The organism is Nocardia sp. NPDC060249 (assembly GCF_042728755.1).
GTDB lineage: Bacteria > Actinomycetota > Actinomycetes > Mycobacteriales > Mycobacteriaceae > Nocardia.
On record NZ_JBHXAQ010000001.1, the window covers coordinates 1,089,523 to 1,145,684 of the forward strand.

The 56,162-nt window shown below is 68.7% G+C and carries 57 protein-coding genes (2 of these 57 only partly in view); 40 read left to right on the top strand and 17 right to left on the bottom strand.

Annotation, left to right across the window (positions count from 1 at the left end):
- Positions 1-7, top strand: the end of a protein-coding gene (locus tag ACFWFP_RS04835) for a YciI family protein (protein WP_379293167.1). 260 nt of this gene lie to the left of the window's left edge; the window shows 7 of its 267 coding nt (coding positions 261-267); its start codon lies off the left edge, out of view; it ends in the stop codon at positions 5-7.
- A 242-nt stretch (positions 8-249) separates the two neighbouring features.
- Here ACFWFP_RS04835 and ACFWFP_RS04840 read toward each other — a convergent pair whose 3' ends face one another.
- The 5 genes from ACFWFP_RS04840 to ACFWFP_RS04860 all read right to left on the bottom strand — a co-directional run bounded on the left by ACFWFP_RS04840 (position 250) and on the right by ACFWFP_RS04860 (position 6,178).
- On the bottom strand, positions 250-2,424 hold the full coding sequence (locus tag ACFWFP_RS04840; protein ID WP_379293168.1) for an NERD domain-containing protein: 2,175 nt from the start codon (positions 2,422-2,424) through the stop codon (positions 250-252).
- A 111-nt stretch (positions 2,425-2,535) separates the two neighbouring features.
- Positions 2,536-3,729 carry a serpin family protein gene (locus ACFWFP_RS04845; protein ID WP_379293169.1) on the bottom strand — a complete coding sequence of 398 codons (1,194 nt, stop codon included), beginning with the start codon at positions 3,727-3,729 and terminating at the stop codon, positions 2,536-2,538.
- Positions 3,730-3,979: 250 nt separating this feature from the next.
- Positions 3,980-4,603 carry an alpha-ketoglutarate-dependent dioxygenase AlkB gene (locus ACFWFP_RS04850; RefSeq protein WP_379293170.1) on the bottom strand — a complete coding sequence of 208 codons (624 nt, stop codon included), beginning with the start codon at positions 4,601-4,603 and terminating at the stop codon, positions 3,980-3,982.
- 109 nt (positions 4,604-4,712) lie between these two features.
- A complete protein-coding gene (locus ACFWFP_RS04855; protein ID WP_379293171.1) occupies positions 4,713-5,384 on the bottom strand; it encodes an HD domain-containing protein in 672 nt (223 codons plus the stop codon).
- 92 nt (positions 5,385-5,476) lie between these two features.
- Positions 5,477-6,178, bottom strand: coding sequence for a zinc-binding alcohol dehydrogenase family protein (locus ACFWFP_RS04860; protein ID WP_379293172.1), 702 nt, complete (start codon positions 6,176-6,178; stop codon positions 5,477-5,479).
- A 9-nt stretch (positions 6,179-6,187) separates the two neighbouring features.
- Between ACFWFP_RS04860 and ACFWFP_RS04865 the strand changes: the two genes are divergently transcribed.
- A complete protein-coding gene (locus ACFWFP_RS04865) occupies positions 6,188-6,412 on the top strand; it encodes a hypothetical protein (protein WP_379293173.1) in 225 nt (74 codons plus the stop codon).
- 20 nt (positions 6,413-6,432) lie between these two features.
- On the opposite strand, the gene ACFWFP_RS04870 is transcribed toward ACFWFP_RS04865, so the two are convergent.
- Complete coding sequence (locus ACFWFP_RS04870; protein ID WP_379293174.1) at positions 6,433-7,536, bottom strand: sensor histidine kinase; 1,104 nt, start codon at positions 7,534-7,536, stop codon at positions 6,433-6,435.
- Positions 7,529-8,203 carry a response regulator transcription factor gene (locus tag ACFWFP_RS04875; protein ID WP_379293176.1) on the bottom strand — a complete coding sequence of 225 codons (675 nt, stop codon included), beginning with the start codon at positions 8,201-8,203 and terminating at the stop codon, positions 7,529-7,531. Before ACFWFP_RS04875 ends, ACFWFP_RS04870 begins: the two co-directional genes overlap by 8 nt.
- Positions 8,204-8,293: 90 nt before the next feature.
- On the opposite strand from ACFWFP_RS04875, the gene ACFWFP_RS04880 reads away from it, so the two are divergent.
- The 5 genes from ACFWFP_RS04880 to ACFWFP_RS04900 all read left to right on the top strand — a co-directional run bounded on the left by ACFWFP_RS04880 (position 8,294) and on the right by ACFWFP_RS04900 (position 13,983).
- Positions 8,294-8,884, top strand: coding sequence for a M15 family metallopeptidase (locus ACFWFP_RS04880; protein ID WP_379293177.1), 591 nt, complete (start codon positions 8,294-8,296; stop codon positions 8,882-8,884).
- Between the two features lie 2 nt (positions 8,885-8,886).
- Positions 8,887-10,221, top strand: a complete 1,335-nt coding sequence (locus tag ACFWFP_RS04885) for a DoxX family protein (protein WP_379293764.1) — start codon at positions 8,887-8,889, stop codon at positions 10,219-10,221.
- A gap of 135 nt (positions 10,222-10,356) precedes the next feature.
- Entirely contained in the window at positions 10,357-11,946 is a 1,590-nt protein-coding gene (locus tag ACFWFP_RS04890) for an FAD-dependent monooxygenase (RefSeq protein ID WP_379293178.1), read from the top strand.
- A 92-nt stretch (positions 11,947-12,038) separates the two neighbouring features.
- Positions 12,039-12,950: a DMT family transporter gene (locus tag ACFWFP_RS04895; protein ID WP_379293179.1), complete on the top strand. Its 912-nt coding sequence runs from the start codon at positions 12,039-12,041 to the stop codon at positions 12,948-12,950.
- A 97-nt stretch (positions 12,951-13,047) separates the two neighbouring features.
- A complete protein-coding gene (locus ACFWFP_RS04900; RefSeq protein WP_379293180.1) occupies positions 13,048-13,983 on the top strand; it encodes a MerR family transcriptional regulator in 936 nt (311 codons plus the stop codon).
- Between the two features lie 164 nt (positions 13,984-14,147).
- On the opposite strand, the gene ACFWFP_RS04905 is transcribed toward ACFWFP_RS04900, so the two are convergent.
- Both ACFWFP_RS04905 and ACFWFP_RS04910 read right to left on the bottom strand, forming a co-directional pair.
- Entirely contained in the window at positions 14,148-14,438 is a 291-nt protein-coding gene (locus ACFWFP_RS04905; RefSeq protein ID WP_379293181.1) for a hypothetical protein, read from the bottom strand.
- A 176-nt stretch (positions 14,439-14,614) separates the two neighbouring features.
- Positions 14,615-15,223 carry a GNAT family N-acetyltransferase gene (locus ACFWFP_RS04910; RefSeq protein ID WP_379293182.1) on the bottom strand — a complete coding sequence of 203 codons (609 nt, stop codon included), beginning with the start codon at positions 15,221-15,223 and terminating at the stop codon, positions 14,615-14,617.
- Between the two features lie 311 nt (positions 15,224-15,534).
- Here ACFWFP_RS04910 and pyrR point away from each other — a divergent pair, with 311 nt between their 5' ends.
- The 7 genes from pyrR to pyrF all read left to right on the top strand — a co-directional run bounded on the left by pyrR (position 15,535) and on the right by pyrF (position 24,311).
- Positions 15,535-16,170, top strand: a complete 636-nt coding sequence (pyrR, locus tag ACFWFP_RS04915; protein ID WP_379293183.1) for a bifunctional pyr operon transcriptional regulator/uracil phosphoribosyltransferase PyrR — start codon at positions 15,535-15,537, stop codon at positions 16,168-16,170.
- Between the two features lie 76 nt (positions 16,171-16,246).
- A complete protein-coding gene (locus ACFWFP_RS04920; protein WP_379293184.1) occupies positions 16,247-17,200 on the top strand; it encodes an aspartate carbamoyltransferase catalytic subunit in 954 nt (317 codons plus the stop codon).
- Positions 17,197-18,495: a dihydroorotase gene (locus ACFWFP_RS04925; protein ID WP_379293185.1), complete on the top strand. Its 1,299-nt coding sequence runs from the start codon at positions 17,197-17,199 to the stop codon at positions 18,493-18,495. Before ACFWFP_RS04920 ends, ACFWFP_RS04925 begins: the two co-directional genes overlap by 4 nt.
- 12 nt (positions 18,496-18,507) lie before the next feature.
- Positions 18,508-19,014, top strand: coding sequence for a transporter (locus tag ACFWFP_RS04930; RefSeq protein WP_379293186.1), 507 nt, complete (start codon positions 18,508-18,510; stop codon positions 19,012-19,014).
- The gene (gene carA, locus ACFWFP_RS04935) at positions 19,011-20,126 is read left to right on the top strand and encodes a glutamine-hydrolyzing carbamoyl-phosphate synthase small subunit (protein ID WP_379293187.1); all 1,116 of its coding nucleotides are present in this window, start codon (positions 19,011-19,013) and stop codon (positions 20,124-20,126) included. The genes ACFWFP_RS04930 and carA overlap by 4 nt, the downstream gene beginning before the upstream one ends.
- Positions 20,126-23,488, top strand: a complete 3,363-nt coding sequence (gene carB, locus ACFWFP_RS04940; protein WP_379293189.1) for a carbamoyl-phosphate synthase large subunit — start codon at positions 20,126-20,128, stop codon at positions 23,486-23,488. The genes carA and carB overlap by 1 nt, the downstream gene beginning before the upstream one ends.
- A 1-nt stretch (position 23,489) precedes the next feature.
- Positions 23,490-24,311 carry an orotidine-5'-phosphate decarboxylase gene (gene pyrF, locus ACFWFP_RS04945; RefSeq protein WP_379293766.1) on the top strand — a complete coding sequence of 274 codons (822 nt, stop codon included), beginning with the start codon at positions 23,490-23,492 and terminating at the stop codon, positions 24,309-24,311.
- Positions 24,312-24,396: 85 nt separating this feature from the next.
- On the opposite strand, the gene ACFWFP_RS04950 is transcribed toward pyrF, so the two are convergent.
- Positions 24,397-25,500: a serine hydrolase domain-containing protein gene (locus tag ACFWFP_RS04950; RefSeq protein WP_379293190.1), complete on the bottom strand. Its 1,104-nt coding sequence runs from the start codon at positions 25,498-25,500 to the stop codon at positions 24,397-24,399.
- A gap of 156 nt (positions 25,501-25,656) precedes the next feature.
- Here ACFWFP_RS04950 and ACFWFP_RS04955 point away from each other — a divergent pair, with 156 nt between their 5' ends.
- From ACFWFP_RS04955 to ACFWFP_RS04965, 3 genes are read left to right on the top strand one after another with little or no spacing between them, the layout of a single operon-like run.
- Complete coding sequence (locus ACFWFP_RS04955) at positions 25,657-26,307, top strand: DedA family protein (RefSeq protein WP_379293191.1); 651 nt, start codon at positions 25,657-25,659, stop codon at positions 26,305-26,307.
- Positions 26,304-27,557 carry a sensor histidine kinase gene (locus ACFWFP_RS04960; protein WP_379293192.1) on the top strand — a complete coding sequence of 418 codons (1,254 nt, stop codon included), beginning with the start codon at positions 26,304-26,306 and terminating at the stop codon, positions 27,555-27,557. Before ACFWFP_RS04955 ends, ACFWFP_RS04960 begins: the two co-directional genes overlap by 4 nt.
- Positions 27,548-28,204 carry a response regulator gene (locus ACFWFP_RS04965; protein WP_379293193.1) on the top strand — a complete coding sequence of 219 codons (657 nt, stop codon included), beginning with the start codon at positions 27,548-27,550 and terminating at the stop codon, positions 28,202-28,204. The genes ACFWFP_RS04960 and ACFWFP_RS04965 overlap by 10 nt, the downstream gene beginning before the upstream one ends.
- 4 nt (positions 28,205-28,208) lie before the next feature.
- Here the strand turns inward: ACFWFP_RS04965 and ACFWFP_RS04970 are convergent, their stop codons facing one another.
- Complete coding sequence (locus ACFWFP_RS04970; protein ID WP_379293194.1) at positions 28,209-28,553, bottom strand: DUF6463 family protein; 345 nt, start codon at positions 28,551-28,553, stop codon at positions 28,209-28,211.
- A 30-nt stretch (positions 28,554-28,583) separates the two neighbouring features.
- Between ACFWFP_RS04970 and ACFWFP_RS04975 the strand changes: the two genes are divergently transcribed.
- The 7 genes from ACFWFP_RS04975 to ACFWFP_RS05005 all read left to right on the top strand — a co-directional run bounded on the left by ACFWFP_RS04975 (position 28,584) and on the right by ACFWFP_RS05005 (position 35,680).
- A complete protein-coding gene (locus ACFWFP_RS04975) occupies positions 28,584-29,174 on the top strand; it encodes a TetR/AcrR family transcriptional regulator (RefSeq protein ID WP_379293195.1) in 591 nt (196 codons plus the stop codon).
- Positions 29,175-29,522: 348 nt separating this feature from the next.
- A complete protein-coding gene (gene mihF / locus ACFWFP_RS04980; protein ID WP_056815410.1) occupies positions 29,523-29,843 on the top strand; it encodes an integration host factor, actinobacterial type in 321 nt (106 codons plus the stop codon).
- A 6-nt stretch (positions 29,844-29,849) separates the two neighbouring features.
- Complete coding sequence (gmk, locus tag ACFWFP_RS04985) at positions 29,850-30,434, top strand: guanylate kinase (protein ID WP_056810544.1); 585 nt, start codon at positions 29,850-29,852, stop codon at positions 30,432-30,434.
- 27 nt (positions 30,435-30,461) lie between these two features.
- The gene (gene rpoZ, locus ACFWFP_RS04990) at positions 30,462-30,740 is read left to right on the top strand and encodes a DNA-directed RNA polymerase subunit omega (RefSeq protein WP_067493623.1); all 279 of its coding nucleotides are present in this window, start codon (positions 30,462-30,464) and stop codon (positions 30,738-30,740) included.
- Between the two features lie 28 nt (positions 30,741-30,768).
- Complete coding sequence (gene coaBC, locus ACFWFP_RS04995; RefSeq protein WP_379293196.1) at positions 30,769-31,986, top strand: bifunctional phosphopantothenoylcysteine decarboxylase/phosphopantothenate--cysteine ligase CoaBC; 1,218 nt, start codon at positions 30,769-30,771, stop codon at positions 31,984-31,986.
- Positions 31,987-32,201: 215 nt separating this feature from the next.
- A complete protein-coding gene (gene metK / locus ACFWFP_RS05000) occupies positions 32,202-33,413 on the top strand; it encodes a methionine adenosyltransferase (protein WP_379293197.1) in 1,212 nt (403 codons plus the stop codon).
- Positions 33,414-33,475: 62 nt separating this feature from the next.
- Positions 33,476-35,680, top strand: a complete 2,205-nt coding sequence (locus ACFWFP_RS05005; protein WP_379293768.1) for a primosomal protein N' — start codon at positions 33,476-33,478, stop codon at positions 35,678-35,680.
- A 21-nt stretch (positions 35,681-35,701) separates the two neighbouring features.
- Here ACFWFP_RS05005 and ACFWFP_RS05010 read toward each other — a convergent pair whose 3' ends face one another.
- The gene (locus tag ACFWFP_RS05010; protein WP_379293198.1) at positions 35,702-36,547 is read right to left on the bottom strand and encodes an SDR family oxidoreductase; all 846 of its coding nucleotides are present in this window, start codon (positions 36,545-36,547) and stop codon (positions 35,702-35,704) included.
- 81 nt (positions 36,548-36,628) lie between these two features.
- On the opposite strand from ACFWFP_RS05010, the gene ACFWFP_RS05015 reads away from it, so the two are divergent.
- The 7 genes from ACFWFP_RS05015 to ACFWFP_RS05045 all read left to right on the top strand — a co-directional run bounded on the left by ACFWFP_RS05015 (position 36,629) and on the right by ACFWFP_RS05045 (position 43,328).
- Positions 36,629-37,222 carry a TetR/AcrR family transcriptional regulator gene (locus ACFWFP_RS05015; protein ID WP_379293199.1) on the top strand — a complete coding sequence of 198 codons (594 nt, stop codon included), beginning with the start codon at positions 36,629-36,631 and terminating at the stop codon, positions 37,220-37,222.
- Positions 37,223-37,432: 210 nt separating this feature from the next.
- Positions 37,433-38,110 carry a PadR family transcriptional regulator gene (locus ACFWFP_RS05020; RefSeq protein ID WP_379293200.1) on the top strand — a complete coding sequence of 226 codons (678 nt, stop codon included), beginning with the start codon at positions 37,433-37,435 and terminating at the stop codon, positions 38,108-38,110.
- Positions 38,111-38,172: 62 nt separating this feature from the next.
- The gene (locus tag ACFWFP_RS05025; protein ID WP_379293201.1) at positions 38,173-39,192 is read left to right on the top strand and encodes an esterase/lipase family protein; all 1,020 of its coding nucleotides are present in this window, start codon (positions 38,173-38,175) and stop codon (positions 39,190-39,192) included.
- A gap of 76 nt (positions 39,193-39,268) precedes the next feature.
- Entirely contained in the window at positions 39,269-39,808 is a 540-nt protein-coding gene (def, locus tag ACFWFP_RS05030) for a peptide deformylase (protein ID WP_378627041.1), read from the top strand.
- Positions 39,808-40,731 carry a methionyl-tRNA formyltransferase gene (gene fmt / locus ACFWFP_RS05035; RefSeq protein ID WP_379293202.1) on the top strand — a complete coding sequence of 308 codons (924 nt, stop codon included), beginning with the start codon at positions 39,808-39,810 and terminating at the stop codon, positions 40,729-40,731. The genes def and fmt overlap by 1 nt, the downstream gene beginning before the upstream one ends.
- A gap of 691 nt (positions 40,732-41,422) precedes the next feature.
- Positions 41,423-42,889: an RsmB/NOP family class I SAM-dependent RNA methyltransferase gene (locus ACFWFP_RS05040; RefSeq protein ID WP_379293770.1), complete on the top strand. Its 1,467-nt coding sequence runs from the start codon at positions 41,423-41,425 to the stop codon at positions 42,887-42,889.
- Positions 42,890-42,983: 94 nt separating this feature from the next.
- Positions 42,984-43,328 (top strand): MmcQ/YjbR family DNA-binding protein, encoded by a 345-nt coding sequence (locus tag ACFWFP_RS05045; protein WP_379293203.1) that lies wholly within the window; start codon positions 42,984-42,986, stop codon positions 43,326-43,328.
- 28 nt (positions 43,329-43,356) lie between these two features.
- On the opposite strand, the gene ACFWFP_RS05050 is transcribed toward ACFWFP_RS05045, so the two are convergent.
- A complete protein-coding gene (locus tag ACFWFP_RS05050) occupies positions 43,357-44,265 on the bottom strand; it encodes an RNA polymerase sigma factor SigF (protein ID WP_379293204.1) in 909 nt (302 codons plus the stop codon).
- Positions 44,265-44,633: an ATP-binding protein gene (locus ACFWFP_RS05055; RefSeq protein WP_245914802.1), complete on the bottom strand. Its 369-nt coding sequence runs from the start codon at positions 44,631-44,633 to the stop codon at positions 44,265-44,267. The genes ACFWFP_RS05050 and ACFWFP_RS05055 overlap by 1 nt, the downstream gene beginning before the upstream one ends.
- 153 nt (positions 44,634-44,786) lie before the next feature.
- Between ACFWFP_RS05055 and rpe the strand changes: the two genes are divergently transcribed.
- Complete coding sequence (rpe, locus tag ACFWFP_RS05060; protein ID WP_379293772.1) at positions 44,787-45,443, top strand: ribulose-phosphate 3-epimerase; 657 nt, start codon at positions 44,787-44,789, stop codon at positions 45,441-45,443.
- Here rpe and ACFWFP_RS05065 read toward each other — a convergent pair whose 3' ends face one another.
- Positions 45,444-45,914 (bottom strand): hypothetical protein, encoded by a 471-nt coding sequence (locus ACFWFP_RS05065; RefSeq protein WP_379293205.1) that lies wholly within the window; start codon positions 45,912-45,914, stop codon positions 45,444-45,446.
- 550 nt (positions 45,915-46,464) lie between these two features.
- On the opposite strand from ACFWFP_RS05065, the gene ACFWFP_RS05070 reads away from it, so the two are divergent.
- The 4 genes from ACFWFP_RS05070 to ACFWFP_RS05085 all read left to right on the top strand — a co-directional run bounded on the left by ACFWFP_RS05070 (position 46,465) and on the right by ACFWFP_RS05085 (position 49,530).
- Complete coding sequence (locus ACFWFP_RS05070) at positions 46,465-47,088, top strand: riboflavin synthase (RefSeq protein WP_379293206.1); 624 nt, start codon at positions 46,465-46,467, stop codon at positions 47,086-47,088.
- 207 nt (positions 47,089-47,295) lie between these two features.
- Positions 47,296-48,540, top strand: coding sequence for a bifunctional 3,4-dihydroxy-2-butanone-4-phosphate synthase/GTP cyclohydrolase II (locus tag ACFWFP_RS05075; protein ID WP_378627050.1), 1,245 nt, complete (start codon positions 47,296-47,298; stop codon positions 48,538-48,540).
- A gap of 25 nt (positions 48,541-48,565) precedes the next feature.
- Positions 48,566-49,042, top strand: a complete 477-nt coding sequence (gene ribH / locus ACFWFP_RS05080; RefSeq protein ID WP_358062696.1) for a 6,7-dimethyl-8-ribityllumazine synthase — start codon at positions 48,566-48,568, stop codon at positions 49,040-49,042.
- Positions 49,043-49,044: 2 nt separating this feature from the next.
- Positions 49,045-49,530: a PH domain-containing protein gene (locus ACFWFP_RS05085; protein WP_379293774.1), complete on the top strand. Its 486-nt coding sequence runs from the start codon at positions 49,045-49,047 to the stop codon at positions 49,528-49,530.
- 51 nt (positions 49,531-49,581) lie between these two features.
- Here ACFWFP_RS05085 and ggt read toward each other — a convergent pair whose 3' ends face one another.
- Positions 49,582-51,531: a gamma-glutamyltransferase gene (gene ggt, locus ACFWFP_RS05090; protein ID WP_379293207.1), complete on the bottom strand. Its 1,950-nt coding sequence runs from the start codon at positions 51,529-51,531 to the stop codon at positions 49,582-49,584.
- 168 nt (positions 51,532-51,699) lie between these two features.
- Between ggt and ACFWFP_RS05095 the strand changes: the two genes are divergently transcribed.
- Positions 51,700-52,392 (top strand): HAD family hydrolase, encoded by a 693-nt coding sequence (locus ACFWFP_RS05095; RefSeq protein WP_379293208.1) that lies wholly within the window; start codon positions 51,700-51,702, stop codon positions 52,390-52,392.
- Positions 52,393-52,472: 80 nt separating this feature from the next.
- On the opposite strand, the gene ACFWFP_RS05100 is transcribed toward ACFWFP_RS05095, so the two are convergent.
- Positions 52,473-52,886 carry a hypothetical protein gene (locus ACFWFP_RS05100; RefSeq protein WP_379293209.1) on the bottom strand — a complete coding sequence of 138 codons (414 nt, stop codon included), beginning with the start codon at positions 52,884-52,886 and terminating at the stop codon, positions 52,473-52,475.
- A gap of 180 nt (positions 52,887-53,066) precedes the next feature.
- Between ACFWFP_RS05100 and uvrC the strand changes: the two genes are divergently transcribed.
- From uvrC to yvcK, 3 genes are all read left to right on the top strand, one after another.
- Positions 53,067-55,052, top strand: a complete 1,986-nt coding sequence (uvrC, locus tag ACFWFP_RS05105; RefSeq protein WP_379293210.1) for an excinuclease ABC subunit UvrC — start codon at positions 53,067-53,069, stop codon at positions 55,050-55,052.
- Positions 55,053-55,172: 120 nt separating this feature from the next.
- Positions 55,173-56,129 carry an RNase adapter RapZ gene (gene rapZ, locus ACFWFP_RS05110; RefSeq protein ID WP_379293211.1) on the top strand — a complete coding sequence of 319 codons (957 nt, stop codon included), beginning with the start codon at positions 55,173-55,175 and terminating at the stop codon, positions 56,127-56,129.
- Positions 56,126-56,162, top strand: partial view of a uridine diphosphate-N-acetylglucosamine-binding protein YvcK gene (gene yvcK, locus ACFWFP_RS05115; protein WP_379293212.1) — the 5' portion only. 1,028 nt of this gene lie beyond the right edge of the window; the window shows 37 of its 1,065 coding nt (coding positions 1-37); its start codon is at positions 56,126-56,128; its stop codon lies beyond the right edge, outside the window. Before rapZ ends, yvcK begins: the two co-directional genes overlap by 4 nt.

Genomic DNA, 56,162 nt, shown 5'->3' on the forward strand with positions numbered 1-56,162 from the left:
GGCGTGAATCCCGTTCTCGCAGCCGCACGTTCCGAGTGAACGTGCGGCTGTTGTCGTCCACCGCCGCCATCGCACCTCGCACACCACCCGAGGTGACGGGAGGCCCCGGGGTGAGCCCGACGGCCTCCGCCGGTGGGTGTACGAGGAAACCGGCGGAGGCGCGACCGGCGCTGGGTAGGCGCGGTGTCGGGTTGTGCTCTGGGCACGAGGTGAATCCTGCTACCTCGAGTGCGCTCGAGGTCAAGCGGTTCAGCGTGGGGCGTGGACCAGTGGGGCGAGGAAGCCGGTGAGCTGGGCTGTCGAGGGTTGGCCGAGGCGGCGGCCGAGGTAGTCGGGGGCATCGGCGGCCGCCCGGCAGCGGTCCTGGTCGGTGTTGGCCGGGTTGTCGGAATAGCGTTCGCCGAGCATGGTGGCCTTGGCGACCTCGCGTCCGGTGTGGAGTTCGTACACGGCGATCTCGTAGGTGGCGCGGAAGAGGTTGACGGTGCGTCCGACCGGCGCCCCTGGTGAGGGGCCGTACTGGCAGGTCTGCACGAGGTCGCGCAGTTCCAGCTGCTTCATGCAGGCGATGAGCTGCACGGTCGACGGGTCGTCCGGGTTCCACGCGGTCGGATCGTTCGGATGAACCATGGACGTGAGGTGACCGGACAGATAGATCGGGCGCGCGCCGTCGCGCTCATAGGGCGCGGCGTTCGGGAACGGCTTCTTGTCCTCGCCGCACATCCGGTCGTAGTCCGACATCTCGAATCGGCTCGCCTGCACCGCCGCGATCGCGAAGAACCCGGCGCCGAACAGCGCGATGAACAGCAGTAACGCGACACCGGGCCCGACCCGCAGGCCCCGCCTGGGTATGTTCCGCTCCCGAACAGGACGGTTGTGCCACCGCTCGAGCAGTGACGGGCCGTTCCCTCGACGCCACGACCGCCGCCTTTCCGAGCGCATCGGCCGCCGCGTCGTCCGGTCGTGTTCGACCCAATCGGACCAGTGCTCCGGGTGCTGCTGGGGCGCTTCGGGTTCCGGGGAACGGTACGAAGGTGCGACGGCGGGGGTGTATGCCTGCGCGGGGGCACTGCGCGATCCGGTTCTGCCGGCCGACGCGGCAGCACCGACCGCGGCGGCGGCGCCCACCGCGGCCGCTGCGCCCACCGCGGCACCCGAGTCGTCGGTCGGGTCTTCGTCGGTACCGGCAGGTGCGCTCGCGGCGGCCTGCTCGTCCCCGGCTGCGGGTTCGACGCCCTGGGTCGGCGGATCGACGATCGTGCCCGATTCGTTTCCAGTAGCGGATTTACTCAGCGAGACAGTGCTTTCGGGCTGGCCGTCCGATGTTTCGGATTCGTCGCCGAGCGGGGGTGCGTCCAGGACGGTCGCATCATCGTCGAAAGGTTCAGCGTGTGTGGTGCTTTCGCGGTCCGCAGTAGCGTCCTCCGGTGTCGCCTCGTGCGAAGAGGTGTCGTCCGGGGGCGATTCTTCCTCGGCGCCGTCGGCGCGCGCCGTCGCGTTCGTCGCCTGTTCGGCGGATTCGGTGCCGGGCGTTCGCTCGTCGAGCGGTTCGATCGCCGCGGACGATACCGCCGGATCCGACCCCGGAGTCGTGGACTCCTCGGGGCGAGCCGGCGAAGGGGCTCGATGGGCGAGCCTGTCGATCGCGGCGAGAAAGGCGGGTGTGGAGGCCCGTGCCGAACTGATCGGCGCCGCAGGGGAATTCGATGCGTCGTCGGAACCCGCTGTCCCCGAGGGGGAACCGAGCTCCACGGCGGTCGGGGCGACGGGGCGCGAGGTGGTCGCCGGATCGAGCGCGGCCGGAAAACCCTGCGCCGTCAGCTCATCGGGGGCGGGTAACAGATGGCCCAGGTTCAGCGCACCGAACACCCGGGTGACGTCATCGATGCTGAGCCGGACCGTCCGCCCGCTCTCGGCCTGGAAATAGTCGTGCAGCGCGCCGGTGTCATCGCGATCGATCAGCACCGCACGGTACCCGTCGGCGATTCGGGTTTCCTCGATGGTGATCTCGGCGCCGGGTTGGGAGACCAGTGTGATCACCGCGTTCACCCAGCCGAAGATCCCGGTCTGCTGCAGCAAGCTCTTGGCCGCGAACACCTGCCTGCGCACCTGAACGAACGGGTTCGGCACCCGAACGGCGTGATACAGCGCGGCCGGTTCACCGTCGATGGTCCACGGGCCGTTCGGTGGAGTGGCGAGGGTGCCTTCCTGGCGGGCGGTGAATCCCTTCACCTCCACGATGGTCACGCTCTGCGGCGTGCACACCAACGCGTCGACCTCGACCGACCCGCCCCGGCTCTCCGGCACATGACAGCGGAACACGGCGACGCCACCCGCCCGAAACGCCTGGTCACGGAGGGCCGCGCCGACGATCTGTTCCGCGCCTTCGAGTTCGCTCTCGTCCGCGACAACGACGATCACCACGACCCCCTGTGCACCTGACTGCGGACTCCTACCAGGATACGGCCTCCACTAGCCGTATCGAAACCGAATCCTGTTGCTGAGCAACGGCTTCGGCAATGTCGATTACCGATCTCACCACGGCGGCCCCGGGTTTCGGCGCCGCGCGTGCGCTGTGCCGACCGGTCGGACCCACTCCACCGGCGGCTTTGTGACCTGGCCCGCGACCAGGACGAGTCCGGTCGGCCGGTCCACCGCGAGGAACCCGAACGGCCGCTCGATGTCGACCGCGGTGATCGTGGACCAGGTCTTCTGCGGCACGCCGGTCAGGTTGATCGCCGCGGCCGTGACAGCGGCGGCCTCGAAGCCGGTGGCGTCGAAGCGTGCCATGACATTCTGGCCTGCGGCGCTCAGCGCGAGCGGATCGGCGGCGAGTCCGGCGAAATGGGATCCGGAATTGCTCAGAGCGGTGCGAAGGCCGAACAGTGCCGCGTGGTGAGTGAGATCGTGCTCGTTCTCGATCTCGAACGGTGGCAGTTTCACGACGAGAGAGTCTCCGCCGCCGTAGGTCTCGCGTCGACTCACCGACAGACAGGGCGCCGCCGTGCCGACCGGCAGTTCGGTTCGCACCGCGACGGTGCCGTCGAGCGCGGCGAGTCCGGTGGTGATGCCGTGGCGCGGGTCCGCTCCGATGAGCAGGTGCACATCGAGTTCGCCTGTGCCTCTGACGATCGCCCGGGTGACGTCGTCATCCAGTACCGACACACTGCCGTCGGGATGGCTCGTCCGGTACAGGCCGGTTCCCCGATGTCCCTGCCACGGACCGGTTTCCGGGGCGTAGAGGATCTCGTCGAACGGGGTCACCCAGCGAGTGCGCGCCATCAAGGCGGTGGCCAACGCGAAGCCGGTATCCGGGGTGATCGGCACCGGGAACTTCTCGATCAACCCCCGAGTCTGCTCGCGTGCCCACGCATCCAGTGCCGCCGGATCGCCCAGTTCCCCGACCGTCCCGGCGGGCATACTGCGAACCCACTCCTCGCGCAGAGTCAGCCCGGCCCGAACCCACGCCCCGATCGCCGTCGACACCTCCCGGGAAGTATCCAGCGATTTCAACATATCCAGCCCTGCCGCGTGGGCGTGCTCCGCCGCGACCCCCACCGCCGCGGCGAGCTCCTCTCTTGCGCGCCCGGAAGCCGCCCCCGCCAATACGGCAAGCAGCGGCCACAATCCGGCCCCCGACACCACCGCGTCCCCGCCCCCGAACGTCGCGCACCACCGCCCCGTCAGCGCATTCGACGCCCGCACATGCGGCAGAAGTGAACTCCCCATCCCCGGATCCTACGACCAGCCACCGACAATCCGCCACGTCGCCGAAATCCGTCCGCCCCGCACGACCCCTGGCTGGACACAGTGTCTGGCTCGCGTGACGGCGACGCTGTCGCGTGATCAAACCCCCCGTTCCTGTTCGGCGTCGGTGTCACCTCGCTCGGCTCGCAGACGCTCAGTTCTGTCGACTGCCCGTGAATTACCGAGCGGCAGAGAGAATTGCGATGAAATAGGTCCGAAGGTGGTGGTCGGATCATCGGACACCGCGGGGGCGGAACTGGATGCTGATGCGGGGTCCGACGGGGCGTGCGGTCTTGGGGACCGCGTGTTCCCAGGTGCGCTGACATGCCCCGCCCATCACCAGCAGATCCCCGTGCCCGGCGGTGAACCGTACGCTCGCGCCACCGCCGCGCGGCCGCAGCAGCAGGGAGCGTGGCGCTCCGACCGAGACGATCGCGACCATTGTGTCGTGGGTGGCGCCGCGGCCGATCGTGTCGCCGTGCCAGGCGACGCTGTCACGGCCGTCGCGGTAGAAGCACAGCCCGGCCGTCCGGAACGGTTCACCGAGTTCCGCCGCGTAGTGCGTGGTCAATGCCGCCCGCGCATCGACCAGAATGTGATCGGGGAGCGGATCGTTCTCCCCGAAGAACGACACCAGTCGCGGTACGTCCACCACTCGGTCGTACATCGGTCTGCGTTCGGCGTGCCAGGGCACGCGCTCGGCCAGCCGATCGAACAGCTGGCTCGCGCCGCTCAGCCAGCCGGGCAGCACATCGACCCAGCTGGTCGCGTCGAGTGGGGTGCGCCGGATCGCCTCGATCGAACCCAGGGCAATCGCATCACCGTCGAACAGTGAACCTTGCAGGGGCAGCGACATGAGCGCCAGTCTACAACGTGTTCGAATGTATGTTCGATAGGTGGCTCCGGAAGCCTGGTCGACACAGCCTGGCGCTGTCGGCCGACCAGGCGCCGATCCCGCGTCGGGCTCAGTCCTGCCAGCCGCTCGTGTCGAGAACCATGTCCCATGTGTACGGCACCAATTCCGGATGACGCAGCCGGAGGATCTCGCCCGGGAGCGAGCCCGGCGGTGCCTTGCGCGGGTCGGCGACCGCCTGACGTTCGATGATGTCGGTGAGCGCCCGCGTGCCGCCGAGACGCGGATAGGAGGCGTGGACCAGGTCTGCGAACCCCGGGGGCAGATCATCGGGGCCGCCGCCGACATCGAGGCCGATGCCGGTGACCGCGATCCAGATGGCGGCGGGTCGGCGCCGGCGGTACACGGGTGAGTCGCTGAGACCGGTCGTGTGTGCGGCGATGGCGTCCCAGATGATGTCCACGCGTTCATCGCCGATGCCCTGCGCCTCGAGGAACTCCGCCGCGAAATCCGCACCGTCGATCTCGAATCGCTGTGTGCCGTTGGCACGTTCGGACAGGCCGATGTCGTGCAGCGCGCAGATGAGGTACATGAGCTCCTCGTCGTAGTCGGTGCCGGGCCGCAGACCCTGGTCGGCGGCGTGGGCGCGCCCGAACAGGAATCCGCGAATGCTGTGATGGCACACCGCCGTTTCGAGGGCCTCGTTGATCAGTCGGTGGGTCTCGATCGCGAGTGGCGTGGACGGCAGCGCCAGTGAGTCGATGCCGAATGTGGCCTGTGACATGAGATCTGCTCCTATCGGTGCCCGGGTTGCGTGAGTTCCACCAACCTTCAGGTTGCTTGAAGCATACGCGCAGTTTCAAGGAGGCTGAAGGTTTACGGACGCAACAGCACGGTGCCGAAAGCGATCCGGCCCTCCAGTTTTCGGTGCGCGTGGGCGGCGTCGGCGAGGGGGAGGATCGAGTCGATCAGGGGGGTCAGGTGGCCCTGTGCCGTTGCCGGCAGTGCCGTCGATCGTTGCCGGGCGACTTCGCCGAGCCAGGCGGCGCCCGCGCAGCCGGTGAGCGTGAGCCCGCCCAGGATCAGCTCGGTGACGCCCAGTTGGGCGGGGGAGCCGTCGAGCCAGCCGTAGCTGAGGATTCGGCCGCGCAGTGGGGTGATCAGGTCGAGCAGTGGCGTCAGCGATTCGCCCCCGATGGAATCGAACACGACGTCGACCGTGCCGTCGGTGAGAAGATCGGCCAGCTGATCCGCCCAGTCGGGCGCGGTGTGGTCGAGCACGTCATCCGCGCCGTTGTCGCGTGCGATCCGGGCCTTCTGTTCCCCGCCCGCGGTGCCGATGACGCGCACGCCCGCGGCGGCGCACAGCTGGGTGAGGCAGCCGCCGACGCCGGTGGCCGCCGCTTCGACCAGGACGGTCTCGCCCGCCGCGACACCCGCGACTCCCGCCGCCGCGGCCACCCGATCCATCGTCACCCCGGCCGCGCCGTGTTCGGCCAGCAGCGCGGCGGTGGCATCGAGGATCGCTCGACGGTTGCGCGCGGCATCGGCGCGTTCGGTGGGACGTCGGTCGGTCATCGCACCCGCATGCCGCCCCATCCGCGCAGCGCCGAATTCCACACGTTCTGGGCACAGCACATCGGCACGCTCCTGCGCGAGGTCCGTCCCGATATCGACGCCGACACCGTGGGCGCGCTGTTGTTGTCGACGGTCGGCGGGGAACTCGCACAGCAATTGGCCAGGGCGGGCGAGGTCGACCGTTTGCGCGCGGCGGTCGCGGAATTGGTGCGTTCGGTGCTGCGCACGCCCTGAACACTGCCGTGTCGGAGCCCTCACCGCCGTGCTGCCTGCGGAATCGGCCGACGCGGAAGCTGCACGGTGACACGGAGTCCGCCGGCCGGACGGGGATCGAGTGCGAGGGTTCCACCGTGTGCCGCGGTGATGCTGTCGACGATCGCCAGGCCGAGGCCGATGCCCGCGTGGTCGGTGCGAACGCGTTCGGTGCCGCGCTGAAACGGCTCGACCAGGGTGGGAACCACCAGGGGGTCGAGGGCCGGGCCGGTGTTCTCGACGGTGAGCACCACGGTCTCGGGTCGCAGTCCGGTCGTGACCCACACGACGCCGCGCGCGGGCAGGTTGTGGACGATCGCGTTGTGCACGAGGTTGGTCGTCAGCTGCAACAGCAGGGCGTGTGAGCCGATGGTGGGGGTCACCTCTCCGGAGGTCTTCAGGATCACGCCATGGTCCTCGGCGAGGGCGAGCAGCGTTTCGGCGGCTTCTTCCGCGAGCAGGGAAAGGTCGACGTGTTCTCGGGTGAACGACCCTTGATCGGCGCGGCTGAGCACGAGCAATGCCTCGGTGAGGTCGATCGCTCGGGTGTTGACGGTGTGGAGGCGGTCGACCAGTTCGCCGGTGTCGTGGGTGCGGTCGTCGCGGGCCACGTCGAGCAGGGTCCGGGTGATCGCCAGTGGCGTGCGTAGTTCGTGGGAGGCGTTGGCGGCGAAGCGACGCTGTTCGTTGACGTGTGCTTCCAGGCGGGCGAGCATGATGTCGAAGGCGTCGGCGAGTTCGCGGAACTCGTCGCTGTGGCCGGGCAGCCGGATCCGGTGGGCGAGTGAGCCGTTCGCGGCCGCGCGGGTGGCGGCGGTGATGCGGGTCAGTGGGGTGAGCATCCAACCGGCGAGAAACCATCCGCCCACCAGACCGATCGCCAGCAGGAAAGCCATCACGATGGTCACGAACGGAGCGAAGGAGCGCAGCAGCATGCCGCGATCGATCCAGAAATCGCCGCTGCCGGTGTAGATCCACCCCTCGGGCAGATACCACAGGTAGTAGACGCCGACGGCGGCGATGAGCAGAGAACCCACGACCATGATGAAGCCGGCGTAACTGAGCGTGAGTTTGAGGCGAACGCTGAGTCCGGGGGCCCTACCCACGGTCTCGCCCGTCGCTGATGCGATACCCGACACCGGCCACGGTGGCGATGACCCACGGTTCGCCCAGGCGTTTGCGTAGCGCCGAGACGGTGATACGCACCGCGTTGGTGAACGGGTCCGCGTTCTCGTCCCACGCCCGTTCCAGCAGTTCCTCGGCGCTCACGACACCGCCTTCGGCGGCGATGAGCACGTCGAGCACCGCGAACTGCTTCCGGGTCAGGGCGATGTAGCGGCCATCGCGGTAGACCTCCCGGCGGAACGCGTCCAGACGCAGCCCGGCGATCTCGCGCACCGGTGGCCGGTTGTGCGCGCGCCTGCGGTCGAGCGCTCTGAGCCGCAAGACGAGTTCGCGCAGTTCGAACGGCTTGGTGAGATAGTCGTCGGCGCCGAGCCCGAAACCGCTCGCCTTGTCGTCGAGCCGATCGGCGGCGGTGAGCATCAGGATCGGCAGACCGCAACCGGAGGCGACGATGTGTTCGGCGATCTCGTCACCGGAGGGACCCGGGATGTCGCGGTCCAGGACCGCGATGTCGTAGGTGTTGACGCCCAGCAGTTCCAGTGCGGTATCGCCGTCACCCGCGATGTCGGCGGCGATCGCGGCCAGGCGCAGGCCATCGCGGATGGCGTCCGCCAGATAGGGTTCGTCCTCGACGATCAGTACACGCATAGACGCTCGATTCTCCCAGCCGGGGGATATCGTCGGCGTATCCGACATCGCATACGCGTCGGCAACACCATGCTGCCTTGACTGAGGGGCATGAACCACCGTGAACCGGCGATCCGCCGTCTCCGATCGACCGCTCTCGCCGCTGTTGTCATCGTCAGCGCGACGTCCGTCGGTGTCCTCGTCTACCAGTCACTGCCGACCATGTCCTCGGTCGCACGATCCCTCGACACCGTTGTCGGAGGCCACCGCGGTCCGCCCGGCGCGACGCTCTTCGATGACGGGAATCCGTCCCTGGGCAACCTCGACCCCGATCTGCTCGCCGCCCTGCGTGCCGCCGCCGCTGATGCCGCGGACAACGGAGTCGAGCTCGTCGTCAACAGTGGCTGGCGGTCACCGGAGTACCAGGAACAACTACTGCGCGAGGCAGTCTCGAAGTACGGCTCGGAAACCGAAGCCGCTCGGTGGGTGGCAACCCCTGACACGTCCGCTCACGTAGCGGGCGAAGCGGTCGACATCGGGCCGACCGACGGCGCGGCGTGGCTGTCCGCGCACGGTGCCGCCTACGGGTTGTGCCAGATCTACGCGAACGAACCCTGGCATTACGAACTTCGCCCCGACGCGGGGGAACTCGGCTGTCCGCCCCTGTACGCCGATCCGACCTACGACCCGAGGATGCAGTAGTGATCACGACAGCGTCGGCCCCCGTCGCAGCACGGGGCGGTCGGCCTGTGCCGACCCAGATCGTGCTCCGATTCTCCATCCTCTATTTCGGCCTGCTCTGCCTGCTCCTCACCTATATCCCGTTCGCGCTGCTCGGCATCCTCGGCCGGTGGATTCGCGAATACCCGGGGCCGTGGAACATGCCCATCACCGACCCCGTCACCGGGCCGGTCGGACGCGCGGTCTTCGGGGTCGACGCGGAGCTGCACCAGGACTCCGGAGCGGGCGACCAAACCGCCGTCTGGGTCCTGGTGTTCTGTCTGCTGGTCGTCGCGGCGACGGGCAGCGCGGTGTGGACAGTCCTCGACCGTCGCCGGGTGCCCGCCCGCGCGCTCGCCTGGTTCTCGCTGTTCCTGCGGCTGGCTCTGGGCGGGCAGATGATCGGATTCGGGTTCGCCAAACTGATCCCCACCCAGATGCCGGCCCCCGGACTGGCTCAACTGTTGCGGCCGTACGGCGAGATGAGTCCGGCCTCGGTGTTGTGGCTGCAGGTCGGCAGCTCGTATCCGTACGAGATGGCTCTCGGCGGGGTGGAAGTGGTGGCAGGGCTGCTGCTGTTCGTGTCCAGGACCGCAGTGCTCGGCGCCGCGTTGACGATGGCGAGTACAGCGCACATTCTGCTGCTGAACATGACGTTCGACATACCGGAGAAACTGCTCGCCGCGCACCTGCTGCTGATCAGCGTGTTCCTGCTCGCTCCGTACCTGCGCCGGCTGACCGATGTCTTCGCGCGCGAACGCGCGTGCGCGCCGCTGACCCAGCCCGCGCTGTTCACCGATGCCAGGAAGAACCGCGTGGCGATCTGGGTGGTGGCGGCGCTCGGCCTGTGGGTCGCGTGGGGGAGCGGCTATGACCGCTGGGTGGTCTGGCACGAACAATCCGGTGCCGCGAGCCCCAAGTCCGCGCTGTACGGAATCTGGGAGGTGCGGGATTTCACCATCGACGGGCAGCCGATCCCGCCGCTGATCACCGACGAAACACGGTGGCAGCGACTGGTTTTCGATGACCCGCAGGAAGCCGCCTACCAGCGGATGAACGGCGAACTGGTACCCGCGCACGCCCACTTCCGCCCCGACGGACATGTGGAGCTCACTTCGATGAACGCCCTCGGCGCGGTCGACCCCGGACCACCGTTCGCGACACTGTCCTCCGAAAAACCCACCCCGGACCGACTGCTGCTGCGCGGAACACTGCACGACCGCCCGATCACGATCACCCTGGAACGCAAGGACCCCGACACCTTCACCTTGCGCAGCCGCGGATTCCACTGGGTCCAGGACTATGTGTACTTCCGCTAGCAACCACCTGACGGTGAGCCGCTGACTCGTTGCCCCTCCTAACTTATAGCTCACCCCGGGGCTTGCGGCAAGGCCCCGGCGGTGCTGCAGAATCGCTGGGCAATGCAGGGACCAGCCGTATTCGGGAGTGACGAGATGCAAGAGATGACCACCGACGTGATCGTTGTCGGGGCCGGGCCTGCCGGGTTGATGCTCGCCGGGGAGTTGGGGCGGGCCGGGGTGCGTCCCCTGGTGCTCGAACGTCGTGAACAGCCGGGGACCGCGCAGAAGGCCAGTGGTCTCGGCGGGCGGATTCTGGATGTGCTGCGCTATCGGGGACTGCTCGATCGGATGAGAGCGGTCAGCGGTGATGCGAGTCCGAAGCCGATCTTCCCCTTCGGCGGGGTGTATCTGGATTTCACGGGCCTCGACGAAACTCCGCTGCACGCCATGGCGATTCCGCAGGCGCGGGTCGAGGACCTGCTCGCCGAGGACGCCGTCGACCTCGGTGCCGAGATCCGGCGCGGACACGAAGTGGTCGCGGTGACCCAGGACGACGACGCGGTGATCGCGGACGTGAACGGACCGGACGGGCCGTGCCGGGTGCGCGCCCGCTACCTGGTCGGTTGCGACGGCGGCCGCAGCCGGGTTCGCGAACTGGCGGGAATCGGGTTCCCCGGCAGCACCCATCCCGAGGTCAACCGGTTGGCCGCGGTCGCCGTGCACGAGTCGGTGACCGTGCTCGACGACGGCGGCATCGAGGTGCCCGGTTTCGGCCGGATCGATCCGGGATTCACCCACACCGGCGACGGGGTGTTCGCGCTCGGGCGGGTCAGTGCCGAGGACCGCGTGATGTTCTTCCAGACGACCGAGAACGACGACACCGAGTACGACAACGACGAACCACTGACCATGGCCGAACTCGGCGACAGCGTCCAGCGCGTCCTCGGCGCGGAGGTCCCGCTCGGCGCGCCGACTCGCCTGTCGCGCTACCAGTTCCAGGACCGACAGGCCGAAAACTACCGTGTGGGCAGAGTATTCCTCGCCGGTGACGCGGCCCACCTGCTGCCCGCTACCGGCGCCGCGATGAATCTCGGGATGACCGATTCGGTGAACCTGGCCTGGAAGCTGGCCGCGGACATCCACGGTTGGGCGCCGGCCGACCTGCTCGACACCTACCACGACGAACGCCACTTCGCGGGTGGTCGCGCACTGCTGCAGACCCGGGCCCAGGCGGCACTTCGCCAGGGTCAGGACCCTGCCGCCGAAGCGCTGCGCACGGTATTCCAGGAACTGCTCTGCGACGAACCCGCGCTGCGTCGCATGGGAGCCCTCGTCGCGGGCACCGATCTGCGCTACCCGGCACCCGGAACCCCGTCGCTCACCGGCACTTTCGCTCCCGACCTGAGCCTGCGCACCGACCAGGGCACCACCGCCGTCGCCGAGATCATGCGCGCCGCGCGACCGATCTTTCTCGACCTGGCCGACCGTGCCGACCTGCGTGAGATAGCCGGGGAGTGGGCGCAGCGCGTCGACATCCACGCGGCCGAGACCGGCGATCGTCCCGCCGACGCACTCCTGATCCGCCCCGACGGTCACATCGCCTGGGCGGCGACGGTCGACGAGTCCTCGGACACCGCCGCAGCTGATCTGCGCGCGGCGCTGACCAGGTGGTTCGGCCTCGGTAGTCGCGCGAACGCCGAACTCCGCAGCGATCGGCGCCGACTTTCCGGCAGCGCCACGTGACGCAATGGCACCGGTAGCGCGAGAACCGGTGATCATTCGATCCCGTGCCGGTTCGCGTTGAAATCCGTGCCCGTCTGTGGATTACTCCTGGGATGAATGCGATCTCGACAACCGACCAGCCGGCGACGCGCGCGCTACCCGGCTGGTCGGTGCCGATGGTGTTCATCATCGCGGCGACCTCGCAATATGTGGGTGCGGCGCTCGGCGTCTTCCTGTTCGACACCACCGAGCCGTCCACTGTCGCCTGGTTGCGGGCCGCGGCGGCGGGGGTCGCGTTGCTGGCCTGGCGGCGGCCGTGGCGAACCCGCTGGACACGGCGGGGCATCGCGACCGCAGCCGGGTTCGGCATCGTCACCGTGTCGATGAACATCGTGTTCTACGAGGCCATCGCGCGCATCCCGCTCGGGACCGCCGTCGCTATCGAATTCCTCGGTCCAGTCGCCGTCGCGACGCTCGGGTCGCGACGGGCGCGCGACCTGCTCGCCGTGGCGCTGGTGGCGGTCGGTGTGGTGCTGCTGGCCGGCGTGCAGTTCGACGTGGAGCCGGTCGGAGTGGGGTTCGCTCTCGCCTCGGCGGTCCTGTGGGCGGCGTACATCCTGGTCGGCAAGCGCGTCGCCGACACCGGTGACGGCCAGGATTCTCTCGCTGTCGGGATGGCGGCCGCGGCGGTACTGCTGGCGCCGTTCGTGCTGATCCCGCAGCTGGCGATCGATGCCGCGGTCTTCGCCGACCCGCGGACCTGGCTGCTCGGTCTCGGCGTCGGCGTGCTGTCGAGTGCGGTGCCGTACGCGCTGGACCAGGTGGTGCTGACCGCGGTGGGTCGCGCCCGATTCGCCCTGCTGCTCGCGTTGCTCCCGGCGACCGCGACCGTCGTCGGCGCGATCGCCCTCGCACAACGACCCACTGTGCTGGAACTCGCGGGCATCGCCCTGGTCATGCTGGCCTTGACGATCAGCGCGCTGCCCACCCGCCAGGCCGCGCCGGAACCGCCCGCGCCGCTGTGACCGTTCGAGCCGATCATGCCGGAGACGCCTCCGGCGATGGTGCTCCGCGCAGCGCAGATTTGCCTCTCCCCCGAGGGGAGACGGCACGCTGAGATCCATGGACGACGACACGCTCCGCACGATCGGTGAAGTGGCCGCACGCACCGCGCTCACGGTCAAGGCCATCCGCTTCTACGCCGACCGCGACATCGTGGCGCCGACCGTATTCAGCCCGGCCGGCCACCGCCTCTACGACACCGCCGCAATCGCGCGACTGGAACTCGTGCGTACCTTGCGCGCGCTCGGCATGGATCTGACCACCGTGCGCGCTGTGCTCGATCGCGAATCGTCGACGGCAGAGGTCGCCGCCACCCACGCGGACGCGCTCGACGTCGAGATCCGGACCCTGCGGGTGCGCCGGGCGGTCTTGCGGGCGGTAGCCGACCGGGACTCCGACCAACGAGAGATGGAACTCATGCACCGACTCGCCGTTCTGTCCGCCGCCGAAAGACATCGCCTCATCGAGGATTTCGTCGACGACACCTTCGGCCGCTACGCCGCCAACCCCGCCATGGTGGAACTGGTCCGAGCAAGCGTGCCCGACCTACCCGACGACCCGACCCCCGATCAGCTGGCAGCTTGGATGGAACTGGCAGAACTGGTGCAGGACAATGACTTCCGTGCTGCTGTCCGCCGGATGGCCGACTATCAGGCCCGCGAACGCGCCGCAGGCGACACCACCGGCCTGCACCACGACCTCACCGAAGCCGTGCGCACCCTTGTCGGCGACGCCATCGCCGCGGGCATCGGCCCACAATCCGCAGCCGCGACCCTCATCGTCGACGCCCTCACCGCCCGCTACGCCACCACCTTCGACCGCCCCGACGACACCGCGCTGCGCCGCTGGATCCTCGAACGGCTCGAAGTAGCCGACGACCCACGCGTACAACGCTATTGGCGGCTACTCGGCACCGTGAACGCCTGGCCCGACCAACCCGACCTGGCCCCGATCTTCACCTGGTTCACCCAAGCCCTGCGCGCCCACGTGGCCTGAGCCGCAGGTCACCACCGAGCCCTGCCCGTTGCGCACCTGACGTGGGCCGAGACGCAAGGCACTGGCTCGCGCGGTGTGGTGGGGTGCGCGAACTCTCGACGCGGAACTCGCACCGCGGCACGTGTTCTCGATGGTCGCCGGTCGGACCGTAGCCGTGTAACGCGTCAGTTTCCCTGAGCCAGGTAGTTGTAGATCTCGTGGACTTCGATGGTGGGCTGGTTGGGCATGCCCACTTCCATGCCGATGGGGCCGAGGGTGGATTCGGCGAAGCTCTGGAATTGCTCGCGGCTTTCCCAGACGTCGGTGACATGGAATCCGGTGTCGGTCTTCCTGACCAGGTGGAACAGCAGGCCGGGGCCACCGGAGCCGCCGTGCACGAAGCCCATCTTCTCGAGGGCTTGGTCGTACTGTTCGAGGGTCGCGCCGGTGAATTCGAGTTCGACGGCAACTGCCATGACGGTCATCTCCTTGCACGGTCGAGCGGGATCGGAGTGACTTCGGGCCCGGCCCGACGAGCCGGGGGTCGCGACCGAACATCGCGACCCGGCGCTCCGATCGGGTCACGATCGCTCTGGGCGGCGGGACGAATCCGCCGTCGCGATGTGGTGCGCGTCACAGTCTAGTCCGGGCGTCATCGAGCGACAAGCAACCTGCCAGCCCACCCGCCGGGGCCGTCGACGGTCGACCAGACCATGCCGATACCGGAGTCGGCGGGCGCCGTACGCGGGCGCGGGGCAGTGCCGGCCAGTTCGTATCCGAGCCGCCGGGGAACTGCCGCACTGCGGACATTGGCTGCGTCGCAATGGATCTCGACGCGACCGATGTGCGGGAGCGCGAGCGCGGCGGTGGTCAGAGCATGGGCGGCGCGCGTGATGATTCCCCGGCCGGTGTGGGCGATATGGCACCAGTAACCGATCTCCAGGGCGGCCGGGTCGGCAACCCTGTCGTGGAGTCCGATGCCGCCCGCTACCTCGCCTCTCGCGGTGAAGATCCCGTAGAGGAAGCCGCCGTCGGGCGTCGGCCAGTGCGCGGCCGAGGTCTGGAGGGAGCGGCGTTGCCCGGCGAGCGTCGGCGTCTTCGCGGCCCACGACATCCACGGGTGCAGGTGTGCGTGCGAGGCGCTCAGCGCGGCGAATTGGCGAATCAGGTCACCAGGGCGCCACCGACGCAGCAACAGATCCCCCAGATCGATCCGCTCCGGGGGAGTCGACCGGGGATGGGTGCTGGGACTGATGGTCATGATCGATGATTGCGGACCCAGGGGCTCCCGAGCAACGCATTATCCAAGCCCTTCCGGCGACGTGAATGCGATCACGGACAGTCTGGTGGTGGGGTGGTTCCGGGGTCGCCCGTGGCGGTGAAACATGCGCGCTCGCTGCACTTTCGGCGTGCCTGTGATCACCGACACGGTGGCGGTCGTCCGCCGGTGCTCCGTGGTCGCGCTCACAGGTGGGCCTACCTGGTCAAAGGCGCCTCGCGGCGCTGATAGGCTGACGGGCGAGTTAGGCATCCTTTAACGGACCGTCCGGTGAGGCGGGGAAGGAGGTCGGCATGGCTGTGCCCGAACGGGCGGCCAGAACCGGCGCGGGCGAAACATCGCAGCGGCACACCCCGGAGTGGGTGGCGGCCGGACGCGAGCTGTTGTCGCCATCGGATGTGACCAGGACCGTAGCGCGGATCGCGCATCAGATCATCGAGAAGACCGCTCTGGATTCCGGCGACGCCGACGCACCGCGGGTGGTTCTCATGGGAATCCCGACGCGCGGCACCACCCTGGCCCATCGGCTGGCGGACAAGATCGAGGAATTCTCCGGTGTGCGCCCCGCCCTCGGCTCCCTCGATATCACGCTGTACCGCGACGACCTGCGCAGTCGCCCGCACCGCCCGCTCGAGCGCACCTCGGTGCCCGACGGCGGCATCGAGAACTCGCTGGTCGTGCTCGTCGACGATGTGCTGTTCTCGGGCCGGACGGTCCGCTCCGCCCTGGACGGCCTGCGCGACCTCGGCCGCCCCCGCGCCGTGCAGCTGGCCGTGCTCATCGACCGCGGCCACCGCGAGCTGCCGATCCGTGCCGACTACGTGGGCAAGAACGTGCCGACCTCGCGCGCCGAGGACATCTCGGTGCTGATGGTCGAGCACGACGGTCGTGACGGTGTGTATCTGCATCAGGAAGGTCAAGAGCAGTGAGGGAGCGCAGCGACCGAACCATGAACACAGCCATCCGATGGTTCACGCCGGAGCCGAGCGCCAGCGAGGTGGAGGCGTGAAGCATCTGCTGACGGTCGCCGACCTGGATCGCGGCACCGCCACCGAACTCCTCGACGAAGCCGAACGCTTCGAACAGGCCCTGCTGGGCCGCGAGGTGAAGAAACTGCCGACCCTGCGCGGTCGCACCGTGATGACGGTGTTCTACGAGAACTCCACCCGCACCCGGGTGTCCTTCGAGGTCGCGGGCAAATGGATGAGCGCCGACGTGATCAACGTGAGCGCGTCGAGTTCGTCTGTCTCCAAAGGTGAATCGCTGCGCGACACCGCCCTCACCCTGCACGCGGCGGGCGCCGACGCGCTGATCGTGCGCCACCCGGCCTCGGGTGCCGCGCACCAGATCGCGCGCTGGATGGAGCAGTGGGCGCGCGAGGAGAACCGCGCCGCCCCGTCGATCATCAACGCGGGCGACGGCACCCATCAGCACCCCACCCAGGCCCTGCTCGACGCGCTCACCCTGCGCCAGCGCCTCGGTGACATCGCGGGCAAGCGGATCGTGCTGGTCGGCGACATCCTGCACAGCCGGGTCGCCCGCTCGAATGTCTCCCTGCTCGACACTCTGGGTGCCGAAGTGGTCCTGGTGGCGCCGCGCACGCTGCTGCCGGTCGGCGTGGAGGCCTGGCCCTGCCGGGTTTCGTCCTCGCTGGACGCGGAACTGCCCGGCGCCGACGCGGTGATGATGCTGCGGGTGCAGGCGGAGCGGATGAACGGCGGGTTCTTCCCGTCGGCCCGCGAATATTCGATCAACTACGGACTGTCCGAGCGCAGGCTCGCGCTGCTCGGCGACGACGCGGTGGTCCTGCACCCCGGCCCGATGCTGCGCGGCATGGAAATCGCCTCTGCGGTCGCGGATTCGCCGAAATCGGCTGTGCTGCAGCAGGTCTCGAACGGAGTGCACATGCGGATGGCCGTGTTGTTCCGGCTGCTCGTGGGTCAGGAGGAAACGGTATGAGTGAGCTGCTGATCAAGAACGTCAAGCCCTACGGCGAAGGCGACCCCGTCGACGTCCTGGTGCGCGACACCCTCATCGCCGACATCGGCACCGGTCTGACGGTGTCCGACGATGCCGAGGTGATCGAGGGCAACGGCCAGATCCTGCTGCCCGGCTTCGTCGACCTGCACACGCACCTGCGCGAACCCGGCCGCGAAGACACCGAAACCATCGAAACCGGTTCCGCCGCCGCCGCACTGGGCGGTTACACCGCGGTGTTCGCGATGGCCAACACCAGCCCGGTCGCCGACTCTGTGGTCATCACCGACCACGTGTGGCGCCGCGGCCAGGAAGTCGGCCTCGTCGACGTGTTCCCGGTCGGTGCCGTCACGGTCGGCCTGCAGGGTAAGCAGCTCGCCGAGATGGGCACCATGGCCGCCGGTATCGGCCAGGTCAGGATGTTCTCCGACGACGGTCACTGCGTCGACGACCCGCTGATCATGCGCCGCGCCCTCGAATACGCGAACTCTCTGGGCGTGCTCATCGCCCAGCACGCCGAGGAACCGCGCCTGACCAAGAACGCCATCGCGCACGAGGGCCCCAACGCCGCGCGCCTCGGCCTGCACGGCTGGCCGCGCGCCGCCGAGGAGTCGATCGTCGCGCGCGACGCACTGCTGGCCCGCGACGCGAACGCCCGCGTGCACATCTGCCACGCCTCCACCGCGGGCACCGTCGAACTGGTGAAATGGGCCAAGTCCCAGGGCATCTCGATCACCGCCGAGGTCACCCCGCACCACCTGCTGCTCGACGACTCGCGCCTGGAAACCTACGACGCGGTCAACAAGGTGAACCCGCCACTGCGCGAGTCCAGCGACGTGGCAGCCCTGCGCCAGGCACTGGCCGACGGCATCATCGACTGTGTCGCCACCGACCACGCTCCGCACGCCGAACAGGACAAGTGCTGCGAATTCGCGGCCGCCCGCCCCGGCATGCTCGGCCTCGAGACGGCGCTGTCGATCATCGTGCAGACGATGGTGCGGCCCGGCCTGCTCGACTGGCGCGGCGTCGCGAAGGTGATGAGCGAGAAGCCTGCCGCGATCGTCGGCCTCGACGACCACGGCCGCCCGATCGCGGTCGGCGAGCCCGCCAACCTCACGCTGATCGACCCCGACGCCGAGTGGACGGTGCGTGGCGCCGAACTGGCGAGCATCTCGAACAACACACCGTTCGAGGACATGACGTTCCCGGCCGAGGTCACAGCCACCGTGCTGCGCGGCCGGGTAACTGCCCGCGAGGGCAAGGCGGTCGGGATCTAGGGAGGCCAGGACGTGGAAAGAACGCTGTGGGTAGTCGGGCTGCTGGCATTTTTCATTGTGTGCCTGTGGCTGATGTACCGGGCTTGGCAGAAGAAGGCCACGCGACAGCAGGCACGCATCGGCGAACTGCCGACGGTGCCGGCCGAACTGGGCGCACAACTACTGGAACCGACCACCGGCATGTACCTGGGCAGCACCATCGCGCCCAGCTGGCAGGACCGGATCGCGGTCGGTGACCTGGGATTCCGGGCGACCGCCGAACTGACGCGGTTCGAACGCGGAATTCTGCTCGAACGCGATGGCGCCACGGTGATCTGGATTCCGCAGGAATCGGTGACGGCCGTGCGGACCGAGCGCGGACACGCGGGCAAAGTGATGACCGAAGGCGGTGTGCTGGTAATTCGCTGGACACTGCCGACCGGGACCGAGATAGATACCGGTTTCCGGGGTGACGACAAGACGGTGTACCCGGCATGGATTGCGGATGCGACCAGGGTGACGACGGGAGACGATGAATGAGCAATGTCAAGGCAGCCTTGGTGCTCGAGGACGGCCGCGTATTCCGCGGTACCGCCTTCGGCGCCGAGGGACAGACACTCGGTGAGGCCGTGTTCTGCACGGCGATGACCGGGTACCAGGAAACCCTGACCGACCCCAGCTACGCCCGCCAGATCGTGGTGGCCACGGCCCCGCAGATCGGCAACACCGGCTGGAACGACGAGGACGACGAGTCCGCCAAGATCTGGGTTGCCGGGTACGCCGTGCGCGACCCCTCGCGGGTCTCCTCCAACTGGCGCGCCACCGGCACGCTGACCGACGAGCTCGACCGCCAGGACGTGGTCGGCATCGCCGGCATCGACACCCGCGCGGTGGTCCGCCACCTGCGCAGCCGCGGTTCGATGAAGGCGGGCATCTTCTCCGGCGCCGCGCTGGCCAACGACGAGGAACTCCTCGCGAGGGTCAACGGCCAGGCCTCGATGCTGGGCGCGGACCTCGCCGAAGAGGTGAGCACCGACGCGATGTACACGATCGAACCGGTCGGCGAGCACAACTTCACCGTCGTCGCGGTCGACCTGGGCATCAAGACCAACACCCCGCGCATGTTCGCCGAGCGCGGCGTGCGCACCCACGTGGTGCCGTCGAACACCTCCCTCGACGACATCCTCGCGCTCAACCCCAACGGCGTGTTCCTCTCGAACGGCCCCGGCGACCCGGCCACCCAGACCGGCGCCATTGCGCTCACCCAGGGTGTCCTGGAACGCGGGATCCCGCTGTTCGGCATCTGCTTCGGCAACCAGATCCTGGGCCGGGCGCTGGGCCGCAGCACCTACAAGATGAAGTTCGGCCACCGCGGCATCAACATCCCGGTGATCGAAGAGGGCACCGGCCGCGTGTCCATCACCGCGCAGAACCACGGCTTCGCCCTCGAAGGCGAGCGCGGCGAGGTGTTCGACACCCCGTTCGGCAAGGCCGAGGTCTCCCACATCTGCGCCAACGACGGCACCGTCGAAGGGGTCCGGCTGATCGACGGCCGCGCCTTCTCGGTGCAGTACCACCCCGAGGCCGCCGCAGGCCCGCACGACGCCGCATACCTGTTCGACCGTTTCGCCGGTCTCATGGAAGGAGCCTGATGCCTCGCCGCGAGGATCTGAAGCACATCCTGGTGATCGGCTCTGGCCCGATCGTGATCGGCCAGGCGTGCGAATTCGACTACTCCGGTACCCAGGCGTGCCGGGTGCTGCGGTCCGAAGGACTGCGCGTTTCGCTGGTGAACTCCAACCCGGCGACCATCATGACCGACCCGGAATTCGCCGACGCCACCTACGTCGAGCCGATCACCCCGGAGTTCGTCGAGAAGGTCATCGAGAAGGAACGCCCCGACGCCATCCTGGCCACCCTGGGTGGGCAGACCGCGCTCAACACCGCCGTCGCGCTGCACGAGAACGGTGTGCTGCAGAAGTACAACGTCGAGCTGATCGGCGCCGACTTCGACGCCATCCAGCGCGGTGAGGACCGGCAGAAGTTCAAGGACATCGTCGCCAAGGTCGGCGGTGAGAGTGCCCGCAGCGCCGTCTGTTACACCATGGACGAGGTGCGCGAGACCGTCGCCGACCTCGGTTACCCGGTGGTCGTGCGTCCCTCGTTCACCATGGGTGGGCTCGGTTCCGGCATGGCCTACAACGAGGAAGATCTCGACCGCATCGCCGGTGGCGGCCTGTCCGCCTCGCCGACCGCGAACGTCCTGATCGAGGAGTCCATCCTCGGGTGGAAGGAGTTCGAACTCGAGCTCATGCGCGACCGCAACGACAATGTGGTCATCGTCTGCTCGATCGAGAACGTCGACCCGATGGGTGTGCACACCGGCGACTCGGTCACCGTCGCCCCCGCGATGACCCTCACCGACCGCGAGTACCAGAAGATGCGCGATCTCGGCATCGCCATCCTGCGCGAGGTCGGCGTCGACACCGGCGGCTGCAACATCCAGTTCGCGGTGGATCCGGCCGACGGCCGCCTGATCGTCATCGAGATGAACCCCCGCGTCTCGCGCTCCTCGGCGCTGGCGTCGAAGGCCACCGGCTTCCCGATCGCCAAGATCGCCGCGAAGCTGGCCATCGGCTACACCCTCGACGAGATCGTCAACGACATCACCGGCGAGACCCCGGCGTCGTTCGAGCCGACTCTGGACTACGTCGTCGTCAAGGCGCCGCGGTTCGCCTTCGAGAAGTTCCCCGGCGCCGACGCCACGCTGACCACCACCATGAAGTCGGTGGGCGAGGCGATGTCGATGGGCCGCAACTTCTCCGAGGCCCTCGGCAAGGTGCTGCGTTCGCTCGAGACCAAGGCCACCAGCTTCTGGACCACCGACGACGGCCAGTGGGCCCCGGCGGACCCGAGCGATTCGGCGTCGGTACGTGAGGCGATCGAGGCCATCCTCGCCGACCTGCGCGTGCCGACCGAAGGTCGCATCTACCAGGTCGAACGCGCGCTGCGCTACGGCGCGAGCGTCGCAGAGGTCGCGCTGGCCTCCGGCGTGGACCCGTGGTTCGTCGCCGAGGTGCTCGGCCTGGTCGAGCTGCGGACCGAAATCCTCGACGCGCCCGTCCTCGACGAGGATCTGCTGCGTCGCGCCAAGCACTACGGTCTGTCCGACCGCCAGCTGGCGGCCCTGCGTCCTGAGCTCGCGGGCGAGGCAGGCGTGCGCTCGCTGCGGCACCGCCTGCAGGTGCGCCCGGTCTACAAGACCGTCGACACCTGCGCGGCGGAGTTCGAGGCCAAGACCCCGTACCACTACAGCACCTACGAGCTGGATCCCGGTGCGGAGTCCGAGGTCGCGCCGCAGCGTGAGCGCGAGAAGGTCATCATCCTGGGTTCGGGCCCGAACCGCATCGGTCAGGGCATCGAGTTCGACTACTCGTGTGTGCATGCGGCACAGACGCTCTCGGCCGCCGGGTACGAGACCGTGATGGTCAACTGCAACCCCGAGACCGTCTCCACCGACTACGACACCGCCGATCGCCTCTACTTCGAGCCGCTCACCTTCGAGGACGTCCTCGAGGTGTACAACGCCGAAGCCGAGTCGGGCACCGTCGCCGGGGTGATCGTGCAGCTCGGCGGCCAGACCCCGCTGGGTCTGGCGCAGCGGCTCACCGACGCAGGCGTGCCGGTGGTCGGCACCTCCGCGGCCGCGATCGACCTGGCCGAGGACCGTGGCGAATTCGGTGACGTCCTCGTTGCCGCCGGACTGCCCGCGCCCAAGTACGGCACCGCCACCACGGTGGCACAGGCCAAGAAGATCGCCAACGAGATCGGTTACCCGGTGCTGGTCCGCCCGTCCTACGTGCTGGGCGGGCGCGGCATGGAGATCGTCTACGACGAGCAGTCCCTCGAGGGCTACATCTCCCGCGCCACCGAGCTCAACCCGGATCACCCGGTGCTGGTCGACCGTTTCCTGGAAGACGCCATCGAGATCGACGTCGACGCGCTGTGCGACGGCGACGAGGTCTACCTCGGCGGCGTGATGGAACACATCGAGGAAGCCGGTATCCACTCCGGTGACTCCGCCTGCGCGCTGCCCCCGATCACGTTGGGCCGCAGCGACATCGAGGCCGTGCGCCGCTCCACCATCGCGCTGGCCAAGGGTATCGGCGTGAAGGGCCTGCTCAACGTGCAGTACGCCCTCAAGGACGACATCCTCTACGTGCTCGAGGCCAACCCCCGCGCGAGCCGCACGGTGCCGTTCGTCTCCAAGGCGACCGCGGTGCCGCTGGCCAAGGCCTGCGCGCGCGTCATGCTCGGCGCCACCATCGCCGACCTGCGCAAGGAAGGCATGCTGCCGCCCGAGGGCGACGGCGGCCATGTGCCGCTGGACGCGCCGGTCGCGGTGAAGGAAGCCGTGCTGCCCTTCCACCGGTTCCGACGCGCCGACGGCTCCGGCGTCGACTCGCTGCTCTCGCCGGAGATGAAGTCCACCGGCGAGGTCATGGGCATCGACGCCGACTTCGGCACCGCGTTCGCCAAGAGCCAGGCCGCCGCCTACGGCTCGCTGCCGACCGAGGGCACCGTGTTCGTCTCCGTCGCCAACCGCGACAAGCGCGCCATGGTGTTCCCGATCAAGCGCCTGCACGACCTCGGCTTCCGCATCCTGGCCACCGAGGGCACCGCGGAAACGCTGCGCCGCAACGGTATTCCGTGCGAGCAGGTGCGCAAGCACTCCGATCCGGATGCCACCGATCCGGCCACCGGCATGCCGGAGGCCTCGATCGTGGAGCAGATCCGCGACGGCGAGATCGACATCGTGTTCAACACCCCCTACGGCAACTCGGGCCCCCGCGTGGACGGCTACGAGATCCGCACCGCCGCGGTGGGCGCGAACATCCCGTGCATCACCACCGTGCAGGGCGCGGCGGCGGCGGTGCAGGGCATCGAGGCGAGCATCAACGGCGGCATCGGGGTGCGCTCACTGCAGGAACTGCACTCGAAACTGCGTGGCTGACATGACATTCGGTCACCGGTTGCAGCACGCCATGCGGCAGTTCGGACCCGTGTGCGTCGGCATCGACCCCCACCCCGCGCTGCTGCGGGCGTGGGGGCTCACCGAGGACGTCGACGGGCTGGAGGTGTTCGCCGAGATCTGTGTCGAGGCCTTCGACGGGCGGGTCGCCCTGGTGAAGCCGCAGGTCGCGTTCTTCGAGACCTACGGCTCCGGCGGCATCGCGGTGCTCGAGCGGACCATCTCGGTGCTGCGGGCCTCGGGCACCTTGGTGCTGGCCGATGCCAAGCGTGGTGACATCGGTTCCACCATGGATGCCTACGCGCATGCCTGGCTCGGCGACGGACCGCTGGGTTCGGACGCCGTGACGGTGTCGCCGTATCTCGGTTTCGGATCGCTCGATCCGGCTCTGAGCCTGGCGAAGGACAATCACCGTGGGGTATTCGTGCTCGCGGCGACCTCGAATCCCGAAGGGGCGCAACTGCAGCGGATCACCGCCGCGGACGGGCGCACCATCGCGCAGACGATGGTCGACGAGGCCGCGGCTCGCAATGCCGGGTCCGGATTCGGCTCCGTCGGCGTGGTCGTCGGTGCGACGCTCACCGAGGCACCCGACCTGTCGGCCCTCAACGGACCGATTCTGATGCCCGGTGTCGGTGCGCAGGGCGGGGGAGCGGACTCCATCCGCGCCCTGGTCTCCGAAGCGAACCTGGCCGCGGTCGTTCCGAACGTGTCCCGCGAGGTTCTCCACGCCGGCCCGTCGGTGACGGCACTGTGCGACAAGACGGCTCAGCTGCAAGAGGAGTTCGCCTTCCTCCAGGGCTGACGTGACGAGAGCAGGCCGGGGCAGCTACGCGCTGTCCCGGCCTTGTCGTTCGGCACGGCGGGGCGATATCGGCGGTGGACGGCATTCAGGCGAGGCAGTACGTCGCGGTGACCGTGGCGAACAGCGACAGCGCGTCCGACGACGCGGCCGAGCCGGCGACCATCGTCAGCGACCGGCCGTCGGTCGAGCGGAACGCGTACGAGACGTAGCCGAGCAGCTCACCGCCGTGCCCCCAGAGATCGGCACCGCACGGCGGCTCGAAACGCTGCAGGCCGAGGCCGTAGTGGAAACCCATACCCATCGGAACGGTCTCGCGCATCCGGCCCAGCGAAGCAGGGCTCATCAGGCGCCCACCGAGCAGTGCGGCGAAGAAGGCGTCGAGATCGGCTGTGGTGGAGATCATTTCGCCCGCGGCCCAGTCCAAGGAGGGGTTCATCTCGGTCACCTCCACCCTGCCCACACCCTCGATGTCACGGTGGGCGGTGAGAGCGGGCGCGGGGATACGCGGGTCGTCGCCGGGCACGGTGGTGGCGGTCAACCGCAGCGGCGTGAGGATGCGGTCGCGGATCTCGTCGCCGTAGCGGTGCCCGGTCACGTGCTCGATCAGCAGGCCCAGGGCGATGTAGTTGGTGTTCGAGTACCGGAAGCGGGCGCCCGGTGCGAAATAGGGGTCGTGGCGCGTCGCGGCGGCGAGCAGATCGCGCGGCGCGTGCGCGCGGAACCGGTCGTCGCCGCGCCACCGGTTCGTCGACCTGCCCGGCTCTTTCATGTAGTCGTAGAGCCCGCTGGTGTGATTCATCAACTGCCGCACCGTGATCCGGTCGCCGCCGGGGATCGGCTCCGGCAGCTGCGCGGCGATGGAACCGTCCAGCGCGACCTTGCCCTCGTCGACGAGTTGCAGCACGACGGTGGCGACGAAGGTCTTGGTGATGCTGCCGATCCGGAACCTGCTGTGCGGTCCCGGCGTGCTCGCCTGCCCGGCATCGCTGCCCACATGGTGCCATTCGCGCAGCCGCTCGCCGTCGGAGACGCGCAACACCACATCGGTGTCGCTCCAGCGGGCCGCGGCCTCGACCGTATCCCCGACGACCCGCCACCGTGCCGTCACGAGGACGAGAGAGGCCACCAGCGTGGCCGTGAGAACGGTGCCCACCACGACCACGGTGGCCCGAAACAGTTTCTGTCGCATAGCTTTCGACGCTAGGGACCCGTTCGGTCCGCAGCGATGGTGTGCGCCCCGCGAGAGGGGTGCGGAAAACCCCACCCTCCTGGCTGCGGTCGCACCGCGCCGACCGGGTGGTCGACGCTACTGATCGCGAACCCCCGGCTACCTAGCGTCGAAAGCATGCAAACGACAGGGAATTCGACCGAACTGACCGGCGTCGCGGGCTGGGCGGTCCAGCTGATGGAACAGCTCGGTGGCTTCGGCGCCGGTCTCGCGATCGCCCTCGAGAACCTCTTCCCCCCGCTCCCCAGCGAGGTGATCCTGCCACTGGCCGGCTTCACCGCGAGCCGGGGCCGATTCAGCCTGGCCGAGGTCCTGCTGTGGACCACCCTCGGCTCGATGGTCGGCGCCCTCGCCCTCTACGGCCTCGGCGCCGCCCTCGGCCGCGACCGCCTGCGCCGCATCGTCGAGCGCCTACCCCTGGTCCGCCTGTCCGACCTGGACCGCACCGAGGACTGGTTCGTCCGCCACGGCGACAAGGCGGTCTTCTTCGGCCGGATGATCCCGATCTTCCGCAGCCTGATCTCGATACCCGCGGGTGTCGAACGCATGCCGCTCGCCCGCTTCACGCTGCTGACCACGGCGGGCAGCCTGCTGTGGAACGCGGTCTTCGTGTTCGCGGGCTATGTCCTCGGTGAGAACTGGCATGTCGTCGAGACCTACGCGGGCATCGTGCAGAAGGCCGTGATCGCCGCCGTGCTCGTCGCCGCGACCGTGTTCGTCGTCCGGCGCGTGCGGCAGCGGCAGGCACAGCCGAGCACCGGTCGATGAGAGGCGCGGCGCAGCCTGACAGCGACGATCGCGCGTCCGGGGTTGCGGTGTTCGCGGGTCGGTACGGCATCGACGGTGGCGAGGCCCGGATGGTCGAGGTGGCCGAGGCACGCGAGAATTGGGCGATGAGCACCTCCCCGGCGCGATCCGCACGCGTCGCCGCCGCGGTCGCGGGATATCTGCTCGGTGTGCTCACCGTGCCCGTCGACCTGGTCGGTGTGCTCGCCGCGCCGATCTCGGCGGGCCTCACCGACCGGATCGCTCAGGTCGAGCAGCAGCGCCTCACCCGGCTGCTCGACGTGCGGTCGAACGGTGTGCCGAGCGGGCCGCGGGCCGCGGGGTATCTGGCGGTCCGCGCGCTCGTCGGGGTGCTCGGTGCGCTGGTACTGGCGTTGTCGGTGCTGGGTGTCGTGGTCGCGGTGGCCGTGGTCTACGGCGCCGCCACCGGCGCCGCGGTACCGATCATCGATGCGACCGAACCCGGACAGGTCACCTGGGCGACGGTCACCGTGCTGGCACTGCCCGGAGCGGTGCTCTGCTTCCTTGCCGTACAGGGTCTGCTCGGTGTGGTACGCGCCGAGGCGTGGTGTCTGCGACGCGGCACCCGCCCAGGGCCGGACGAGCTGGCCCAGCGGGTCGCCCAGCTCACCACCACCCGGGCCGAGATGGTCGAGGTGATCGACGACGAACGGCGCCGGATCGAACGCGATCTGCACGACGGCGTGCAGCAGCGGGTGGTCGCGTTGTCGATCCTGCTCGGCCGGATGGACCGGGCGATCGACGACGACGCGCGCGGCGAGCTGCGGCGGCGGGCGATCACCGAGACCGGGTACCTCCTCGACGAACTGCGCGAGGTCTCTTGGCGGATCTACCCGGCCATGCTCGCCCGCGACGGCCTGCGCGCCGCCCTCGAAGCTCTTGCCGACCGAACCCCGATTCCGACCCGGCTGACCATCGACCTCGACGATCGCGCACCGCGCCCGGTCGAATCGGCCTGCTACTTCACCGCCAGCGAGGCGATCACCAACGCCATCAAGCATTCCGGCGTCACGGCCGTCGAGGTCGACGTCCGGCGTGACGGCCCGACCGTGCGCCTGCGCGTCCACGACGACGGACAGGGCGGCGCCGACCCCACCGGACACGGCCTGACCGGCATCGCGACCCGCGTCACCGCGCTGGACGGCACCATGACAGTGGACAGCCCGCCGGGCGGCCCGACGATCATCACCGTGGAGGTTCCGTGCGGATAACTCTGGCCGAGGACTCCGCGCTGCTGCGCGAGAGCCTGGCCCAGCTGCTCACCGCGGAGGGGCACGAGATCGTGGACTCCGTCGGGACCGGGACCGAACTGCTCGCCGCCGTGCGGGTGCGCCCGCCCGACCTGGTCATCGCCGATGTGCGGATGCCGCCCGACCACGTCGACGAGGGGATCAGAGCCGCCCTGGAAATCCGTCGTGACCAGCCGGAGGTCGCCGTCCTGGTGCTGTCACAGTACGTCGAGCGCAGGCACGCGGCGGAGTTCCTCACCGGGACCGGCGGCATCGGTTACCTGCTCAAGGACCGGGTCGCGGCGATCGGCACGTTCCTCGACGCCGTCGACCGGGTGGGCGCGGGCGGCACTGCCTTCGACCCGGAGGTGGTGCGCCAGCTCCTGCTGCACAATCGCGCCGGCTCGCCACTGCACCGGCTCACCGAGCGCGAACGCGAAGTGCTCGAACTCATGGCGCAGGGTCTGAGCAACGCGGCGATCTGCGCACAGCTCTACGTCACCCGCAGCGCCGTCGAGAAACACATCAACGCGATCTTCACCAAGCTGGACCTCCCGGCAGGAGAGGCCCACAACCGGCGGGTGCTCGCCATCCTGCAACACCTGCGGGCGGGTGCGGCGCAGGGCTGACCGCTCAGGCCGTGACCCGTGCGTTCCGCGCTCGCCACCACCCGAACGCTGCGACTCCGAGCGGAGCCAGCACCGTGACGAACCCCGACAGCGGCATGAACGCCAGGCCGAACACCGTGGTCACACCGAGCGCGAGCAGCACCGTGCCGGGCACGTACCCCAGTGCGCGCTCCAGCGCGATCATCGCGATGCCGAAACCGGTGGCGAGTACGCCGAACTCAGTGAACCAGAAGGTGAGTTCGACGTCCTGATCGCCGGCGACGAACACCACGATGCCGAGGGCGGTGTGGACGGTGCCGATGACGACGAGCAGCGCGCCGGCGAGCGGGAATTTAGTTCTTGAATTCATATTCATAAACTGTGCCACTAGGCTGACCCGGTGGCAAGACCTCGCCTTTTCACCGATGATCAGGTGCTCGACGCGGCCCGCGACCTGCTCACCGACCCGGCGATCACCCGTCCCGCCCTCACGGCGATCAGCACGGCCGCCGGCGTGCACTCGGGGTCGATCTATGTGCGTTTCGCCTCACGTGACGAACTGCTCGCCCGGCTGTGGCTGCGGTCGATCCGCCGGTTCCACGTGGGCCTCATCGCGGCACTCACCGGTCCCGCGCCGCTGCTGTCCGCGGCGACGTTCCTGCCGCGCTACTGCCGCGCGCACCCGACCGAGGCGCGGGCGATGAAGATGTTCCATCGCGACGAACTCCTCGGGGTCGGCGCCGAGGATCTGCGGGCCGCCATCGCCGGGGTCAACGACGACATGAACGCCGCCCTGCTCGGCGCTGTCGTGACCGAGTTGGGGGCTGCCGACGATCGTTCGCTGGCTATCGCGGGCGCCGCCGTGAAGGCGATTCCGTACGGTCTGGTCCGCGATTACATCGCCCGCGCCACTCCGATTCCGGACTGGATCGACGATGTCGTGGCCACCGCGTCGGGTGCCGTTCTCGACGAGTTTCGGGCCCGATCGTGACGACACGCTGTGCGAAATCAGGCGACACGCGGGCTTTTTCAGGAAACTCGCTGGTCGCGCACCACCGGGTTTGCCGGGCCGCCACCCAGGCCTCACGCTATCCATTGGCTATCATCGCCCATTTCGGTATAACCGCTGGTGGGGATGCATTTCCGGAATTCGACTGTACGATCGTGACCAAGGAATCAGCCGTCACCGCATCGGGTCCGCGCGCGCCATACGGCATGCGTAATCCTGCCCTGACCTGGGGGTCGGGTTCGCAATCGGCGCGCACCGTGGGTACGGTCGCACAGACCGTCCGGGTAACCGGCGGTAGATCTGGCAATGAACGATGAGACGGAGGAACCCGTGGCCCTTCCCCAGCTGACTGATGAGCAGCGCGCCGCTGCTCTGGAGAAGGCGGCTGCCGCTCGCCGCGCTCGGGCAGAGCTCAAGGAGCGCCTGAAGCGCGGTGGAACGAACCTGAAGCAGGTCCTCACCGATGCCGAGTCCGATGAGATTCTCGGCAAGATGAAGGTTTCTGCGCTGCTCGAGGCTCTGCCGAAGGTGGGCAAGGTCAAGGCGGCGGAGATCATGACCGAGCTGGAGATCGCGCCTACGCGTCGTCTCCGTGGTCTCGGTGCCCGGCAGCGCGCCGCGCTGCTCACCCGCTTCGACTTCGACGCCTAAAGTCTGGTGGACAAAAACACGCGGAAGGGCCGGCTGGTAGTACTGGTCGGCCCCTCGGCCGTGGGGAAATCCACGGTCGTGCGGTGCGTGCGGGAACGCCTGCCCGAACTGGTTTTCAGTGTGTCGGCCACCACCAGGGACCCCCGTCCCGGCGAGGTCGACGGTCTCGATTACCGCTTCGTTTCCCGAGTCGAGTTCGACGCCATGATCGCGGCGGACGAACTGCTCGAATGGGCGGACATCCATGGGGGGTTGCAGCGATCGGGCACCCCCGCCGCCCCGGTGCGAGAAGCGCTGGCGAGCGGACTTTCCGTACTGATCGAAGTCGACCTGGCCGGTGCACGGTCGGTCCGGCAGGCGATGCCGGAAGCACTGCTGGTGTTTCTCGCGCCGCCGAGCTGGGAAGAACTGGTCTCGCGGTTGCGTTCGCGCGGCACCGAGACACCCGAGGTGATCGAGCGCAGGCTCGAGACAGCCCGGGTCGAATTGGCGGCCTGTGACGAGTTCGACACGGTCATCGTGAACAGCGAGGTAACGACCGCCTGTGAGCAGTTGGTATCGTTGTTCGTTAGCACAAATTCGAGTTCTTGACCCACTAACCCGCAGGAGTCACCCCTAGTGAGCACGGACATCACCGCAGCACCCGCGTACGACACTCCGATCGGCCTCACCAACCCCCCGATCGACGAGCTGCTCGAGCGCACGTCCTCCAAGTACGCCCTGGTGATCTACGCGGCCAAGCGCGCCCGTCAGATCAACGACTACTACAACCAGCTCGGTGACGGCATCCTCGAGTACGTCGGCCCGCTCGTCGAGCCGGGTCTGCAGGAGAAGCCGCTGTCGGTCGCCATGCGCGAAATCCACTCCGACCTGCTCGAACACACCGAGGGCGAGTGACAATCTCTAGTCCGGAGGCGTAAAGACCATGCGGATCGTCGTCGGGGTCGGCGGGGGCATCGCCGCCTACAAGGCGTGTGCCCTCGTTCGCCGTTTCACCGAGACCGGGCACCAGGTGCGGGTGATTCCCACCGAGTCGGCTCTCCAGTTCGTCGGAAAGGCGACCTTCGAGGCGCTGTCCGGTCAGCCGGTGCACACCACGGTGTTCGCCGACGTGCCCGAGGTGCCGCATGTCCGGATCGGCCAGGAGGCCGATCTCGTCGTCATCGCCCCCGCCACCGCGGATCTGATGGCGCGCGCCGCACAGGGCCGCGCCGACGATCTGCTCACCGCCACCTTGCTGACGGCTCGATGTCCGGTGCTGTTCGCGCCCGCGATGCACACCGAGATGTGGGAGCATCCGGCGACGGTGGCGAATGTCGCGACCCTGCGCGCGCACGGCGCCACGGTGATGGAACCCGCGTCGGGTCGGCTCACCGGCACCGATACGGGTCCGGGACGGCTGCCCGAACCCGAGGAGATCTTCGGTCTGGCTTCGCTGCTGCTCGAACGTGCCGACGCGCTGCCCCGCGACCTGACCGGTCGCCGCGTGGTGATCACCGCCGGTGGCACGAGGGAACCCCTCGACCCGGTGCGCTTCCTCGGCAACCGCAGCTCCGGCAAGCAGGGCTACGCCCTGGCCCGGGTCGCCGCCCAGCGCGGTGCCCAGGTGACGCTGATCGCGGGCAACACGATCGAGCTCGCGCCGCCCGCCGCGGTCGAACTGGTCCACATCACCACCGCCGACCAGCTCAAGACCGCGGTCGACAAGCACGCGCTCGGCGCCGACGCGGTGATCATGGCGGCTGCGGTCGCCGATTTCCGTCCGACCCACGTGGCCGCCGCGAAGATCAAGAAGGGCGCCGACGAACCCGACGTGATCCCGCTGACCAAGAACGAGGACATCCTCGCCGGCTTGGTCGACGCCCGCACCGAGGGACGGCTCGCCGGTACCGCGATCGTCGGTTTCGCCGCCGAGACCGGTGACGACAACGGCGACGTGCTCACCCACGCCCGCGCGAAACTGGCCCGCAAGGGCTGCGATCTGCTCGTGGTCAACGCGGTCGGCGAGGGCAAGGCGTTCGAGGTCGACACCAACGACGGCTGGTTACTCGGTGCCGACGGCACCGAGGCTGCCCTCGATCACGGTTCGAAGGCGCTGCTGGCCAGCCGGGTGCTCGACGCACTGGTTCCGCTGCTGCGCTGACCGGGGAGTTCGCATCGATGTCGCGCGAAAACGGTTGCGCGGCAACGAGGGTCGTGCAGTCTACCGCCCGTGCAGGTGTTCGCGGTGCGGCTTGGTACTTACTCGCCACCATGTCGGTGGTTTGGAATAGTCTTGATGAGAAGGGTTGCGCGGTAACACCGAGAAGTTACCGTCACAAGCCGAACGAGTAACCCGTTGAGGGAGAGGGAATAACTGTGCGTACGACAGGTAGTCGGCTATTCACCAGTGAGTCCGTGACCGAGGGGCATCCGGACAAGATCTGTGACGCGATCAGCGATTCCATCCTCGACGCATTGCTCGCGGAGGATCCGAGCAGCCGGGTCGCGGTGGAAACCATGGTCACGACCGGGCAGGTCCATGTGGCGGGCGAGGTCACCACCTCCGCCTACGCCGACATCCCGCGGATCGTGCGCGAGAAGGTCCTCGAGATCGGATACGACTCCTCCGCAAAGGGATTCGACGGCAACTCCTGCGGTGTCAACATCGCGATCGGTGCCCAGTCGCCCGATATCGCCCAGGGTGTCGACACGTCGCACGAGGCGCGCGTCGGCGGTTCCGACGATGCGATCGAGCGCCAGGGCGCCGGCGACCAGGGCCTGATGTTCGGCTACGCGACGAGGGACACGCCCGAGCTGATGCCGTTGCCGATCGCGCTCGCGCACCGGCTCTCGCGCAAGCTCACCGAGGTCCGCAAGTCGGGCGTGCTGCCCTACCTGCGTCCCGACGGCAAGACCCAGGTCACCATCGAGTACGACGGTGACCGCCCGGTTCGCCTGGACACGGTCGTCATCTCCACCCAGCACGCCGCCGATATCGACCTGGACAACCTGCTCGCCCCCGATATCCGCGAGAAGGTCGTCGACGCTGTCATCGGCGATCTGAACCTGCCCAGCCTCGACACCTCCGACATTCGGCTGCTGGTGAACCCCACCGGCAAGTTCGTCCTCGGCGGCCCGATGGGTGACGCGGGCCTGACCGGCCGCAAGATCATCGTCGACACCTACGGCGGCATGGCCCGCCACGGTGGCGGCGCGTTCTCCGGCAAGGATCCGTCGAAGGTCGACCGCTCGGCGGCTTACGCCATGCGCTGGGTGGCCAAGAACGTCGTGGCCGCCGGTCTGGCGGACCGTGTCGAGGTGCAGGTCGCGTACGCGATCGGCAAGTCGGCCCCGGTCGGTCTGTTCGTCGAGACCTTCGGCACCGAAACGATCGACCCGGCCCGCATCTCCACCGCCATCTCCGAGGTCTTCGACCTGCGTCCGGGCGCGATCATCCGCGATCTCGATCTATTGCGCCCGATCTACGCGCCGACCGCCGCCTACGGGCACTTCGGCCGCACCGATGTCGACCTGCCCTGGGAGCACACGGACCGCGCCGACAAGCTGCGCGCGGCCGTCGGCCTGTAATACCCACGGACCGCGTGTCAGCGGGCGAACCATCGACAGCAGCGGGACACCCCATCGCGAGGGTGCTCCCGCTGCTGTCGCCTGCCCACCTCGACCGCGACTTCGACTACCTCGTCCCTACTGAGCTGGACGAGATCGCGCAGCCCGGCGTGCGCGTGCGTGTTCGTTTCGCCGGTCGACTCGTCGACGGATACCTGCTCGAACGTCTCCCGCGCAGCGATCACAACGGCAAGATGATGCCGCTCGAACGAGTCGTCTCCGCGGAACGCGTGCTCACCCCGGACATTCTGCGCCTGGCGACTGCGGTCGCTGCCCGCTATGCGGGAACTCGCGCGGATGTCCTGCGTCTTGCCATCCCTGCGCGCCACGCCCGTACCGAAACCGGCGGTGCGAAGAAGTCCGATGTCGTGAAGAAGTCGACGCGTTCGGCGGCGGGAGTTGTCGATCTCGCCGACTATCCGACGTCGTCGGAAGACCCGGCCCTCGCCGATGCGCAAGGTGCGGGCACCGTGGCCGTCTCGGCACCGGAAGCTGTTGATGGTGAGCATCTTTCGCGCTCGACTGACGCGGACAGCGCCACTGGTGTGGACGGCTCCACCGGTTCGGGCGACAAGGCAGCGAAGGTCCAGGTCGAGCAGATGCCGAGCGCCGCGGCGGAAGCGTGCATCGAGGTCGACGCGTCGGCCTGGGGCCGGTATGCGCACGGCATGGGGTTCGTCGGCGCGCTGGCACAGGGTAAGGGTGTGCGGGCGGCGTGGCAGGCGTTGCCAGGGGAGGATTGGGCGGCCCGGCTGGCGGAGTTGGCGGCGACGGTGGTGGCCGCTGGTCGCAGTGCGGTGTTGATGGTGCCCGATCAGCGCGACCTCGATCGGTTGCTCGCCGAATGTGTTGCGCTCGTGGGTGATTCGGCTGTCGGGCTATCGGCGGGGCTGGGCCCCGCGGCGCGGTATCGACGGTGGCTGGCGGTGTTGCGGGGGCAGGCGCGGATCGTGGTGGGGACTCGGGCGGCGGTTTTCGCGCCCGCCGGCGATCTCGGGCTGATCGCCCTCTGGGACGACGGTGACGACACCTACGCCGAACCCCGTTCGCCGTATCCGCATGCTCGCGAAGTGGCGATGCTCCGGGCGCACGAGACGGGGGCCGCGTTCGTCGCGGCCGGTTTCGCGCGGACCGCGGAGATCCAGGCGGTGGTCGAAACCGGTTGGGCTCACGACCTTCTCGCCGAACGTCAGGTGTTGCGTGAGGTGACGCCCAGGATCAGTGCGCCGGGCGACAGTGACTACGCCCTGGAACGCGACGCGCTGGCCCGCTCGGTGCGAATGCCCGGCGTCGCGTTCGCGGCCGCGCGCTCCGCGATCAAGGAGAACGTGGCGGTGCTGGTCCAGGTGCCGCGGCGAGGTTACGTTCCGTCGCTGGCCTGTGCGAAATGTCGTACCCCCGCGCGCTGCCGGCACTGCAACGGGCCGTTGGCGCTACCGCATGCGGGCCATGGCGAAGCGGCGAGTCCGCAGTGCAAGTGGTGCGGCATCACCGAAGCCGCGTTCCGCTGCCAGGCCTGCGGTGCGCGAGCGCTGCGGGCGACGGTGATCGGCGCGGCCCGAACCGCCGAAGAGCTCGGGCGTGCGTTCTCGGGCGTTCCGATCCGTGCTTCGGGCGGTGGAGAAGTGCTCGACACGGTCGAACCCGGCGCCCAGGTGGTCGTCGCCACCGTCGGTGCGGAACCCCTCGTTCGCGGTGGCTACGGCGTCGCGCTGTTGCTCGACGGCTGGGCGCTGCTCGGTCGCGCCGACCTGCGCGCGAGCGAGGACACCCTGCGCCGGTGGATGGGTGCGGCCGCCCTGGTTCGCCCCCGTGGCCAGGTCATCGTCATGGCTGAGCCGTCCCTCGCCACCGTCCAGGCGCTGGTCCGGTGGGATCCTGTCAACCATGCCGCCGCCGAACTGCAGGCGCGCGCGGAGGTCGGTTTTCCGCCTGCGGTCCGGCTCGCCGCTATCGACGGCACCACCGCCTCGATCGCGGAATTACTCGACGCCACCACGCTTCCCGACGGTACCGAGATCCTCGGCCCGGTACCGCTGCCGCCGACGGCCCGTAAACCGTTCTCCGGCACCGATTCTCCCGCCGAGGTCGAACGCATGCTGCTGCGGGTGGCCCGTGCGGACGGCGCCCCGTTGGCGCGCGCCCTCACCGCCGCCCAAGCCGTCCGCAGTTCGCACCGCTCCGATGCGCCCTTGCGCGTGCAGATCGACCCAGTCGATATCGGCTGACGGGGTCGCCCCGGCGTTCGGTCAGGCGTACATCGCCCGATGGCGCCGCGCCCACTGCGCGTAGGTCGTGGCCGGTCGACCGAGAACATCCTCGATATCGATGCTGACCTGCTGTTCTTCGTCCGTGGGTGTGCCGAGGATGGTGAGTGTGTGGTCGGCGACCGGCTCGGGCATGAAGCGCAGCATGTTCTGCTTGGCCTCGTCCGCGGTGAGTTCGAGGAAGGTGATCGGGGTGTCGATCGCTTCGGCCACCGCCGCGGCTTGGTCGCGTGGGGTGATCACGGCGGGGCCGGTCAGGGTGTAGGCACGGCCGTGATGGCCGTCTTCGCGCAGTGTCACGGCGGCGACGGCGGCGATGTCGGCCGGGTCTACCGCAGGCAGGCCGACATCGCCGAACGGGGCGGGGATGACCCGCTGGGTACGCACCGGTTCGATCCACGCGAAGGTGTTGGTGAAGAACGCGCCAGGGCGCAGCGCCGTCCACTCCAGGCCCGACTCGACGAGGGCCCGCTCGAACGCGATGGTTCGGGCGTAGCCGTCGGACTGCGGGCGGGTGACCGCGCCCTGTGAGGAGACGAAGACGACCCGGCGGACGCCGGCGTCCGCGACGGTTTTCAGCAGCAGGGCGGGCTCGGGGCCGGTCATCAGCTGCTCGCCGGTGATCAGCAGGAAGAGCGCGTCAGCGCCCTCTAGCGCGTCGGAGAGGCTGTCGAGGTCGCCCAGGTCGGCGACCGTGTGCTGGACTCCTGTCGGCAGTTCGATGGGGCGTGTGCCGCGCGATACCGCCCTGACCTGGGCTCCCGCGTCGACGAGGAGGCCGACCAGGGTGCTGCCGATATTGCCGGTTGCTCCGGTGACGACGATCATCTGAATCCTTAGTTAGTTGGCTGACTCAATTCCTGGAAGCCAAGGTATCCCACCGACCACGCGCTGTCTATAGTTAGTTGTATGACTAAATCGGACACGCAGGTCAGCCCGAAGATCGGGAAGAGGGAACGCTTGGTGCAAGCGGCGATGCGCGTGTTCTACGAGCAGGGCATCGAGAAGACGACGATCGCCGATATCGCGCGCGAGGCCGACGTCCCGGTCGGCAACGTCTACTACTACTTCAAGACCAAGGATCAGTTCATCGCCGCGGTCATCGAGTTGCACGCGCAGGTGCTGGCGAGCGCCGTCACCGAACTCGCCGAACTGCCGGGACCTGCCGAGAAGCTGAAGGCGATGGTGCGCAGCTGGGTCGAACAGCGTGAGATGGCGGCGCGTTTCGGCTGCCCGACCGGTTCCCTCGCCGCCGAACTCGACAAGCGCGAGGACGCCTTCGGTGGGCAGCCCGCACGGGTGATCGGGCTGCTCGTGGAGTGGGCGCGCGAACAGTTCGCCGCCCTCGGCCGCGCCGACGCCGCCGAGCTGGCCATTGCCTTCGTGGCGGCCTACCAGGGAATCTCGTTGCTCACCAACACGTTCCGCGACCCACTGCTGATGGTCACCGAGGGTGCCCGGCTGGAACGATGGATCGACGAGCTGGCGCAGGAGCCGGGATAGCGCCGTCGCCGGCTGGGGGCGTCGCCTCGCCGTAGTGGATTCCCGAGCCGGAAAGCCATCTGGCCGGCTCGAGGTCGGTGGCCGGTGACAGTGAGGCGAGCCGAAGGGCCGGGGGGATCGTCACGAATTCGAACTGCTCCTTGCGCTCGATGCATTGCCGATATATCGTCGATAGTGTCAAGAACAACGAGAGAGCCTGAGGAGGCTGTCATGCAGAACCAAGAACAACGAGAATTCGGACACTTTCGGCGCGGTCGCGGACCGGGCCCCCGGGAATTCGGTCCCGACCGGCAGCAGTTCCGCCACGGCGGTCGCCACGGTCACGGCCCCGACTTCGGACCGGGCTTCGGCCCAGGTTTCGGACCGGGCTTCGGTCCCGGTTTCGGTCGTGGACGCGGCCGCGGCGGGCGTGGCAGGCGCGGTGACGTGCGGGCCGCGGTGCTGCTGCTGCTCGTCGAGCGCCCCATGCACGGTTACGAGCTGATCCAGCAGATCCGCGACCGCAGCGACGATGTCTGGCGCCCGAGTCCGGGGTCCATCTACCCGGCATTGGCCCAGCTCGAGGACGAGGGCCTGGTGCTCATCGAGAAGGTGGCCGGTCGCAAGACCGCGCAGCTCACCGGCGAGGGCAAGGCCTATGTCGAGACCCATCGTGAGGATCTCGGCGACCCCTGGGCCGAGGTCAAGCAGGACGTCGGCGCGCAGGCGCTCGACCTGCGCGGGCTGGTCGGACAGGTGATGGGCGCGGTCGGTCAGGTCGCCCAGGTCGGGACGGCGCAGCAGGCGGCGAAGGCGGCCGAGGTGCTCGCCGAGACCCGTCGGGCGCTGTATCGCATCCTCGCCGAGGACGATGTCACCGTCGAGGGCGACGCAACCCCCGAGAAGTGAGGGCGTCGTGAACGCCCTGCCCGGCGTGCGGTTGTCGGTCCCATGGAGTAAATGTTTGGGGCATGGAACAACTGGGAATGTTGTGGGGTTGGGGAACATCACGATTGCGCGGCGCGGTGTCGGTCACGGCACTGGCCGCCACGGCGGTGATCGGTGTGTCGTTCGCGCCGATCGCCGCCGCTGAACCGGCGGGCTATCGGCCCGCTGTCATACCGATGCAAGCGGGTCCGGCGCAGGTCGATCACCTGGATGCCGCCCATTACATCAAAGCCAATCCGAACTCGGTTCCGGTGGGGCTCAACAACTTCGGGTGTACGCCCACCGCCGAGCATCCGCGACCGATCGTGTTGGTGCACGGCACCGACTCGAGTGCGTATTCCGACTGGGCGGGAATCGGACCGCAACTGGTGTCGGCCGGCTACTGCGTCTTCGCGCTGAACTACGGCGGGGCGCCGGGCGCCGACACCTACGGCACCGAGGACATGCGCATCAGTTTCGCCCAGCTCGCCCAGTTCGTCGACGACGTCCTCGTCGCGACCAAGGCGACCAAGGTCGATCTGGTCGGTTTCTCGCAGGGGGCGAACGTCAGCCGGTTCTATGTCAACAAGCTCGGGGGCGCGCCGAAGGTGGGGACCTGGGTCGGCCTGGCCTCCCCCAGTTACGGCGGGGTCATGTACGGACTTGTCCCGGTGGGACAGGCCGTTCCCGGCATGATGGACGTCTTCGCGAGGGTCACCTCCACGGCCGCGGTCCAGCAGGCCCAGGGCGAACCACTCATGGTGGAGCTCAACGCGGGCGGCGATACCGTGGCCGGTGTCCGTTACGTCACCGTCGGCAGCCGGGTCGACGAGATGATCCAGCCGTTCTCGAACATCGCGCTGCGCGGTGCGGGCGCGGAGAACCTCGTCCTGCAGGACCTGTGCGCCGACAACCTGACCGGTCACTTCCACCTGGTCTACGACCCCTTCGTGCAGCAGTTGCTCCAGCGCGTCCTCGACCCGGTCCGGGCCCCCGCGCCGGTCTGCGCGCCGGTGCCCCTCGGCACCGGCATCCCCGAGGTGATCATCGCGGGCAACTCCTGACCGCCGGGCTGGACGGAAGCACCTCGCGGGGTCACTAGACTGGGACGACCGCAATTCGTCCTCCCCGGGAGCCGCCGTGACCATTCAGCCCGTTCGCCTGTTCGGCGACCCGATCCTGCGTTCTCGTGCCGACGCGGTCACCGAGTTCGGTCCCGACCTCGCCACGCTGGTCGCCGATCTCACCGAGACCATGCACGACGACGGTGGGGTCGGAATGGCCGCGCCCCAGATCGGCGTCGGGCTGCGGGTGTTCGTCTACGACACCGGCGACGCCGCGGGTCATGTGGTGAACCCGGAATGGTCGGCGGTCGGGGCCGACGAACAGGTCGGTCCCGAGGGTTGCCTGTCGATTCCCGGCGTGCGTTACGACGTGCGCCGGGCGGCGCGCGTTCGGGTCAGCGGGGTCGACGTCACCGGTGCGCCGGTCGAATTCGAGGCCGACGGTCTGCTCGCGCGCTGCGTACAGCACGAGTACGACCACCTCGACGGCGTGCTGTTCATCAACCGGCTCGAACCGGCCGACCGCAAGGACGCGATGCGCACCATCCGCGAATCCGACTGGTTCCGCGGCGGGATCACCGTGCGCGAATCCAGCGGTGTCGGCGGTGGTCGCTGATGCGCGTAGTTTTCGCGGGCACGCCCGAACCCGCCGTGCCGTCGTTGCGCCGGTTGATCGAGAGCGCCGGCCACGAGGTCGTCGCGGTGGTCACCCGGCCCGACGCGGTCGCGGGTCGCGGCCGCAAGCTCCTGCGCTCGCCGGTCGGGCAGCTCGCCGACGAACACTGCATTCCGGTGTTGACGCCGCGCAAGCCGTCCGAGCCCGAATTCGTCGCCGCGCTCACCGAGCTCGCACCGGACTGCTGCCCGGTCGTCGCCTACGGTGCGCTGCTGCCGCAGCAGGTGCTCGACATCCCCGCGCACGGCTGGATCAACCTGCACTTCTCGCTGCTGCCAGCCTGGCGCGGGGCGGCTCCCGTGCAGGCGGCCATCGACGCGGGTGACGACATGACCGGTGCGTCGACCTTCCTGATCGAAGCAGGCCTCGACACCGGCCCGGTGTACGGGGTGATGACCGAGAAGATCGGGCTCACCGACACCGCGGGCGAACTGCTTGCCCGGCTCGCCGAAGCGGGCGCCGTGCTGCTCGAGAAAACTCTGGACGGTGTGGAAGACGGTTCGCTGCGAGCGATTCCGCAATCCCATGACGGTGTGACCTATGCGCCGAAGGTGACGGTGGAAGCCGGGCGGATCGGGTTCGACGAACCCGCGCTCGCCATTCACCGCCACATCCGCGCCGTCACCCCGGCGCCCGGCGCATGGACCGAGGTGAACGGGCTGCGCCTCAAACTCGGCCCGGTGGAAATGGTGGAGGAAACCTTGCCCGAACGCGAGATCGAGGTGCGCAAGTCCGGCGTCTTCGTCGGAACATCGACCACAGCGGTCCGCCTGGGGCAGGTTCAGCCGCCCGGCAAGAAGATGATGAACGCCCTGGACTGGGCGCGCGGCGCCCGCCTCGCCCCCGGCACGGTGATCGGATGAACGAGCGGCGGATGAACACAGTGATGCCGGAACTGGGCGACAGCGAGGTGCAGGCATGAGTGCCTCCGACCGCAGGCGCCGCCGCGAAGCCGACGCCGCGAAGGGCAGCACGTCCCGCGACGACCGCCAGCCCACCGGAAAGACCGGCGAGCCGCGCGGCAGCAGCCCCCGCGACGACCGCAAGATCACCGGCAAGAACGTCGACGGCGGCTGGGCCGCCCGCGCCGCGAAGGGCTCCACCACCCCGCGCGCGGACGGCGACCGCTGGACCGCCCGCGACGACCGTGGCGGCGCCGATCGACCCCGCCGCGACGACCAGGGCAGCGGCAATCGATCCGGCGCGCCCCGCCGTGCGGACGACCGTCCTGGTTTCACTCGCGCCGCGGGCAGTCAACGCGGTGACGTTGCGCGCTCCGGTGCGCCTCGTCGCGAGGACGATCGTCCCGGTTTCGGCCGCACCTCGAACGACCGGGCGCAAGGGCGCGACGCGGGGAGCCGACGTGACGATGCCCCGCGATCGGGGGCGCCTCGTCGTGCCGATGACCGTCCCGGTTTCGGCGGTGCGAGCGATCGGGCGCAGGGCCGCGACTCGGCTGACCAGCGCGGCGAGCGTAGTGCGACAGGACGCGCGGGCGCGGCACGTTCCGGCGAAGGGCGGTCCGGCCGTGGCGGGCCCCGTCCCGATCGTGATGTGCGCGAAGGTGATTCGCGTGGCCGTGGCCCGGGCCGGCGCGACGATCGTGCGGGGACGGCGGGCAAGGCCGCTTCCGCGCGTCGTCCCGAGCGGCCAGATCCCAGCGTGCCCAGTCCGCGCAAGCGGCGTGGTGAGCCGGTGGATCCCGCGCGCGAGGTCGCTCTCGATGTGTTGCGGGCGGTGCGTGAGCGCGACGCCTACGCCAATCTCGCGCTGCCGAAGCTGTTGCGTGAGCGCAAGATCAGTGGCCGCGACGCCGCGTTCGCGACCGAGCTCACCTATGGCGCGAGTCGTTCGCAGGGGCAGCTCGACGCGGTGATCTCGGCGTGCGCGGGCCGCCCGGTCGACGAGATCGACGGACCCATCCTCGATATCCTGCGCCTCGGTGTCTACCAGTTGCTGCGGACCCGCACCGGTGCGCACGCCGCCGTCGACACCTCCGTCGACCTGGCCAGCGCCGAATTCGGCCAGGGCCGTGCCGGTTTCGTCAACGCGGTGCTGCGTCGGGCGGGGGAGAAGACCGCCGAGGAGTGGGTCACCGAGCTGGCCCCGGCCGATCCGGTCGGCAAGCTCGCCTTCGAACACGCGCACCCGAAGTGGATCGCCCAGGCCTTCGCCGACGCGCTCGGCGCACAGGCGGGCGAACTGGACGAACTCCTGGCAGCCGATGACGAACGCCCGGTCGTGCACCTGGTGGCCCGGCCCGGCGAGATCACCTCCGAAGAACTCGCGCTGGTCACCGGCGGCGAAGAGGGCCGCTGGTCGCCGTACGCGGTGTACCTCGACGGCGGCGACCCCGGCCAGCTGGAACCGGTCCGCGACGGCATCGCCGCCGTCCAGGACGAAGGCAGTCAGTTGGTCGCGCTGGCCCTGACTCGCGCACCGCTGGAAGGCACTGACAACGGTCGCTGGCTCGACCTCTGTGCGGGCCCCGGCGGGAAGGCGGCCTTGCTCGGCGCGCTCGCCGCGATCGACCTGTTCACCGTCGACGCCGTCGAACCGGCCGAGCACCGTGCCGAGCTGGTCCGCAAATCCACCCGCAACCTGCCTGTCACCGTGCATGTCGCGGACGGCCGCGCCAGTGGCCTGACCCCCGGCTACGACCGCGTCCTCGTCGACGCGCCCTGCACGGGTCTCGGCGCCCTGCGCCGCCGCCCCGAGGCGCGCTGGCGCCGCACGCCGGCCGACGTGGCCGAGCTGGTCACCCTGCAGCGTGAACTCCTCACCGCCGCATGGGATCTGGTGCGCCCGGGTGGTGTCGTCGTGTATTCGACCTGCTCGCCGCATCTCGCCGAAACAGTGTCGGTGGTCGCCGATTTCGTCCGCCGCAGCGGCGCCGAAGAACTCGACAGCCGCGAGTTCCTGCCCGGTGTCACCGATCTCGGCGACGGCCCGTCCGCGCAGCTGTGGCCGCATCGCCACGGCACCGACGCCATGTTCCTGGCGACGTTGCGCAAGAAGTAGCCGCGACAGTACGACGGCGCCGTTCCCCGGACCGGGAACGGCGCCGTTCCATTCGTCCAAGCGAGCAGCGAGCGCCGAAGAGGAGAATCGGCGTATGGCGATGACATGGGATCAGGTGGTCGCGATGGCGACGGCACTGCCGGGAGTGGCGGAAGGCACCTGGTGGCGCAGTCCCGGCCTGAATGTCGGCGGCAAGAGCTTCGCCCGGCTCCGCGACGAAGCCGAAGGCGGCCTCGTTCTGCTCTGTGAGCCCACGGAGAAGGAAGCGCTGCTGGCCTGCGGCGACCCAGCTTTCTACACGACCCCGCACTACGACGGGTACCCGTACATCCTCATCGACCTCGACGCGGTCGACCCACAGCAGCTCGCCGAGCTGCTCGACAGTGCCTGGTGGCTGCGCGCACCCGCGAAGCTGCGACGGGCGAGGCAGGGCGCATAGGAGAGGACGCCGTTGTCCTGTCCCCGGTTCAGTCCCGTTCGGACAATTCGCGCAGGCGCGCCAGGGTTTTCGCGAGAATCCGTGACACGTGCATCTGCGAGATCCCCAGCTGCGACGCGATCTGTGTCTGCGTCATCGACTCGAAGAATCGCATGGTCAGAATGCGGCGCTCACGTTCGGGCAGGCCGGCCAGCAGCGGCCGCACCGCGATGTACTCCTCGACCCGGTCGAACTGCGACTCTTCCTCGCCGAGCGTGTCGAGCAGCGACGCGTCGCTGTCGCGCCCGACCGAGGCCGCGTCGATCGACGTCGGCTGATAGGCATTGCCCGCGATGACGGCCTGGGTGACCTCGTCGGGGTCGACATCGAGTTCGGCGGCGATTTCCTTGGCGGTGGGGGAGCGGCCCAGTCGCTGCGACAGCTGATCCACGGCCGCGCCGATGCGCAGGTGGGTTTCCTTGACGCGCCGCGGAACCCGCATCGCCCAGGTGTTGTCCCGGAAGTACCGCCGGACCTCGCCCATGATCGTCGGCACCGCGAAGGACAGGAAGTTCGAGCCGCGGCTCAGGTCGAACCGGTCCACCGCGTGCACCAGACCGACGCGCGCCACCTGCGACAGATCGTCGAACGGCTCACCGCGGCCGCTGAATTTGCGGGCGATGTGATCGGCCAGCGGAATGCAGCGGTTGATCAGCGCGTCGCGCGCGACCGCGTGCGCGACACTGCCCGGCTCGGTCGCCGCGAGACGCTCGAACAGGGCGCTGACGTCGTCGTACCCCGACACCGGTTCCGGCGTTTCGGTCTCCTCCTCGAGACTGTCCTGCTCGAGGGTTTCCTTGTCCGGTTCCGCGGCGTTCTCCGACTCCGCGGCAGGGGAGTCGGTTTTGCCGGGTTCGCCGAGGTCGTGCTGGTCGGGCTGGTTGTCCTCGCCGTGCACTATGCCTTCCCCCGGACCCTGCGGAATCGGACCGTCGTCGGGTACCCGGACACGCCTGCGTCGAAATCCTGCTGTTCGGCGATGACTTCGTCGCAGAGCGTGCGCAACACGTGCCACCCGAAGCTGCGCTGATCCGGCATGCCCTGCGCCGCAGCGACACCGTCGACGCGCACCTGGAGTTCGGCGTCACCGACGAGGAATTCGCAGGTGAGCAGCGTATCCGGGCCCGCGATCGCGATGATCGTCGAGCACACCTCATCCACGGCGAGGCGCACGTCGGCTACCTCGTCGAGGGTGAAATCGCTGAGTAGCACCAGTGTTTCGGCCAGTCCGCGCACGATTGGCAGCTGCGTCAGCTGTGCTGCCACACGAATCTCCACCGGGGCGCCGAAAGGCCCATGTTCCGCCGAAAAATTGGTCACCCTGAGAAGGCTACCCATATCCCGGCAGGGCAATCACCATGGCCGTCGCTACACTGGCGCGCTGTGTCCACTCCGACGTTCTCCCGTCCCTCCCAGCCGATGATCGCCCCGTCGATCCTGTCCGCGGATTTCGCGAATCTGGCCGCCGAGGCCGCCGCTGTCGAAGGATGCGATTGGCTCCATGTCGATGTCATGGACGGGCACTTCGTGCCGAACCTCACGCTGGGTCTGCCGATCGTGCAGAGCCTGCTGAAGGCCACCGATATCCCGTTCGATTGCCATCTGATGATCGATGACCCGGGCCGCTGGGCCCCCAGCTACGCCGAGGCAGGCGCCTACAACGTCACCATCCACGCCGAGGCGACCGATGATCCGATCGCCGTCGCGCGCGATATCCGCGCCGCGGGCGGCCGGGCCGGGCTGTCGGTGAAGCCGAACACCCCGATCGAGCCGTACCTGGAAATCCTGCGCGAATTCGACACCCTGCTGGTGATGAGCGTGGAACCCGGTTTCGGCGGGCAGTCGTTCATCCCCGGCGTGCTGGACAAGGCACGGATCGTGCGCAACCTGGTCGACGCGGGTGAACTGCGCCTGGTCGTCGAAATCGACGGCGGCATCAACGACGACACCATCGAGCAGGCCGCCGCGGCCGGGATCGATTGCTTCGTGGCCGGGTCGGCCGTCTACAACACGGCCGACCCCGGCGCCGCCGTCCAGAAACTGCGCAACCTGGCCACCGCGGCCTGGCTGCCCTAGTTACAGGGAGCGGAGTTTGCGGGTGCCCAGCGCCCGCGCCGCGTCGATGACGGCCTGCACCGGCGGCCGCTGGTCGCCGGATTCGGGTTCCTGCACCCAGGTGCGGTAGCCGGTGCGCTCGTCGTCGGGGGAGGGCAGCACGATCTGGCTGCCCGTGCAGGCGACGGTCGCGTACAGGCGGAACAGTTCGGCCGACGCGGTCGCGGTGACGGAGTCCGGTCGGCACGGGCCGGTGAGGAACGTCCAGCGTCGCGCACGGGGGTGATCGACCACCGGGCCGGCGATCGCGGCCTCGCGCAGCCGGGCCAGTACCCGCTCGCCCAGGTCCCCCGGCATGGTCACCGCGCCGTAGTGCGCGCCGATCTGGAGCAGAATGCGGCGGGAATCGAAATCGATCTTGGCCGGTAGGTGCAGTTCTCGCCGATAACGCACGCAGCGCATTTCCAGAGTCGAATCGATCAATGTGCTCACGCGGCACCCCCATATATAGCGAACCTGTTGTAACCCACAGTGTTGTCTTCCTGGAGTGGTGGACTATCCCTGGGGCGAACTCCCGGTAGCCGCAGTGCTCCGGGCGATGATGTCGGGAGAACATGCAGTTCCAGGACCCGACATCTGGTTGAACAGCAGGAATCGTTGACGTAACAATGTTGCGTCAATGGCGCGGCGGGCGCAAGCATTCCACTCACCGTGTTTCCAGTTCGTAATGGCGGGTAATACCAGGCTAAGGCAGCCGGATGAATGCCGGGGATCGGTTCGCCGAAAATTGGATTGAAGGACAACCGCCGTATTGATTGACGGCGGTCTTGCTCCATGTCTATGCACGTTTGCTATCGAATCGATGCTTCGCCGATCGGCTATCGGTGACCGAGTGCTGCGCGCGGTCGGGTTCGGCCCCCGACCCGGGCTCACGGGCCGCGCTACTAGGCTGTGCGACGAGCTGGGTGGCGCCGCGGGAATAGCGGCCACCCACCCGCTGTTGGGCCCAACGGGTACGGATGACGCGACAAGGGAGTCAGGCATGTTCACAGGGATCGTCGAAGAGCTCGGCGAAATCGTGGCCACCGAAGCGCTGACCGACGCCGCCCGGTTGACGATCCGCGGCAAGCTGGTGACTTCCGATGCCGGACACGGCGATTCGATCGCCGTCAACGGCGTCTGCCTCACCGTCGTCGACGTGATCGACGGCGACAGCTTCACCGTCGACGTGATGGACGAGACGTTGCGGCGCTCGAGCATCGGCGGCTTGGTCCCCGGATCGCCGGTCAACCTCGAACGCGCGGCCGCGTTGAACAGCCGCCTCGGCGGCCACCTCGTCCAGGGCCATGTCGACGGCACCGGCACCGTGCTCCGGCGCACCCCGTCGGAGAACTGGGAGGTCGTGCGGATCTCGCTCCCGGATTCCATCGCGCGCTATGTGGTGGAGAAGGGCTCGATCACCGTCGACGGCGTTTCCCTCACCGTCTCCGCGCTCGGTATCGATGACGAACCGAACGCCGACGGATCCCGCGATTGGTTCGAGGTCTCCCTGATCCCGACCACCCTCGCCCTCACCGTCCTGGGCACCGCCCCGGTCGGCGCCACCGTGAACCTCGAGGTGGACGTCATCGCCAAGTACGTAGAACGCCTCGCTCAACGAGGCTGAACCGGTCGGCGCCGGGCCTCACCGAACACCCTGAGGCCACGCCGTAATGTAGGAAGTCATTGCCATCCCCAAGGGCAGTTTCTCGGCCGCCTCGATCTGGACTGACCAGAGAGTGCGACGAAGGAGTGCCCGCCGGGAGGGAAGATCGAGGCCCACCGGGCCGAGAAACCCGCGGCCCCGGCCGCCAAAAATACGGAGCAAGCAGACGTGACCAGGTTGGACAGCATCGAGCGCGCGGTCGCCGATATCGCGGCCGGCAAGGCTGTTGTCGTCATCGACGACGAGGACCGGGAGAACGAAGGCGACCTCATCTTCGCGGCCGAGAAGGCCACCCCGGAGCTGGTCGCGTTCATGATCCGCTACACCTCCGGCTACATCTGCGTGCCGTTGACCGCCGACGACTGCGACCGGCTCGGCCTGCCGCCCGCGTACGCGATGAACCAGGACAAGCACGGCACCGCCTACACCGTCTCGGTGGATGCGCGCGAGGGCATCACCACCGGCATCTCCGGTGCCGACCGGGCCGTCACCATGCGCCTGCTGGCCAGCGCGCAGGCCAAGGCCGACGAGTTCACCCGCCCCGGCCATGTGGTGCCGTTGCGCGCCAAGGACGGCGGCGTCCTGCGCAGGCCCGGCCACACCGAGGCGGCGGTCGATCTGGCCCGGATGGCCGGGTTGCGGCCCGCGGGCGTGATCTGCGAGATCGTCAGCCAGAAGGACGACGGGCACATGGCTCGCACCGACGAGCTGCGCGTGTTCGCCGACGAGCACAACCTGGCGATGATCTCGATCGCCGACATGATCGCCTGGCGGCGCAAGCACGAAAAGCATGTCGTGCGGGTGGCCGAGGCCCGTATTCCGACCGCGCACGGCGATTTCAAGGCCGTGGGCTACCAGAGCATCTTCGACGATGCCGAGCACGTCGCGCTGGTGCGTGGCGACATCGGGGACGGCGAGGACGTGCTGGTGCGGGTGCACTCGGAATGCCTGACCGGTGACGTCTTCGGCTCGCTGCGCTGCGATTGTGGCCCGCAGCTGGACGCGGCACTCGAGATGGTCGATCAGGAAGGTCGCGGCGTCGTCCTCTACATGCGCGGGCACGAGGGCCGTGGCATCGGCCTGATGCACAAGCTGCAGGCCTACCAGTTGCAGGACACCGGTCGCGACACCGTCGACGCCAACCTCGATCTCGGTCTGCCCGCCGACGCCCGTGACTACGGCACCGGCGCGCAGATCCTGGTCGACCTCGGCATCCGCTCGATGCGCCTGCTCACCAACAATCCGGCCAAGCGGGTCGGTCTCGACGGCTACGGTCTCGCGATCACCGAGCGCGTCCCGATGCCGTTGCGCGCCAATGCCGAGAACCTGCACTACCTGCGTACCAAGCGGGATCGGATGGGCCACGACCTGGTCGGCCTCGACGATCTCGACCTCGGCGAAACCGCGCAGTGATCACTTCGTACGAAAGGCGGCAACGATGAGCGGCACAGGTGTTCCGAGCTTCGCCTTGGCGCAAGCCAAAGACGTCAAACTCGGCATCGTCGCCTCGCGCTGGCACACCGAGATCTGCGACACCCTGGTGGCGAATGCCGAACGGGTGGCCAAGCAAGCCGGCGTCGAACACGTGACCGTGGTGCGCTGCGCCGGTGCGATGGAGCTGCCGGTCGTCGCGCAGGAGCTCGCGCGCACCCACGATGCTGTCGTGGCCCTGGGCGTCGTGATCCGTGGCGGCACACCGCATTTCGAGTACGTGTGTGATGCGGTGACAGCCGGGCTGACCCGGGTGTCGCTCGATGCGGCCACCCCCGTCACCAACGGCGTGCTCACCACGAACGACGAGGAGCAGGCGCGCGATCGGGCCGGGCTACCCGGTTCGGCGGAGGACAAGGGCGAGCAGGCCTGCGCCGCCGCTCTCGACGCCGCGCTCACCCTGCGCGCGCTGCGATCGGTGTGACCGTGCCGGTGGTGCGGACCTGGCGTCGCGGTGCTCCCCAGCCCGACGCGGGCTGGGAGTTCGAGGTGCGTCCGCGCCGGGCGACCCGTACCGCCATCGTGGTCGCGATCGTCATCGTCGTCGCCTTCACCGCCGGTGGGCTGCTGCTGCGCACCGGGTCGACCGGGGTGAACTTCCGGGTCGCCGATCAGGTCGCGATGATCCTGATCGGGGTGGTCGGCGCGGGCGCGGTACTGATGCTCACCCGTCCGCGAGTGCGCGCGGGCAGCCAGGGCGTCGGGGTGCGCAACATCCTGGGCGAGCAGGTGTACCCGTGGGCCTACATCCGCGGCGCGTCCTTTCCGGACCGCAAGGCATGGGCCCGCCTCGAACTGGCCGACGACGACTATGTCCCGATGCTGGCGATCCGTTCCAACGACAAGACCCACGCCGCCGACGCCATCGAGCGCGTTCGCGAACTGGGCGCCCGCTACGCCCCGCAGGACTGAACCGCGCTGACCACCGGTGCGCCACTCGGTGGTGACGCACCGGTGAGTGTGTCAGCGGGTGTCGCCGAGGACCGCTCCTTCGCGGCGCGGATCCGCACCGCCGATCCAGCCGTCCTTGCCGTTGTGCTGCAGCGCGCTGAGCCCGCTGGACTGCGGCGCCACCGATACCTGGTGACCCATCGCCCGCAGCTTCTCGACCAGCGGATCGTGGTCGCCGTTGTCGCTGGCGTCGATGTCGGGGTGCTCGCCGCCTACGCCGGTGACCGGCGTATTGCCCGCGCCGAACGACACCCCGGAGACCGCCTGCTGGGGGTCAAGGCCCCAGTCCAGCACATTGACCAGCGTTTTCACGACGAACTGGATGATCACCGAACCGCCGGGTGAACCTGTCACGAGCTTCAGTTCGCCACGGTCGCCCTGGTCGTCACGATCGAACACCAGGGTCGGGGCCATCGAACTGCGCGGGCGCTTGTTGGGCTGGAGCCGATTGGCCACGGGGGTGCCGTCGGGGTCGACGGGATCGGCGGCGAAGTCGGTGAGCTGATTGTTGAGCACGAATCCGTCGACGAGATGGAAGGACCCGAACGCCGATTCGACCGTCGTGGTCATGGCGGCGGCGTTGCCGTACTTGTCGATGACGGAGATGTGGCTGGTGCCGTGCTCGGGCGGCTGCGGACCGTTGCCGAGGGGGACGGGGCCCAGGTTGCCGGGCTTGGCGGTACCCATGCTGCGCTGCGGGTCGATCAGCGTCGACCGCTCCTTCAGGTACTGCGGGTGCACGAGCGAGAGCGCCGAATTGCCCGGCAGCGGAACGAAATCCGGGTCGGCGACGTACTTGTTGCGGTCGGCGTAGGCCAGCCGCTCCGCTTCGGAGATCAGGTGCACGGCCTGCGCGTCGGGGCGCCCGCCGTTGGCATCGAGCTCCTGGGGGCGCAGCGCGGGGATGTCGAAGTTGGCGAGGATGCCCAGGGTCGCGGCGACGGTGCTGCCGCCCGAGGACGGCGCGGGCATGCCGCACAGTTCGTACTTGCGATACCCGGTGCACAGCGCGGTGCGCTTCTTTGCCTCGTAATTCGCCAGGTCGGTGGTGGTCAGCGAGCTGGGGGTGCGACCGCCTGCCGTGCTGCCGGCCGCCTCGACGATGTTCTGGGCGATGGCGCCGCTGTAGAAGGCTTTCGCGCCGTCGGTCGCGATCGCCGAGAGTGTTTTCGCCAGTGCCGGGTTGGTGAGGACGGTGCCCGACTTCTTGGGCGAACCATCGGCTTCGAGGAAGTAGCCGCGCGCGGCCTCGTCGGCGGCCAGGTCTTTCGCGGATTCGGCGATCTGTCCGGCCAGCCGTGGGCTGATCTCGAAACCGCTGTCGGACAGGCTGATCGCGGGATCGAACAGTTCCTTCCAGGCGCTCATCCCGTGTTCCTGATGGGCGAGTTCGAGCATCCGCAGCACTCCGGGCACGCCGATGGATCGGCCGCTGGCCCGGGTGTTCGGCGCGGGTTCGGTGCGGTCGGTGTCGCTGACCCAGCGCAGATAGTTCTCGGTCGCCGCGGCAGGGGCGGTCTCGCGGCCGTCGTAGGTGTCGACCGTGCGCGACTTCGCGTCGTAGTGCACCAGGAACGCGCCGCCGCCGATGCCGGAAGCCTGCGGCTCGACCAAGCCGAGCACCGCCTGTGCGGTGACCAGCGCGTCGGTGGCGGTGCCGCCCGCCCGCAGCACCCGGCACGCGGCCTCGGTGGCGATCGGGTTGGCGGTCGACACCGCGTAGGTGCTGGTGCGCACCGCGGTCATATCCGAGCGATAGCCCGACGCGATCTCAGGATTGGTGCTGAGATTCTGCGACGTCGGCGCACTCCCACCGGTCGCGGGCGCCGCGGACACCGGAGTGCCATTGGGCGTGCTCGTACACTCGGCAGCCGTCTCATCTGTCGAACATCCGGCCAGTACCCCCACCGCGAGCACTGCGGCCGTCGTGGCCCCGATCCACGTCCGTCGCCTTGGCGTCATGTAGGCAGCCTAACTCGCCGGTCCGACACCATTCGAGCTTTTTCCGCCGGGGCGCATGCCACCGGCCACCTCGACGATTTCGACGCCCGGATGACGTGTTCGCGAATCCTGGACTCTCCGGCCGGTTTCCGCCGGAGCCGTCGTCGCCGTCTGGCTACCCTGGCTGATATGGATATCGATGCGGTGCTGTTCGACTACTCGGGCACGGTCTTCCGTTTGGAAGACGACCGGACCTGGGCCGACGAACTCGTCGGCGACGACGGAACACCCTTCGACATCGCGGCGAAAGCCGAAGTGCTGCGGCGGATGACGGCCCCGGTCGAGCAGTTCATGACCTTCGATCCGGCGGGCCAACATGCCTGGGACAACCGCGATCTCGACCCCGCCCTGCACCGGCACGCCTACCTGGAGGTGCTGCGCGGCTCCGGCGTTCCCGGCACCCAGGCGACGCGTCTCTACGAACGCCTCATCGACCCACTCACCTGGACCCCGTACCCCGACACCGGCACGGTGCTGACATCGCTGGCCGCCCAAGGAATTCCGGTCGGCATCGTCAGCAATATCGCCTTCGACATCCGGCCTGCCTTCGCCAAGCACGGGTGGACGGACCTGATCGGTGCGATGACCCTGTCCTACGAAGTCGGCGCCATCAAACCGAACGCCCAGATCTTCCGCGACGCCATCGACCGCCTCGGCGTCGACCCCGAACGTGTCCTCATGATCGGCGACAGCATCGAAGCGGACGGTGGCGCCACCACCCTCGGTGTCCGCTTCGCCCTCGTCGACGCGGTCCCCACCATCGACCGCCCCCGGGCCCTCATCGACGCACTCGCCGAACACGGCATCCGTACTGCCGACTGACCGATTCGTCGGCCGACAGTCCTGCCGGCCTACCGACTCCTATGCCCGGCGGACGCGCACAGCGTGGATCGAGGCGCAGGTCAGCGTTCGCGGGTGAACCAGGCACGGGCCGAGGGCCGAAGGAGCATCCCCGCGACCGCGCCGTTGGCCACGACGCCGACCACGCCCGGCGGCAGCCCGGTGAGAATGCCCGTCGACGAGACCAGACACGCCAGCACCGCGACCCCGATCGCGGCCTTGCGCACCAGGTCACCGGCCTGCCGGAACATCAGCACCAGCGGGACCAGCGCGAAGGACGGCAGGTAACCCGCGAGCAGCGCGCCGAGCGCGCCGCCCAGCGCCACCGTGATCGCGATCAGCACCACGCCGACAGCGGCGGCGACCGCCGCGACCAGGCGCGCCCCGCGCACCGTGCCGGGCATGACGCCGTGCGGGGTCACCTCGTCGTCGTACAGGTCCTCACCGGTGTGCGGCAGGGCGGCGGTGTTGCTCATCGGACGTCCTTTCAGGTACAGGATCCGAGCACCCACGCTACACAGGGGCGCACCCGGCGCACCCAGCCCGTCGCTGCCGCGGTTCGGCGCGGGTGCCGGAGCCCTCCGCGGCCGAACGCCGTGCCGGGGTCGATGCCTCGGCGATGCGGGCCTGTCGGAGCCCCTCGCTAGGCTGGATGGGTGGCAGATCCCGCGACGTACCGGCCGGCGCCGGGCACGATTCCCGTCGAACCCGGTGTGTACAAATTCCGGGACGTGCACGGGCGGGTCATCTATGTGGGCAAGGCGAAGAGCCTGCGGAGTCGGCTGAATTCCTACTTCGCCGATGTGTACTCGTTGCATCCGCGCACCAAGCAGATGGTCACCACGGCGGCCGCTGTCGAGTGGACGGTCGTGTCCACCGAGGTCGAGGCGCTGCAGCTCGAGTACAACTGGATCAAGGAATTCGATCCGCGGTTCAATGTGCGATACCGCGACGACAAGACCTACCCGGTACTCGCGGTGACTCTCAACGAGGAGTATCCGCGACTGTTCGTCTACCGGGGTGCCCGCAAGAAGGGCGTGCGTTACTTCGGCCCGTACGCGCACGCCTGGGCGATCCGCGAGACCCTCGACCTGTTGCTGCGGGTGTTCCCCGCGCGAACCTGCTCCAACGGAGTCTTCAAGCGGCACAGCCAGATCGGGCGTCCGTGCCTGCTCGGCTACATCGACAAGTGTTCCGCGCCGTGCGTGGGCCGGGTCAGCGCCGACGAGCACCGCCAGATCGTCGAGGACTTCTGTGATTTCCTCTCCGGCAAGACCGACAAGATGGTGCGCGCGCTCGAACGCCGCATGCACGAGGCCGCCGAAGACCTCGACTTCGAGAACGCCGCTCGCCTGCGCGACGACGTGCAGGCACTGCGCCGCGCCCTCGAAAAGCAGGCGGTGGTGCTCGGCACCGGGACCGATGCCGATGTGATCGCCTTCGCCACCGACGAACTCGAAGCCGCGGTCCAGATCTTCCACGTCCGCGACGGACGTGTCCGCGGTCAGCGCGGCTGGGTCGTCGACAAATCCGGTGACGCGCTCGACGTCGCGGAATCGGGGACCGAGATGGCCGCCCTGGTCGAACAGTTCCTCACCCAGTTCTACGGCGAGCAGGCCGCGACGGCGGACCAGAACGGTGATGCCGCCATCGTCGTCCCGCGGGAAGTGCTGGTTCCCGAACTGCCCGCCGACGCCGCGGAGATCGGGGAGTGGCTCAGCACGATGCGCGGCTCCGCGGTCTCGCTGCGCATCCCGCAGCGCGGCGACAAGAAGGCACTCGCCGAGACGGTGCAGCGCAACGCCGCCGAGGCGCTGGCTCAGCACAAGCTCCGCCGCGCCGGTGACCTCACCTCGAGATCGCAAGCGCTGCAAGACATTCAGGACGCACTCGAACTCGACAGCGCTCCGCTGCGGATCGAATGCGTCGACATCAGCCACGTGCAGGGCACCGACGTCGTGGCCTCGCTGGTGGTCTTCGAAGACGGCCTGGCCCGCAAGTCCGACTACCGCCACTACGCGATCAAGGAAGCCGCGGGCGAGGGCCGCTCCGACGACGTCGGCAGCATCGCCGAGGTGACCCGCCGCCGCTTCGCCCGGCTGGCCCGCGACCGCGAACAACCCGTCGAGATCGAACCCGACGAGCTCGACGACCCCGCCTCGCGCCCCGGCATCGATCCCACCACCGGCCGGCCGCGCCGCTTCGCCTACCCGCCCAACCTCTACGTCGTCGACGGTGGCGCACCCCAGGTCGCCGCCGCCGCCGAGGTCCTCGACGAACTCGGCATCACCGATGTCGCGGTGATCGGCCTGGCCAAACGCCTCGAAGAGGTCTGGGTGCCCGGCGAAGCCGACCCGGTGATCATGCCGCGCAACAGCGAGGCGCTGTTCCTGCTGCAACGCGTGCGCGACGAAGCCCACCGCTTCGCCATCACCTTCCACCGCAGCAAACGCTCACGCCGGATGACGGCATCGGCGCTGGATTCGGTGCCCGGCCTCGGCGAGACGAGGCGAACCGCCCTGGTCACCCACTTCGGCTCCGTCGCCAGAATCAAGGACGCGACCGTCGAGGAAATCACTTCGGTGCCCGGAATCGGGGTCTCGACGGCGAAAGCGGTACTCGCGGCACTCAACAGTCCGTAACCGCCGACGGCCGGTATCGCAGGACGCAAGATTGCGTGTGCCGTACGTTGTGTGTCTGCGCCCGATACCCGAACCGGTGCGGGATGATCGAAAGGCACCCAGAAACGGATCCGGTAGGACATGACACGCGTCGAATCGAATAACAATGCGGGGGCGGCACCCGGGCAATCCGGGGCGGTCACCGACACACAGCAACCAGTAGAAGTGGTCATCGTGACCGGCTTGTCCGGCGCGGGCCGCGGCACTGCCGCGCGCGTGCTGGAGGACCTGGGCTGGTATGTGACCGACAACCTACCGCCCGAGCTGATCGGGCGGATGATCGAGCTGGGCGCCGCGGCCGACCCGCCGATCCGGCGGCTCGCGCTGGTCATGGACGTGCGCAGCCGGTTCTTCACCGGTGAGCTCTCCGGTGTCACCGAGCAGTTGCGCGGCGCGGGCATCCGCACCAGAGTGCTGTTCCTCGAGGCCTCCGACGACGTGCTGATCCGGCGATTCGGCTTCGCCCGGCGCCGTCATCCGCTGCAGAGCGACAGCCCCGACGGGACGCTCTCGGCCGGTCTGACCGCCGAACGAGCCAGGCTCGCCCCGGTCAAGGGGGCCGCCGACCTCGTCATCGACACCACCGAGCTCTCGATCCACCAGTTGCACCGCAAGCTGGAGGAGGCATACGGCGCGGGCGCGCCAGCCGCACTGCAACTGACCGTGCAGTCGTTCGGCTTCAAGTACGGTGTTCCCCTCGATGCCGACATGGTGTTGGACGTGCGATTCCTGCCGAACCCGCATTGGATTCCGGAATTGCGGGAACACACAGGACAGGAGTCGGTGGTCAGCGACTACGTGCTGTCCAGGCCGGGTGCGCGGGACTACCTGCAGACCGGCAAACACCTGGTCGACCTGACGACGACCGGATACCGCCAAGAGGGGAAGCGATACATGACCGTGGCAGTGGGGTGCACCGGCGGCAAACATCGCAGCGTCGCCGTCGCCGAGGCACTGGGTGAGCGCATCGGCGCCGATACCGGGCACGTGGCGGTGGATGTCGTGCGCGTCGTGCACCGAGATCTGGGGCGCGAATGAGTGGAATCGACGCCGATCCAGCCGTCGTCGCGC

What these genes read in the sequence shown, in the direction of transcription:
- ACFWFP_RS04865 (WP_379293173.1), top strand. Translation starts at nt 6,188, where the DNA reads ATGCCGCCCCATCCGCGCAGCGCCGAATTCCACACGTTCTGGGCACAG.
- ACFWFP_RS05070 (WP_379293206.1), top strand. Translation starts at nt 46,465, where the DNA reads ATGTTCACAGGGATCGTCGAAGAGCTCGGCGAAATCGTGGCCACCGAA.
- ACFWFP_RS04890 (WP_379293178.1), top strand. Translation starts at nt 10,357, where the DNA reads ATGCAAGAGATGACCACCGACGTGATCGTTGTCGGGGCCGGGCCTGCC.
- ACFWFP_RS04970 (WP_379293194.1), bottom strand. Translation starts at nt 28,553, where the DNA reads ATGAATTCAAGAACTAAATTCCCGCTCGCCGGCGCGCTGCTCGTCGTC.
- rapZ (WP_379293211.1), top strand. Translation starts at nt 55,173, where the DNA reads ATGACACGCGTCGAATCGAATAACAATGCGGGGGCGGCACCCGGGCAA.
- ACFWFP_RS04960 (WP_379293192.1), top strand. Translation starts at nt 26,304, where the DNA reads ATGAGAGGCGCGGCGCAGCCTGACAGCGACGATCGCGCGTCCGGGGTT.
- pyrF (WP_379293766.1), top strand. Translation starts at nt 23,490, where the DNA reads ATGACATTCGGTCACCGGTTGCAGCACGCCATGCGGCAGTTCGGACCC.
- ACFWFP_RS04895 (WP_379293179.1), top strand. Translation starts at nt 12,039, where the DNA reads ATGAATGCGATCTCGACAACCGACCAGCCGGCGACGCGCGCGCTACCC.
- ACFWFP_RS05015 (WP_379293199.1), top strand. Translation starts at nt 36,629, where the DNA reads ATGACTAAATCGGACACGCAGGTCAGCCCGAAGATCGGGAAGAGGGAA.
- ribH (WP_358062696.1), top strand. Translation starts at nt 48,566, where the DNA reads ATGAGCGGCACAGGTGTTCCGAGCTTCGCCTTGGCGCAAGCCAAAGAC.
- ACFWFP_RS05095 (WP_379293208.1), top strand. Translation starts at nt 51,700, where the DNA reads ATGGATATCGATGCGGTGCTGTTCGACTACTCGGGCACGGTCTTCCGT.
- ACFWFP_RS05010 (WP_379293198.1), bottom strand. Translation starts at nt 36,547, where the DNA reads ATGATCGTCGTCACCGGAGCAACCGGCAATATCGGCAGCACCCTGGTC.
- ACFWFP_RS05100 (WP_379293209.1), bottom strand. Translation starts at nt 52,886, where the DNA reads ATGAGCAACACCGCCGCCCTGCCGCACACCGGTGAGGACCTGTACGAC.
- ACFWFP_RS04910 (WP_379293182.1), bottom strand. Translation starts at nt 15,223, where the DNA reads ATGACCATCAGTCCCAGCACCCATCCCCGGTCGACTCCCCCGGAGCGG.
- ACFWFP_RS04900 (WP_379293180.1), top strand. Translation starts at nt 13,048, where the DNA reads ATGGACGACGACACGCTCCGCACGATCGGTGAAGTGGCCGCACGCACC.
- ACFWFP_RS05020 (WP_379293200.1), top strand. Translation starts at nt 37,433, where the DNA reads ATGCAGAACCAAGAACAACGAGAATTCGGACACTTTCGGCGCGGTCGC.
- fmt (WP_379293202.1), top strand. Translation starts at nt 39,808, where the DNA reads ATGCGCGTAGTTTTCGCGGGCACGCCCGAACCCGCCGTGCCGTCGTTG.
- carA (WP_379293187.1), top strand. Translation starts at nt 19,011, where the DNA reads ATGAGCAATGTCAAGGCAGCCTTGGTGCTCGAGGACGGCCGCGTATTC.
- ACFWFP_RS04845 (WP_379293169.1), bottom strand. Translation starts at nt 3,729, where the DNA reads ATGGGGAGTTCACTTCTGCCGCATGTGCGGGCGTCGAATGCGCTGACG.
- ACFWFP_RS04950 (WP_379293190.1), bottom strand. Translation starts at nt 25,500, where the DNA reads ATGCGACAGAAACTGTTTCGGGCCACCGTGGTCGTGGTGGGCACCGTT.
- coaBC (WP_379293196.1), top strand. Translation starts at nt 30,769, where the DNA reads ATGCGGATCGTCGTCGGGGTCGGCGGGGGCATCGCCGCCTACAAGGCG.
- ggt (WP_379293207.1), bottom strand. Translation starts at nt 51,531, where the DNA reads ATGACGCCAAGGCGACGGACGTGGATCGGGGCCACGACGGCCGCAGTG.
- ACFWFP_RS05025 (WP_379293201.1), top strand. Translation starts at nt 38,173, where the DNA reads ATGGAACAACTGGGAATGTTGTGGGGTTGGGGAACATCACGATTGCGC.
- ACFWFP_RS04955 (WP_379293191.1), top strand. Translation starts at nt 25,657, where the DNA reads ATGCAAACGACAGGGAATTCGACCGAACTGACCGGCGTCGCGGGCTGG.
- ACFWFP_RS04860 (WP_379293172.1), bottom strand. Translation starts at nt 6,178, where the DNA reads ATGACCGACCGACGTCCCACCGAACGCGCCGATGCCGCGCGCAACCGT.
- carB (WP_379293189.1), top strand. Translation starts at nt 20,126, where the DNA reads ATGCCTCGCCGCGAGGATCTGAAGCACATCCTGGTGATCGGCTCTGGC.
- pyrR (WP_379293183.1), top strand. Translation starts at nt 15,535, where the DNA reads ATGGCTGTGCCCGAACGGGCGGCCAGAACCGGCGCGGGCGAAACATCG.
- ACFWFP_RS04925 (WP_379293185.1), top strand. Translation starts at nt 17,197, where the DNA reads ATGAGTGAGCTGCTGATCAAGAACGTCAAGCCCTACGGCGAAGGCGAC.
- ACFWFP_RS05045 (WP_379293203.1), top strand. Translation starts at nt 42,984, where the DNA reads ATGGCGATGACATGGGATCAGGTGGTCGCGATGGCGACGGCACTGCCG.
- ACFWFP_RS04850 (WP_379293170.1), bottom strand. Translation starts at nt 4,603, where the DNA reads ATGTCGCTGCCCCTGCAAGGTTCACTGTTCGACGGTGATGCGATTGCC.
- rpe (WP_379293772.1), top strand. Translation starts at nt 44,787, where the DNA reads ATGATCGCCCCGTCGATCCTGTCCGCGGATTTCGCGAATCTGGCCGCC.
- ACFWFP_RS04855 (WP_379293171.1), bottom strand. Translation starts at nt 5,384, where the DNA reads ATGTCACAGGCCACATTCGGCATCGACTCACTGGCGCTGCCGTCCACG.
- ACFWFP_RS04880 (WP_379293177.1), top strand. Translation starts at nt 8,294, where the DNA reads ATGAACCACCGTGAACCGGCGATCCGCCGTCTCCGATCGACCGCTCTC.
- ACFWFP_RS04905 (WP_379293181.1), bottom strand. Translation starts at nt 14,438, where the DNA reads ATGGCAGTTGCCGTCGAACTCGAATTCACCGGCGCGACCCTCGAACAG.
- ACFWFP_RS04875 (WP_379293176.1), bottom strand. Translation starts at nt 8,203, where the DNA reads ATGCGTGTACTGATCGTCGAGGACGAACCCTATCTGGCGGACGCCATC.